Annotated in this window: 57 protein-coding genes and 1 tRNA gene; 42 read left to right on the forward strand and 16 right to left on the reverse strand. The window is 62.0% G+C overall.

All coding sequences use genetic code 11. From position 1 onward, the window contains the following. Positions 1–171: 171 nt before the first annotated feature. Positions 172–801 (reverse strand): MarC family protein, encoded by a 630-nt coding sequence (locus tag ACWUKX_RS22675; RefSeq protein ID WP_456009089.1) that lies wholly within the window; start codon positions 799–801, stop codon positions 172–174. Between the two features lie 78 nt (positions 802–879). Then, positions 880–1416 carry a hypothetical protein gene (locus tag ACWUKX_RS22680; RefSeq protein WP_456009091.1) on the reverse strand — a complete coding sequence of 179 codons (537 nt, stop codon included), beginning with the start codon at positions 1414–1416 and terminating at the stop codon, positions 880–882. An 86-nt stretch (positions 1417–1502) separates the two neighbouring features. Here ACWUKX_RS22680 and ACWUKX_RS22685 point away from each other — a divergent pair, with 86 nt between their 5' ends. Beyond that, entirely contained in the window at positions 1503–2357 is an 855-nt protein-coding gene (locus ACWUKX_RS22685) for a helix-turn-helix transcriptional regulator (protein ID WP_456009092.1), read from the forward strand. Positions 2358–2548: 191 nt separating this feature from the next. Beyond that, complete coding sequence (gene gyrA, locus ACWUKX_RS22690) at positions 2549–5359, forward strand: DNA gyrase subunit A (protein WP_456009094.1); 2811 nt, start codon at positions 2549–2551, stop codon at positions 5357–5359. A 45-nt stretch (positions 5360–5404) separates the two neighbouring features. Here the strand turns inward: gyrA and ACWUKX_RS22695 are convergent, their stop codons facing one another. Then, complete coding sequence (locus ACWUKX_RS22695) at positions 5405–5557, reverse strand: hypothetical protein (RefSeq protein WP_082982506.1); 153 nt, start codon at positions 5555–5557, stop codon at positions 5405–5407. A gap of 297 nt (positions 5558–5854) precedes the next feature. Between ACWUKX_RS22695 and coaD the strand changes: the two genes are divergently transcribed. The 21 genes from coaD to glpK all read left to right on the forward strand — a co-directional run bounded on the left by coaD (position 5855) and on the right by glpK (position 26629). After that, the gene (gene coaD / locus ACWUKX_RS22700) at positions 5855–6355 is read left to right on the forward strand and encodes a pantetheine-phosphate adenylyltransferase (RefSeq protein ID WP_456009095.1); all 501 of its coding nucleotides are present in this window, start codon (positions 5855–5857) and stop codon (positions 6353–6355) included. Between the two features lie 75 nt (positions 6356–6430). Further along, the gene (locus ACWUKX_RS22705; protein ID WP_456009097.1) at positions 6431–7021 is read left to right on the forward strand and encodes a peptidylprolyl isomerase; all 591 of its coding nucleotides are present in this window, start codon (positions 6431–6433) and stop codon (positions 7019–7021) included. Positions 7022–7049: 28 nt separating this feature from the next. After that, complete coding sequence (locus ACWUKX_RS22710) at positions 7050–7562, forward strand: peptidylprolyl isomerase (protein ID WP_456009099.1); 513 nt, start codon at positions 7050–7052, stop codon at positions 7560–7562. Beyond that, positions 7559–7957: a hypothetical protein gene (locus ACWUKX_RS22715; protein WP_135937499.1), complete on the forward strand. Its 399-nt coding sequence runs from the start codon at positions 7559–7561 to the stop codon at positions 7955–7957. The genes ACWUKX_RS22710 and ACWUKX_RS22715 overlap by 4 nt, the downstream gene beginning before the upstream one ends. A 12-nt stretch (positions 7958–7969) precedes the next feature. Further along, positions 7970–9082 (forward strand): tRNA preQ1(34) S-adenosylmethionine ribosyltransferase-isomerase QueA, encoded by a 1113-nt coding sequence (gene queA / locus ACWUKX_RS22720; protein WP_456009100.1) that lies wholly within the window; start codon positions 7970–7972, stop codon positions 9080–9082. Beyond that, complete coding sequence (tgt, locus tag ACWUKX_RS22725) at positions 9079–10209, forward strand: tRNA guanosine(34) transglycosylase Tgt (RefSeq protein WP_456009101.1); 1131 nt, start codon at positions 9079–9081, stop codon at positions 10207–10209. The genes queA and tgt overlap by 4 nt, the downstream gene beginning before the upstream one ends. Before the next feature lie 209 nt (positions 10210–10418). Next, positions 10419–10655: an Lrp/AsnC family transcriptional regulator gene (locus ACWUKX_RS22730; protein WP_029352863.1), complete on the forward strand. Its 237-nt coding sequence runs from the start codon at positions 10419–10421 to the stop codon at positions 10653–10655. Between the two features lie 172 nt (positions 10656–10827). Further along, positions 10828–12240 carry a circularly permuted type 2 ATP-grasp protein gene (locus ACWUKX_RS22735; RefSeq protein WP_456009102.1) on the forward strand — a complete coding sequence of 471 codons (1413 nt, stop codon included), beginning with the start codon at positions 10828–10830 and terminating at the stop codon, positions 12238–12240. Positions 12241–12384: 144 nt separating this feature from the next. After that, entirely contained in the window at positions 12385–13326 is a 942-nt protein-coding gene (locus ACWUKX_RS22740; RefSeq protein WP_127314888.1) for an alpha-E domain-containing protein, read from the forward strand. A 61-nt stretch (positions 13327–13387) separates the two neighbouring features. Next, positions 13388–14182 carry a transglutaminase family protein gene (locus ACWUKX_RS22745; RefSeq protein WP_456009103.1) on the forward strand — a complete coding sequence of 265 codons (795 nt, stop codon included), beginning with the start codon at positions 13388–13390 and terminating at the stop codon, positions 14180–14182. 32 nt (positions 14183–14214) lie between these two features. Next, complete coding sequence (locus ACWUKX_RS22750) at positions 14215–14946, forward strand: peptidase (protein ID WP_065009553.1); 732 nt, start codon at positions 14215–14217, stop codon at positions 14944–14946. Between the two features lie 55 nt (positions 14947–15001). Beyond that, the gene (locus ACWUKX_RS22755; protein ID WP_456009104.1) at positions 15002–16414 is read left to right on the forward strand and encodes a pyridoxal phosphate-dependent decarboxylase family protein; all 1413 of its coding nucleotides are present in this window, start codon (positions 15002–15004) and stop codon (positions 16412–16414) included. A 129-nt stretch (positions 16415–16543) separates the two neighbouring features. After that, entirely contained in the window at positions 16544–17311 is a 768-nt protein-coding gene (locus ACWUKX_RS22760; RefSeq protein ID WP_456009105.1) for a DeoR/GlpR family DNA-binding transcription regulator, read from the forward strand. 126 nt (positions 17312–17437) lie between these two features. After that, the gene (glpD, locus tag ACWUKX_RS22765; RefSeq protein ID WP_456009107.1) at positions 17438–18964 is read left to right on the forward strand and encodes a glycerol-3-phosphate dehydrogenase; all 1527 of its coding nucleotides are present in this window, start codon (positions 17438–17440) and stop codon (positions 18962–18964) included. A 28-nt stretch (positions 18965–18992) separates the two neighbouring features. Further along, positions 18993–20075: an ABC transporter ATP-binding protein gene (locus tag ACWUKX_RS22770; RefSeq protein ID WP_456009109.1), complete on the forward strand. Its 1083-nt coding sequence runs from the start codon at positions 18993–18995 to the stop codon at positions 20073–20075. A 13-nt stretch (positions 20076–20088) separates the two neighbouring features. Next, positions 20089–21159 (forward strand): ABC transporter ATP-binding protein, encoded by a 1071-nt coding sequence (locus tag ACWUKX_RS22775; protein WP_456009110.1) that lies wholly within the window; start codon positions 20089–20091, stop codon positions 21157–21159. Positions 21160–21161: 2 nt separating this feature from the next. After that, complete coding sequence (locus tag ACWUKX_RS22780; RefSeq protein WP_287339069.1) at positions 21162–22028, forward strand: carbohydrate ABC transporter permease; 867 nt, start codon at positions 21162–21164, stop codon at positions 22026–22028. A gap of 43 nt (positions 22029–22071) precedes the next feature. Next, positions 22072–22950 (forward strand): carbohydrate ABC transporter permease, encoded by an 879-nt coding sequence (locus ACWUKX_RS22785; protein ID WP_456009187.1) that lies wholly within the window; start codon positions 22072–22074, stop codon positions 22948–22950. 2 nt (positions 22951–22952) lie between these two features. Continuing rightward, positions 22953–23234: a DUF2160 domain-containing protein gene (locus ACWUKX_RS22790; RefSeq protein ID WP_456009111.1), complete on the forward strand. Its 282-nt coding sequence runs from the start codon at positions 22953–22955 to the stop codon at positions 23232–23234. 77 nt (positions 23235–23311) lie between these two features. Further along, entirely contained in the window at positions 23312–25033 is a 1722-nt protein-coding gene (locus tag ACWUKX_RS22795; RefSeq protein WP_456009113.1) for an ABC transporter substrate-binding protein, read from the forward strand. 102 nt (positions 25034–25135) lie between these two features. Next, positions 25136–26629, forward strand: coding sequence for a glycerol kinase GlpK (gene glpK / locus ACWUKX_RS22800; RefSeq protein ID WP_456009115.1), 1494 nt, complete (start codon positions 25136–25138; stop codon positions 26627–26629). A gap of 75 nt (positions 26630–26704) precedes the next feature. Here the strand turns inward: glpK and ACWUKX_RS22805 are convergent, their stop codons facing one another. Beyond that, on the reverse strand, positions 26705–27211 hold the full coding sequence (locus ACWUKX_RS22805; RefSeq protein ID WP_456009116.1) for a BA14K family protein: 507 nt from the start codon (positions 27209–27211) through the stop codon (positions 26705–26707). A 262-nt stretch (positions 27212–27473) separates the two neighbouring features. Between ACWUKX_RS22805 and ACWUKX_RS22810 the strand changes: the two genes are divergently transcribed. Then, a tRNA-Lys gene (locus ACWUKX_RS22810) sits at positions 27474–27549 on the forward strand. 142 nt (positions 27550–27691) lie between these two features. On the opposite strand, the gene dprA is transcribed toward ACWUKX_RS22810, so the two are convergent. The 4 genes from dprA to ACWUKX_RS22830 form a co-directional block, all read right to left on the reverse strand. Continuing rightward, a complete protein-coding gene (gene dprA, locus ACWUKX_RS22815) occupies positions 27692–28816 on the reverse strand; it encodes a DNA-processing protein DprA (RefSeq protein ID WP_456009117.1) in 1125 nt (374 codons plus the stop codon). Further along, positions 28813–29400 (reverse strand): glycerol-3-phosphate 1-O-acyltransferase PlsY, encoded by a 588-nt coding sequence (gene plsY / locus ACWUKX_RS22820; RefSeq protein WP_456009118.1) that lies wholly within the window; start codon positions 29398–29400, stop codon positions 28813–28815. Before plsY ends, dprA begins: the two co-directional genes overlap by 4 nt. Before the next feature lie 120 nt (positions 29401–29520). Then, on the reverse strand, positions 29521–30807 hold the full coding sequence (locus ACWUKX_RS22825) for a dihydroorotase (protein ID WP_455847722.1): 1287 nt from the start codon (positions 30805–30807) through the stop codon (positions 29521–29523). Beyond that, a complete protein-coding gene (locus ACWUKX_RS22830; protein WP_456009119.1) occupies positions 30804–31766 on the reverse strand; it encodes an aspartate carbamoyltransferase catalytic subunit in 963 nt (320 codons plus the stop codon). Before ACWUKX_RS22830 ends, ACWUKX_RS22825 begins: the two co-directional genes overlap by 4 nt. A gap of 158 nt (positions 31767–31924) precedes the next feature. Between ACWUKX_RS22830 and ACWUKX_RS22835 the strand changes: the two genes are divergently transcribed. Then, a complete protein-coding gene (locus tag ACWUKX_RS22835; protein WP_456009120.1) occupies positions 31925–33553 on the forward strand; it encodes a DNA alkylation response protein in 1629 nt (542 codons plus the stop codon). Here ACWUKX_RS22835 and ACWUKX_RS22840 read toward each other — a convergent pair. After that, positions 33535–34473: an AEC family transporter gene (locus tag ACWUKX_RS22840; protein ID WP_456009121.1), complete on the reverse strand. Its 939-nt coding sequence runs from the start codon at positions 34471–34473 to the stop codon at positions 33535–33537. The two genes, ACWUKX_RS22835 and ACWUKX_RS22840, sit on opposite strands and share 19 nt — an antisense overlap. A 167-nt stretch (positions 34474–34640) precedes the next feature. Between ACWUKX_RS22840 and ACWUKX_RS22845 the strand changes: the two genes are divergently transcribed. Both ACWUKX_RS22845 and ACWUKX_RS22850 read left to right on the forward strand, forming a co-directional pair. Beyond that, entirely contained in the window at positions 34641–35219 is a 579-nt protein-coding gene (locus ACWUKX_RS22845) for a hypothetical protein (RefSeq protein WP_456009122.1), read from the forward strand. Further along, on the forward strand, positions 35219–35530 hold the full coding sequence (locus ACWUKX_RS22850) for a DUF6105 family protein (RefSeq protein ID WP_456009124.1): 312 nt from the start codon (positions 35219–35221) through the stop codon (positions 35528–35530). The genes ACWUKX_RS22845 and ACWUKX_RS22850 overlap by 1 nt, the downstream gene beginning before the upstream one ends. Here ACWUKX_RS22850 and ruvX read toward each other — a convergent pair. Beyond that, entirely contained in the window at positions 35497–35982 is a 486-nt protein-coding gene (gene ruvX / locus ACWUKX_RS22855) for a Holliday junction resolvase RuvX (RefSeq protein ID WP_029352820.1), read from the reverse strand. The two genes, ACWUKX_RS22850 and ruvX, sit on opposite strands and share 34 nt — an antisense overlap. 88 nt (positions 35983–36070) lie before the next feature. Between ruvX and ACWUKX_RS22860 the strand changes: the two genes are divergently transcribed. The 5 genes from ACWUKX_RS22860 to ACWUKX_RS22880 all read left to right on the forward strand — a co-directional run bounded on the left by ACWUKX_RS22860 (position 36071) and on the right by ACWUKX_RS22880 (position 40080). After that, the gene (locus ACWUKX_RS22860; protein WP_456009126.1) at positions 36071–36778 is read left to right on the forward strand and encodes a metal-dependent hydrolase; all 708 of its coding nucleotides are present in this window, start codon (positions 36071–36073) and stop codon (positions 36776–36778) included. A 144-nt stretch (positions 36779–36922) separates the two neighbouring features. Continuing rightward, on the forward strand, positions 36923–37210 hold the full coding sequence (gatC, locus tag ACWUKX_RS22865) for an Asp-tRNA(Asn)/Glu-tRNA(Gln) amidotransferase subunit GatC (RefSeq protein WP_029352817.1): 288 nt from the start codon (positions 36923–36925) through the stop codon (positions 37208–37210). A 7-nt stretch (positions 37211–37217) separates the two neighbouring features. Beyond that, a complete protein-coding gene (locus ACWUKX_RS22870) occupies positions 37218–37676 on the forward strand; it encodes a GNAT family N-acetyltransferase (RefSeq protein WP_455840432.1) in 459 nt (152 codons plus the stop codon). Then, positions 37676–39241: an amidase gene (locus tag ACWUKX_RS22875; RefSeq protein ID WP_456009127.1), complete on the forward strand. Its 1566-nt coding sequence runs from the start codon at positions 37676–37678 to the stop codon at positions 39239–39241. The genes ACWUKX_RS22870 and ACWUKX_RS22875 overlap by 1 nt, the downstream gene beginning before the upstream one ends. Positions 39242–39270: 29 nt before the next feature. Further along, positions 39271–40080, forward strand: coding sequence for a YdcF family protein (locus tag ACWUKX_RS22880; protein ID WP_287339058.1), 810 nt, complete (start codon positions 39271–39273; stop codon positions 40078–40080). Here ACWUKX_RS22880 and ACWUKX_RS22885 read toward each other — a convergent pair. Next, on the reverse strand, positions 40017–40772 hold the full coding sequence (locus ACWUKX_RS22885) for a DUF599 domain-containing protein (RefSeq protein ID WP_456009129.1): 756 nt from the start codon (positions 40770–40772) through the stop codon (positions 40017–40019). The genes ACWUKX_RS22880 and ACWUKX_RS22885 overlap by 64 nt on opposite strands. A 161-nt stretch (positions 40773–40933) precedes the next feature. On the opposite strand from ACWUKX_RS22885, the gene ACWUKX_RS22890 reads away from it, so the two are divergent. From ACWUKX_RS22890 to ACWUKX_RS22905, 4 genes are all read left to right on the forward strand, one after another. Beyond that, entirely contained in the window at positions 40934–42337 is a 1404-nt protein-coding gene (locus ACWUKX_RS22890) for an L-serine ammonia-lyase (RefSeq protein ID WP_456009131.1), read from the forward strand. Positions 42338–42452: 115 nt separating this feature from the next. After that, positions 42453–42890: a DUF1489 family protein gene (locus ACWUKX_RS22895; RefSeq protein ID WP_456009132.1), complete on the forward strand. Its 438-nt coding sequence runs from the start codon at positions 42453–42455 to the stop codon at positions 42888–42890. Positions 42891–42988: 98 nt separating this feature from the next. Next, entirely contained in the window at positions 42989–43720 is a 732-nt protein-coding gene (locus tag ACWUKX_RS22900; protein ID WP_456009134.1) for a VWA domain-containing protein, read from the forward strand. Then, positions 43720–44418: a DnaJ domain-containing protein gene (locus ACWUKX_RS22905; RefSeq protein ID WP_456009135.1), complete on the forward strand. Its 699-nt coding sequence runs from the start codon at positions 43720–43722 to the stop codon at positions 44416–44418. The genes ACWUKX_RS22900 and ACWUKX_RS22905 overlap by 1 nt, the downstream gene beginning before the upstream one ends. A 46-nt stretch (positions 44419–44464) precedes the next feature. On the opposite strand, the gene ACWUKX_RS22910 is transcribed toward ACWUKX_RS22905, so the two are convergent. Further along, positions 44465–45880, reverse strand: a complete 1416-nt coding sequence (locus ACWUKX_RS22910) for a D-alanyl-D-alanine carboxypeptidase (RefSeq protein WP_456009136.1) — start codon at positions 45878–45880, stop codon at positions 44465–44467. A gap of 317 nt (positions 45881–46197) precedes the next feature. On the opposite strand from ACWUKX_RS22910, the gene ACWUKX_RS22915 reads away from it, so the two are divergent. The 3 genes from ACWUKX_RS22915 to clpA all read left to right on the forward strand — a co-directional run bounded on the left by ACWUKX_RS22915 (position 46198) and on the right by clpA (position 49602). Then, a complete protein-coding gene (locus tag ACWUKX_RS22915; protein WP_456009138.1) occupies positions 46198–46527 on the forward strand; it encodes a phasin family protein in 330 nt (109 codons plus the stop codon). 273 nt (positions 46528–46800) lie between these two features. Continuing rightward, positions 46801–47127 carry an ATP-dependent Clp protease adapter ClpS gene (clpS, locus tag ACWUKX_RS22920; RefSeq protein ID WP_029352795.1) on the forward strand — a complete coding sequence of 109 codons (327 nt, stop codon included), beginning with the start codon at positions 46801–46803 and terminating at the stop codon, positions 47125–47127. Between the two features lie 6 nt (positions 47128–47133). Beyond that, positions 47134–49602 carry an ATP-dependent Clp protease ATP-binding subunit ClpA gene (gene clpA / locus ACWUKX_RS22925; RefSeq protein WP_029352793.1) on the forward strand — a complete coding sequence of 823 codons (2469 nt, stop codon included), beginning with the start codon at positions 47134–47136 and terminating at the stop codon, positions 49600–49602. A gap of 92 nt (positions 49603–49694) precedes the next feature. On the opposite strand, the gene ACWUKX_RS22930 is transcribed toward clpA, so the two are convergent. From ACWUKX_RS22930 to ACWUKX_RS22945, 4 genes are all read right to left on the reverse strand, one after another. Beyond that, positions 49695–50126, reverse strand: a complete 432-nt coding sequence (locus ACWUKX_RS22930) for an HIT family protein (protein WP_456009139.1) — start codon at positions 50124–50126, stop codon at positions 49695–49697. Positions 50127–50255: 129 nt separating this feature from the next. Then, entirely contained in the window at positions 50256–51473 is a 1218-nt protein-coding gene (locus ACWUKX_RS22935) for a GNAT family N-acetyltransferase (RefSeq protein ID WP_456009141.1), read from the reverse strand. Between the two features lie 40 nt (positions 51474–51513). After that, positions 51514–52242: a glycerophosphodiester phosphodiesterase gene (locus tag ACWUKX_RS22940; RefSeq protein ID WP_456009143.1), complete on the reverse strand. Its 729-nt coding sequence runs from the start codon at positions 52240–52242 to the stop codon at positions 51514–51516. A gap of 7 nt (positions 52243–52249) precedes the next feature. After that, positions 52250–52714 (reverse strand): RidA family protein, encoded by a 465-nt coding sequence (locus ACWUKX_RS22945; RefSeq protein WP_095492859.1) that lies wholly within the window; start codon positions 52712–52714, stop codon positions 52250–52252. A gap of 137 nt (positions 52715–52851) precedes the next feature. Here ACWUKX_RS22945 and ACWUKX_RS22950 point away from each other — a divergent pair, with 137 nt between their 5' ends. From ACWUKX_RS22950 to ACWUKX_RS22960, 3 genes are all read left to right on the forward strand, one after another. Further along, positions 52852–53682, forward strand: a complete 831-nt coding sequence (locus ACWUKX_RS22950) for a cell envelope integrity EipB family protein (protein ID WP_456009145.1) — start codon at positions 52852–52854, stop codon at positions 53680–53682. 198 nt (positions 53683–53880) lie between these two features. Then, positions 53881–55179 (forward strand): hypothetical protein, encoded by a 1299-nt coding sequence (locus ACWUKX_RS22955; RefSeq protein ID WP_456009147.1) that lies wholly within the window; start codon positions 53881–53883, stop codon positions 55177–55179. Positions 55180–55251: 72 nt separating this feature from the next. Then, positions 55252–55530, forward strand: a complete 279-nt coding sequence (locus ACWUKX_RS22960; RefSeq protein WP_029352779.1) for a DUF4031 domain-containing protein — start codon at positions 55252–55254, stop codon at positions 55528–55530. The last annotated feature ends 39 nt before the right edge of the window (positions 55531–55569 follow it).

Here is a 55569-nt window from a genome sequence, read left to right on the forward strand (position 1 = left end):
ATCGCATCAAGAAATGCGCCTGGAATGACGACTATCTCATCAATGCCATCACTCATATGCGATAGCCGTGCCGCTTTGGGTGGCAATTGGTTCGATTTGCAAGGCGGCACGGTCAGGATTGTCGAGGGGCGACTGTTGCAGTAGAGCGAAGCGCTCAAGAGTCGATCCATTCTACCCCGCCATCAGCGCCTTGATGCCGTCCGCGACGAACTGCACGGCGAGCGCCGCCAGGATGACGCCTAGCAGCCGGGTCAGGATCGAGCGGCCGGTCTGGCCGAGGATGCGGTCGATGCGCTCGGCCAGCACGAACACCAGGTAGGTGATGACGAGACAGATCGCGATGATGCCGACAAGGGCTGCCTGCGCGCCAAAACCTGGAAAAGAGCCGGACAGCAGGACGGTCGCTGAAATCGCGCCCGGACCGGCGATCAGGGGGATCGCCAGCGGAAAGGCGGCGATGTTGTGGATCATGTCCTTGGTGATGGCGACGTCGCCGATCTTTTCCTTGCGGTCCTGCCGGCGCTCGAACACCATTTCAAAGGCGATGAAGAACAGCAGGAACCCGCCGGCGACGCGGAACGCCGGCAGCGTGATGCCGAACACCGACAGGATCGATGCACCGGCGATTGCAAACAGCGCCATCACCAGGAAACCGATGATCGAGGCGCGGACGGAAACCTGGTTGCGCTCCTCGCGGTTCATGCCGCGCGTCACGGCGAGGAAGAGCGGTGCCAGGCCTGGCGGGTCGATGGTCACGAGAATGGTGACGAAGGCGTTGAACAGGCTGTCGAAGCTCGGCATCTCTGACCCTCCCCGCCGGGCCGTGCCCGAGACCCCTGCATTGGTAGAGCAAAGCAGCGTCAGGGGAAACCGTGCAGGTCAGGTGCTGCCGGCTCGCCGCGCCAGGAACTCGACTTCGAGCCGCCAGGTCGCGCCATCGTCCTGAGAGCGTTCGCCCAGCCAGCGGAAGGAGTTTTCGGTAATCCGGGAAAAGCTCCAGCGCACCGAGGCGCCGCTGCCGTCAGCGCCTTGCTGGACGATGGTGTCGCCCTCGGCCCGGCCGAGCTGGCGGCTGTAGTACTGGGTGCGCGGATCGCTCCAGAAAATATGCCAGGCGTCGACCCCGGGGTCATAGACACGCAATGTCGTGCCATAGAAAGTCCATTTGCCGAGGGAGGGTGAGGGACCGGCGTCGCGCGCCGGCAGGATCCATACGTCCTGGATCGCGCGGCCCTCGAGCACCCAGCCGAAATGCACCTCGCCGCGCCCGGTCAGCACCTGGCCGTCCTCGAGGTGGCGCGTGGCATCGAATGTCCAGGCGCCGACGAAGCGGCCGTAAAGGTTCAGTTTTTCGGCCAGGCCCCCGGCAGGCTCGTCGCTGTGCAGGGCTTCTACAAAGGAAGATGAATTGAACATGATTTCGACCTCATCTTGTCAGGAGACTGGAGGGAATAGGCGGCGGCAGGGTTCTGCGCTTGGGAAAAATTGCTATCTTTCAAGCCATGACAACGAGCGCGCATACACTGGCGTCCGGACGAGGCTCGCAGGTGTTGGACGTGGTCTGCACCGCCGGCGCCGCCGATCGCCCGTTCGAGGAAGAGCATCGTAATTTCTGCGTCGCCGTGGTGACCAATGGCACATTCCGCTACCGCGCACGCCAGGGCAATGCGATGCTGACGCCGGGCGCGCTCCTGCTCGGCAACCCTGGCACGTGCTACGAGTGTGGGCACGAGCATGGCGCCGGCGACCGCTGCCTCTCCTTCCAGTTCGAGCCGGCCTATATGGAACAGATCGTTGCCGACATGCCGGGCGTGAAGAAGCTGGCCTTCGAGACGCCGCGGCTGCCGCCCTTGCCGGCGCTGGCACCGTTGCTGGCCGAGGCGGAATCCGCACGCGAGATGGCCGACGTCGACGCGTTCGAGGAAATCGGTCTGCGGATTGCCGGCGCAGCCGTCGCCTCCGGCGTCACGCCTGCTGCCCGGGTGCCGAGCCGCCGCGACGAGAAACGTGTCGCGGAGGCGGTGCGGCGCATTGAGCTGGATGCCGACCGGCCGGTCTCGCTTGCTGCGCTTGCAAGCGAGACGGCGACCAGCCCGTATCATTTCCTGCGCACGTTCCGACGCGTCGCGGGCATGACGCCCTACCAGTTCCTGCTGAAAACCCGGCTGCACAGGGCGGCGGTGCGGCTGCGCATGTCGGACGAGGCGATCTCGACGATCGCCTTCGAGGCGGGGTTCAACGATTTGTCGACCTTCAACCGCCGATTCCGGCGCGTGATGGGGGAGGCGCCCGGCGCCTATCGGGTCCGGCGGCGAGGCGATAAATTGCCGAACGCATCCGCCGTTCCGGCGTTGTGAAGCAAATTGGCCTGACAATGAGCTTTGCCGCGAGAGCAACGAAAAAGCGCCTCGGCCATATCGTCGCAATCAGTGATATCCTTTTGAAATCACCACAAAAATCGACACTGGAAAACTATCGCGGACATTGGAGTTTCGACCCGGCTTCCTATATAAGCACCGAGTGATTCCCGATTAGATTGTGACCTGATTTGACCGACCAGAAGACACCGCGCGGCGCCGACGGCGGCCCGACCGGCATCGAGCCGATATCCATCATCGAGGAGATGCAGCGCTCCTACCTCGATTACGCCATGAGCGTGATCGTCAGCCGTGCGCTGCCCGATGTGCGCGACGGGCTGAAGCCGGTGCATCGCCGCATCCTCTATGCCGCCCATGAGAGCGGCTACCACTGGAACCGCAAATACGTGAAGTCGGCGCGCCCGGTCGCCGACGTGATGGGTAAATACCATCCGCATGGCGACGCCTCGATCTACGACGCCTTGGTGCGCATGGCGCAGGGTTGGTCGCTGCGCGTGCCGCTGATCGACGGGCAGGGCAATTTTGGCTCGATCGACGGTGATCCGCCGGCGGCGATGCGTTACACCGAATCGCGCCTGACGAAGGTCGCGCATGAGTTGCTGGAAGACATCGACAAGGACACCGTCGATTTCCAGGACACTTATGATGCGTCCGGCAGCGAGCCGAAAGTCCTGCCGGCGCGCTTTCCAAACCTGTTGGTCAACGGCTCCGGCGGCATCGCCGTCGGCATGGCCACCAACATCCCGCCGCACAATCTGGGCGAGGTCTGCAACGGCGCCATCGCCCTCATCGACAATCCGGCGATCGATCTGCCGGCGTTGATGGAGATCATTCCGGGGCCGGATTTCCCGACCGGCGGCATCGTGCTCGGCCGCTCCGGCATCTACAGCGCCTATTCGACCGGCCGCGGTTCCATCGTCATGCGCGGGCGCGTCAACGTCGAGGCGCGCGGCAACGACCGTGAATCGATCGTCATCACCGAAGTTCCCTACCAGGTGAACAAGTCGTCGATGATCGAGAAGATGGCGGAGCTGGTGCGCGACAAGCGCATAGAGGGCATTTCCGACATCCGCGACGAGAGCGACCGCCAGGGTTACCGCGTCGTCATCGAACTGAAGCGCGACGCGGTCGCTGACGTCATCCTCAACCAGCTCTACCGTTTCACGCCGCTGCAGACGTCGTTCGGCGCCAATATGGTGGCACTGAACGGCGGCAAGCCGGAATTGCTGACGCTGACCGACATGCTGAAGGCGTTTGTCGCCTTCCGCGAGGACGTAATCAGCCGGCGCACGAAATTCCTGCTGCGCAAGGCGCGCGACCGCGCCCATGTGCTGGTCGGCCTTGCCATTGCCGTCGCCAACATCGACGAGGTCATAAAGCTGATCCGCACCGCGCCGGACCCGCAGACGGCGCGCGAGCAGTTGATGGAGCGGCGCTGGCCTTCGGGCGACGTCGAATCGCTGATCCTGCTGATCGACGATCCGCGGCACCGCATCAACGAGGACGGCACCTACAATCTGTCCGAGGAACAGGCGCGCGCCATCCTCGAACTGCGCCTGCAGCGACTGACCGCGCTCGGCCGCGACGAGATCGCCGACGAGTTGAACACGATCGGCGACGAGATCAAGGACTACCTGGACATCCTGTCGTCCCGCGCCCGCATTCAGCAGATCGTCAAGAACGAGCTTGCCGCCGTCCGCGACGAGTTCGGCACGCCGCGCCGTACCGAGCTCTCCGAGGGCGGGGCTGATATGGAAGACGAGGACCTGATCCAGCGCGAGGACATGGTCGTGACGGTCAGCCATTCCGGCTACATCAAGCGCGTGCCGTTATCGCTCTACCGGGCGCAGCGGCGCGGTGGCAAGGGCCGATCCGGAATGTCGACCAAGGAAGAGGATTTCGTCACTAGGCTGTTCGTTGCCAACACGCACACGCCGGTGCTGTTCTTCTCCTCGCGTGGCATCGTCTACAAGGAAAAGGTCTGGCGCCTGCCGATCGGCAATCCGCAGTCGCGCGGCAAGGCGCTGATCAACATGCTGCCGCTGGAGCAGGGCGAACGCATCACCACCATCATGCCGCTGCCTGAGGACGAGACCAGCTGGGGCGAGCTCGACGTGATGTTCGCCACCACCCGCGGCACGGTGCGCCGCAACAAGCTGTCGGACTTCGTCCAGGTCAATCGCAACGGCAAGATCGCCATGAAGCTGGAAGAGGAAGGCGACGAGATCCTCGGCGTCGAGACCTGCACCGACAATGACGACGTGCTTCTGACTGCAAGCTCCGGCCAGTGCATCCGCTTCTCGGTCAGCGACGTGCGCGTCTTCCAGAGCCGCAACTCGGTCGGCGTGCGCGGCATCGCCATGGCTGCCACCGACCGGGTGATCTCGATGGCGGTGATCGAACATGTCGAGGCGCCGCCGGCCGAGCGCGCCGCTTATCTCAGGCGAGTGGCGGCGGAAAGGCGGCTCGCCGCCGGCATTGCGGCGGGCGAGGACGAAGACATTCAACTCACCAATGAGGAGGTCGGCGAGGAGACGGAGCTTTCCGATGAGCGCTACGAATTCCTCAAGGCACACGAGCAATTCGTGCTGACGGTGACGGAATATGGCTACGGCAAGCGTTCGTCTTCCTATGATTTCCGCCTCACAGGGCGCGGCGGCAAGGGCATCCGCGCCACCGATGTGTCGAAAGTGGCTGAGATCGGCCGTCTGGTGGCGACTTTCCCGGTCGGCAATGACGACCAGATCATGCTTGTCTCGGATGGCGGCACCGTCATCCGCGTGCCGGTCAACGGCATTCGTTTCGCCAGCCGCGCCACCAAGGGCGTGACCATCTTCAACACGGCCGACGGCGAGAAGGTCGTTTCGGTGGAGCGGATATCGGAACCGCAATCCGACGAGGAAGCGGAAGAGAGTGTCGAGGGCGACGCAACTCTGGATATCGGTACTGAAGATGTTGGCCCGGACAACAACGCCGAGTAGGTCTTGACGGGCAATGCCGGCCCGATGGGCCGGCGCCGTCAACAGCTAGCGGTGGCGAAACGGCTTGCGGATACCAAAGCCTCCGAACCGCTTGGCATTGGACTTGGCGCGGACGCGCTCTGCTTCCTGATGCAGCCCGAATACGGTGGCGATCAGCATGGCGACGGTCATTGCGGTGGCGAGCATGTAGATCAGCATGTGCGTGTCTCCTGCACCTAGCAACGATTAAATGGGGTTTTGGTTTCATCTCCTGAAGCTGCAACCTAGTGAACGCTGCGTGAAGGCTTCGTGATCGGCCCGTTCATTGGTCGTTCATCTCGGCCAAAAGGTTCACACAAAGCGCATCGCGATTACCGTGGCTCAGGCGTTGCGCTTTGAGGCTCTGTTTGGGTGCATGTCGTTGTCCAAAACCGCTGCACACTTTTGGGCGACATGCATTGGCGGCTCGCTGATCGGATTTGCCTTTGCGAGAGAGGCTCGCTAGAAGCACCTGCCATGACCGAACGCATCGCCCTTTATGCCGGCTCCTTCGACCCGCTGACCAACGGCCATCTCGATGTGCTGAAGGCGTCGCTGGCCGTGGCGGACAAAGTCTATGCGGCGATCGGCATTCATCCCGGCAAAAAGCCGCTGTTTTCGTTCGAGGAACGGGTCGGCCTCATCGAAGCAGCGACGAAGGCCGAATTTGGCCGCGACGGCGCGCGCATCAAGATTGTCGCTTTCGACGGGCTGGTCATCGACGCGGCCAGGAAGGAGGGCGCCTCGATCATGATCCGCGGCCTGCGCGATGGCACCGATCTCGACTACGAGATGCAGATGGCCGGCATGAACGAGACGATGGCGCCGGAACTGCAGACAGTTTTTCTGCCCGCCAGCCCATCGGTGCGAACCATTACCGCCACACTTGTCCGCCAGATAGCCTCGATGGGAGGCGACATCCGCCCCTTCGTGCCGGCGGCTGTGGCTGGCGCACTTACCGCCAAATTCGCGAAATAATGCATGTCGCCCAAAAGTGGAACCCCGTATTGGGATAACGACATGCATGAAACAAAGGTTTTCGGAGAAAGATCCATGCAGCTCAAAAGGCTCGCCACCTGCTTTGTCGTTGTTTTCGGTCTTGTGGCTGCAACCGTTTCGGCGTTCGCCGCCGATCCGGAAAACACCATGATCATAACGCTGAAGGGCGGCGACGTGACCATCGCGCTCAGGCCCGATCTCGCGCCGAAGCATGTCGAGCAGATCAAGAAGCTGGTTCGTCAGGGCGCTTACGACAACGTCGCTTTCCACCGCGTCATCGACGGCTTCATGGCGCAGACCGGCGACGTGAAGTTCGGCAACATGAAGAACGGCTTCAACGCCGATGCTGTCGGTACTGGCGGTTCCGATCTTCCCGACCTACCGGCCGAATTCTCGACGTCCGAGCGCTACGAGCGCGGCGTGGTCGGCATGGCCCGCTCGCAGGACCCGGATTCCGCCAATTCCCAGTTCTTCATCATGTTCGCGCCGGCGCCGCCGCTCGATGGCCAGTACACTATCGTCGGTAATGTCGAGAACGGCATGGAGTTGGTGGACCAGATAAAGAAAGGCGATGCGGCACAGAACGGGGTCGTCACCGATCCCGATCGCATGATCAAGGTGCGCATCGCCGCCGACGGCAAGTAAACCCATTAGTTTCAAAGGATATTCTGACATGGCCGAGATCAAGGACCGCGAGAACGCGCTCATCATGGAAACGACCAAGGGCAAGGTCATCATCGAACTGTTTCCCGATCTGGCGCCTGGCCATGTCGGCCGCATCAAGGAACTGGCGCGCGAAGGCGCTTATGACGGCGTGGTGTTCCATCGCGTCATCGAGGGGTTCATGGCGCAGACCGGCGACGTGAAATTCGGCAATTCCACCAAGCCCTCTTTCGCACCGGCGCGCGCTGGCACGGGTGGCTCCGACAAGCCCGACCTGAAGGCGGAGTTCTCCAACGCCAATCACGGCCGCGGCACCTGCTCGATGGCGCGCTCGCAAAATCCGAACTCGGCCAATTCGCAGTTCTTCATCTGCTTCGACGATGCCGCCTTCCTCAACCGCCAATACACGGTCTGGGGCCAGGTCATCGAGGGCATGGACAATGTCGACAAGATCAAGCGCGGCGAGCCGGTGCCGGATCCCGACAAGATCGTGTCGCTGAAGGTGGCGGCCGACGTGAAATGACCTACCGGGCTGTCGCGGCTATCACTCTGATGCTTGTCGCGGCGGCCACTCCGGCGCTGGCGACGGAATCGATTGTTTGCAGCGCTGAAGGCGACGCGGCATCGATCGACGTTCTGATGGGGCACACTGCCGTCATCGCGGTTGCGCGTGTATGGCTTGATGCCGGCGGCAGGAACTGGACCACCGACGGTCAGCCGGGTTCGACGAAAGTCATCGTCGGACAGGCATTCGAGGACGACCAGCACATGGCGATCGATCTCACCGATGAGGGCATCAGCTCGATCGTCGCCAAATTGCGACTGGTCAAGGCCAGCGAACAGTCCAATTTCGCAATGGGCGGCACGCTGAGCATCGACGGTGTTGGCGCCTGGGCGGTGACCTGCCCGGAATTTTGAGGCGGGATTTTCTTGCGCGTCGATCTTTTCGACTTTGATCTGCCGGAGGAGCGTATCGCGCTTCGACCGGCAGAACCGCGCGACAGCGCCAAAATGCTGGTTGTCAGGCCGGGTGAGGGCCGCGAAGACCGGACGGTGCGCGAGCTGCCGTCCCTGCTCGAGACCGGTGACGTGCTGGTCTTCAACGACACCAAGGTCATTCCGGCACAGTTGAAAGGCATCAGGCGGCGCGGCGAAGCGGTGGCGCAAGTCGAAGCCACGCTGCACATGCGGGTGGCTCCCGACCGCTGGCTGGCTTTCATGCGGCCGGGCAAGCGCATCGCCGCCGGTGACCGCGTCCATTTCGGCCATGACGCCAATTCCTGCTTTCTCGGCCAGCTCGATGCCACGGTGATCGAGAAAGGCGAGGCCGGCGAGGCTTTGCTCGGTTTTGACCTCTCAGGTCCGTTTCTCGATGAGGCGTTGCACGCCGTCGGTCACATTCCGCTGCCGCCTTACATCGCTTCGAAGCGCGACGACGACGAACGCGACCGCAAAGACTACCAGACCATCTATGCCAGGGAGGAGGGGGCCGTGGCGGCACCCACTGCCGGCCTGCATTTCACGCCCGAGCTTTTCGCGGCGCTGGATGCCAAAGGCGTCGAGCGGCGCTTCGTCACCCTGCATGTCGGCGCCGGCACGTTCCTGCCGGTGAAAGTCGACGACACCGCCGATCACAAGATGCATGCCGAAATCGGTTCGGTCAGCCGGGAAACCGCCGAGGCGCTGAACGCGGCGAAAGCGCGCGGCGGGCACATCATCGCCGTCGGTACGACGTCGCTGCGCCTGCTGGAGAGCGCCGCGCGGGAGGACGGCACATTGGCTGGATGGTCGGGTCCGACCGACATCTTCATCACCCCCGGCTACCGCTTTAAGGCCGCCGACATGCTGATGACCAATTTCCATCTGCCGCGTTCGACGCTGTTCATGCTGGTTTCGGCGTTTTGTGGTCTGGAAACAATGCGTGCGGCCTATGCGCATGCCATCGAGAACCGCTACAGGTTCTACTCCTACGGAGATGCAAGCCTTCTGTTCAAAGAGGAGAACGATCGACGCGCGCCCGGTATAGAACAAGGAATTCAATGACTAAGGCGTTCACCTTCGATGTGCTGGCGACCGACGGAAAAGCGCGGCGCGGCTCTATCACTATGCCGCGCGGAGAAATCCGCACGCCAGCCTTCATGCCGGTCGGCACCGGCGGCACGGTCAAGACCATGTATATGGATCAGGTGCGCGGCGTCGGCTCGGACATTATCCTTGGCAATACTTACCATCTGATGCTGCGGCCTGGCGCCGAACGTGTGGCGCGGCTTGGCGGTCTGCATGAATTCGCCCGCTGGCCGCACCCGATCCTGACCGACAGCGGCGGCTTCCAGGTAATGTCGCTGTCGAAACTGAGGAAACTCACCGAAAAGGGCGTCACCTTTCGCTCACATATTGATGGCGCCCCCTATGAGATGTCGCCCGAGCGCTCGATCGAAATCCAGGGACTGCTCGGTTCCGATATCCAGATGCAGCTCGACGAATGCACCGCGCTGCCGGCTATGGAGAAGGAGATCGAGCGCGCCATGGAGCTGTCGCTGCGCTGGGCCGAACGTTGCAAGACGGCATTCGGCGACCAACCGGGCAAGGCGATGTTCGGCATCGTCCAGGGCGGCGACATACCGGCCCTGCGGCTGCGCTCGGCGCAGGCGCTGAAAGCGATGGACCTCAAGGGCTACGCCATCGGCGGGCTGGCGGTCGGCGAGCCGCAAGCGGTGATGCTCGAAATGCTCGACATCACCTGCCCGGAGCTGCCGGCGGACAGGCCGCGCTATCTGATGGGTGTCGGCACGCCTGACGACATATTGAAATCGGTGGTACGCGGCATCGACATGTTCGATTGCGTGATGCCGACGCGCGCCGGCCGTCATGGCCTCGCCTATACAAGGCGCGGCAAGGTCAATCTGCGCAACGCTCGCCATGCCGACGATCCGCGCCCGCTGGACGAGGAGAGCGACTGCCCGGCCGCCAGGGATTATTCACGCGCCTATCTGCACCATCTGGTCCGCTCGCAAGAGGCGCTGGGGGCGATGCTGCTGACCTGGAACAATCTTTCCTACTACCAGAGGCTGATGCAGGACATTCGTGCCGCCATCGAAGCCGGCGCCTTCGAGGCGCGGGCGGCGGCAATTTCCGAGGGCTGGGCAAGGGGCGATATCCCGGTGATGTGAGCGGGCCCTCTCAGCGAAGCGAACGCGCGCAGGCATAGCCTACGCTTGGCAGCGCTCCACAGTCTCAGCGCCCGCGTGCATCCGCCGTTTGGCTGCACTAAAGCTTCCCTCAGGTCGCGTTCTGCCTTAGCCCCGTCCTGATGCTTGAAAGCCGGGCGGCAGTCTGCCACAAGGGCCGCTTATGCGTGCAAGTTGAGCAGGACCGGGCAATGAAGGCATTTTTCGTGCAGATAAAGTGCGATCTGGGCAGGGCCTATGACGTTGCCGGCGCGTTGGCCGATGCCGAGATCGCTTCGGAAATCTACTCGACAGCCGGCAACTACGATTTGCTCGCCAAATTCTATGTCGACGACGAGGAAGACATCGGCCACTTCGTCAACGAGAAGGTGCAGATTCTTCCCGGCATCAAGGACACGTTTACGGTCGTCACCTTCCGCGCCTTCTGAGTGGCGCCGGCCGCCTGCCCGGGCACAAGGCAAAGCCTGACCCAGCCATATCGGCGCTGCCCTAATTTTAGGCAGGTCGCGACATACTGATCGCCAGCATCCTCCAAATCACCGATTGCGCTTGATTTTCTCCCGTGACGCCAGTGAAATGGTCTCACAGGGGAGTATGCGATTGGCAGCGTTCGACGAAATGCTTCCGGAAGTCTCCGGATTGAGAAAACCGTATTCGGCTTACGATCGCTGGCTGAAGGAGCAGGATCCAGCCAGGCTTACCGAGAAGATGCAGGACGCCGAACGCGTCTTTCGCAAGACCGGCATCACCTTTGCCGTCTATGGCGAGCAGGAAGCCTCCGAACGCCTTATTCCCTTCGATATCGTTCCGCGCATCATTTCCGGCAACGAATGGCGACGGCTGACGCAAGGCATCGAGCAGCGCGTCCAGGCGCTGAACGCGTTTCTCGACGATATCTACCACCGCCAGGAGATATTGCGCGCCGGGCGCGTCCCCAAGGAATTGATCGCCAGGAACGAGGCGTTCCTGCCGGAGATGATCGGGGTAAGGCCGCCGGCCGGCGTCTACACCCATATCATCGGCGTCGATATCGTGCGTATCAGCGAGAACGAATTCTACGTGTTGGAGGACAATGCGCGCACGCCGTCCGGCGTCTCTTACATGCTGGAGAACCGCGAGACGATGATGCAGCTCTTTCCCGAGCTGTTCCAGCAGATCAAGGTGCGGCCGGTGGAAAACTATCCGCAGCTCTTGCGCCAGTCGCTGGCGGCGGTGCGGCCGCAAAGCACTACGGGTGCGCCGACCATTGCCGTGCTGACGCCGGGCAGCTTCAACTCCGCCTATTTCGAACATGCCTTCCTTGCCGACCAGATGGGCGTGCAGCTTGTCGAGGGGCAGGATCTGCGCGTCGTCGACGGCCACGTCGCGATGCGCACGACCGAAGGCTACAAGCAGATCGATGTGCTTTATCGAAGGGTGGACGATTCTTTCCTCGATCCGCTGACCTTCCGTCCGGACTCGGCACTTGGAGTGCCGGGCATCATGGATGTCTACCGCGCCGGCAACATCACCATCGCCAATGCGCCGGGAACCGGCATCGCCGACGATAAGGCGATCTATTCCTACATGCCCGAGATCGTCGAATTCTACACTGGCCGCAGGGCAATCCTCGGCAACATCCCGACCTGGCGCTGCTCGGAGCCGGACAGCCTGAAATACGTGCTCGAACATATCGACGAGCTGGTGGTGAAGGAGGTGCACGGCTCAGGCGGCTACGGCATGCTGGTCGGGCCGGCGGCGACCAAGAAGGAATGCGAGGATTTTTCCAAGAAACTCGCGGCAAAACCGTCGAACTACATCGCCCAGCCAACGCTGGCGCTGTCGACCTGTCCGATCCTGACCGACAAAGGGCTGGCGCCGCGCCATGTCGACCTCAGGCCCTACGTGCTGGTTTCCGACCGCATCCAGATCGTGCCGGGCGGGCTGACGCGCGTGGCGCTGAAGGAAGGCTCGCTGGTGGTGAACTCATCGCAGGGCGGCGGTACCAAGGATACGTGGGTGCTGGATGATTGAGACGGGTAAGGAGTGAATAGTCAGTAGTCAGTAGTCAGTAGTCAGTAGTAGAGGGAAAGCACAATGTCATACTCCGTCAAAATCCAAACATTCACCATGCACTATTCACCACTCACTACTCACTAGCCCGAAGGGCAGCCCCACATGCTTCTCGGCCGCACCGCCAACGGGCTCTACTGGATGAACCGCTACATCGAGCGGGCGGAAAACATGGCGCGGCTGGTCGATGCCGGGCTGCGCATGGCGCTGACCCGTACCCAAAACGCCTCCGAAGAGTGGAATTCGGTGCTGCTCAGCGCCGGTTCGGACGCTGCCTTCACGCAGAAATATTCCGACTATACCGCCGCCAACGTCGCGGATTTCCTGCTTCGCGACACATCGAACCCGTCGAGCACGATGGCGTCGATCGAGACGGCTCGCAACAACGCCCGCATGGTGCGCACCGCGCTGACGCGCGAAACCTGGGAAAGCATCAACGAGGCCTGGATGTCGCTGAAGCGCATGCTGGCCAAGCCGATCGACGAACGTGACCTGCCCAGCGTGCTCGACGCGATCAAGCGCGAAACGGCGCTGATCCGCGGCGCGTTCTACGGCACCATGCTGCGCAACGAGATCTTCGATTTCTCGCAGCTCGGCACCTATGTCGAACGCGCCGACAACACGGCACGTATTTTGGACGTGAAATACTACGTGCTGTTGCCGTCGATCTCGTGGGTCGGCTCTACGCTCGATAACTACCAGTGGGAATCAATCCTGCGCTCGGTGTCGGCGCATCGCTCCTATCGCTGGGTCTACGAGGCCGACTACAAGCCGAGCAACATCGCCGACTATCTGATCCTCAACGTTCGGATGCCGCGCTCGCTGACCTTCTGCTACCGTTTCCTGACGGAGCACCTGAAATTCCTGGGCGACGATTATGGCGAACGCCACGCCTGTCACGCGACAGCCGGCAAGACCCAGGCCATGCTGACGGCCGGCTCGATCAAGGACATATTCGATGCCGGCCTGCATGAATTCCTGGCCAATTTCATTCGCGACAACACCAGGCTCGGCGACGAAATCGCGCAGGACTACAGGTTTTATTGATCATGATACCGGAAAGTGGAAGCCGGTTTCCGGAAAAGATCATGCTCTGGGGACGAGAGCAATGCGGCTGAAGATCACCCACCGGACCGAGTACCGCTACGATGCGCCGGTGCACTATCTATTGCAACGGTTGCGGCTGCTTCCGGTCAGCGGGCCGACACAGACCGTTTGGTCCTGGGCGCTGACGATCGAAGGGGCACGCGAGGAGGTGCGCTTTACCGACCATTTCGGGAACGACACGCGGCTTTTGAGCGTCGAAGGTGACCGCGATTTCATCACCGTCGAGGCATCAGGCGAGGTGGTGACACGCGACACCGCTGGCGTCTCCGGGCCACATCAGGGTTTTGCGCCGCTCTGGCTGTTTGGCCATGAAACGCCGTTGACCACGATCGGCAGCGGCATTCGCGAACTCGCGGCCTCAGTAGGCGAGGGGACCGATATCGAAAGATTGCACCGGCTGATGGCCGTGATCGGCGAGCGCGTCGCCTACACGCCGGGCACCACCAACGCAGCGACCCCGGCCGAGGACGCGCTGGCGCTCAAGACCGGCGTCTGCCAGGACCACAGCCACATCTTTGCCGCCGCCGCGCGCGCCATGGGGTTTCCCGCCCGCTACGTCAGCGGCTATTTGATGATGGATGCGGCGGTCGAGCAGGCGGCAAGCCATGCCTGGGCCGAGGCGCATGTTGCGGGCCTCGGCTGGGTCGCCTTCGACGTCGCCAACGGCATTTCGCCCGACGAACGCTATGTAAAGGTGGCGACCGGCCGTGATTACCGCGACGCCACGCCGGTGTCGGGAATTCGGCTGGGACAAGCGGAAGAACAGCTTGCGGTCACCGTCACCGTGGAGCAGTAATCCCCGGCAAGATTTGCTGCCAAAGAGATTCGATGACCTATTGCGTCGGCCTGAAGATCGATCGCGGGCTCGTGTTCATGTCCGACACGCGTACCAACGCCGGCATGGATTCGATCTCCACCTTCAAGAAGATGCATGTCTGGGAGGAGCCGGGCGAGCGCGTCATCGTGCTGATGTCGGCCGGCAATCTGGCGACGACGCAGGCCGTCGTAAGCCTGCTCGACGAGCGCACCAAGGCGGTGGCCGATCGCCACGCCACTTTGCTTGAAACGCCTTCCATGTACCAGACGGTGCGGATGGTCGGCGACACCGTCAAGGAAGTCATCGCCAGTTCGTCACCGGCGGGCGAAAAGGCCGATTCCTATTTCAATGCCTCCTTTATCCTCGGCGGCCAGATCAAGGGCAGCGCGCCTCGGCTGTTCATGATCTATCCGGAAGGCAATTTCATCGAATCGACCGATGACACGCCGTTTTTCCAGATCGGCGAGACCAAATACGGCAAGCCGATCATCATCCGCGCCTATGAAAAGACGATGAGTTTCGCCGAGACGGTGAAACTCCTGCTGGTGTCGTTCGACTCGACGCTGAAATCGAACCTGTCGGTCGGTCTGCCGCTTGACCTGCTGTTCTACGAAAAGGATGCCTTCAAGGTCAGCCTGAAGAAACGGATAGCCCAGGACGATCAATATTATCGCACGATCTCGGACGGCTGGTCGAACGCGCTGAAGACCGCTTTCGCGAGCCTACCTGATTTTCCCGAATGAAAGCCTCCGTTTTTCGTGCTCTTTGATTTCTGGGCTCGATGCGACGGAGAGGAAAATGGATAGCAACGAATTCCGGGAATGGTCGCTGTACGCGGCTGAATGGGGTGCCGACTACAGGAGCACACTTCGCGAAAGACCGGTGCGGCCGCTTGTCGAGCCGGGCGAAATCTCTAGAAGCATCGATGTCTCGCCGCCGGAAGAGGGCGAAACGATGCAGGCAATCTTCGCCGACTTCGAGCAAAAAATCCTGCCGGGCATGACGCATTGGCAGCATCCGCGCTTCTTCGCCTATTTCCCGGCCAACGCCGCACCGGTCTCGGTGGTGGCCGAATATCTGGTCTCGGTGATGGCCGCGCAATGCATGCTCTGGCAGACCTCGCCGGCAGCGACCGAACTCGAGACGCGCGTCGTCGACTGGATGCGTCAGGCGCTTAGCCTGCCGGAAGGGTTTTCCGGCGTCATGCAGGATTCGGCATCGTCGGCGACGCTTGCCGCCGTGCTGACCATGCGCGAGCGCGCGCTAGACTGGCAGGGCAACAAGAAGGGCCTGCAAGGCCAGCCGATATTGCGCATCTATTCTTCCGACCAGGTCCATACTTCTATCAACCGGGCGATCTGGGTATCGGGCATTGGCGAGGACAATCTCGTCCGCATTCCGGTTGCTGGCCGCCTTCGCGCCATGGATGTCACAGCCCTCGAAGCGGCGATCGTCGCCGACCGGGATGCGGGCATGCTGCCGGCCGGCATCATCGCTTGTGTCGGCGGCACCAGCACCGGCGGCACTGATGACATCGCCGGCGTCGCTGCTGTGGCTAAGCGGTACGGGCTCTATCTGCATGTCGATGCCGCCTGGGCCGGATCGGCGATGATATGTCCGGAATACCGACATTTCTGGGCCGGCGCGGAGCACGCGGATTCCATCGTCTTCAATCCGCACAAATGGCTGGGCGCGCAGTTCGACTGCTCGATGCAGTTCATCCGCCGGCCGGAAGACCTGGTGCGGACGCTCGCCATCAAGCCGGATTACCTGAAGACGCATGGACGCGACGGCATCATCAACTATTCCGAATGGTCGGTGCCGCTCGGGCGGCGCTTTCGCGCACTGAAACTGTGGTTCCTGCTGCGCGCCCACGGGCTGGAAAATCTCCGGACCATGATCCGCAACCATGTCGCCTGGAGCGAAGGCCTTGCCGCGCGGCTGGCTGGGCAACCGGATTTCGAGATCGTCACGGAACCGATGCTGTCGCTGTTCTCGTTCCGGCATCTGGCGGCGGCCGGCATCGATTCGGACGAACACAATCTGCGGCTGGTCGACGCGATCAACGACGATGGCCGCATCTATCTGACACAGACACGGGTGGACGGGCAGATCGCGATCCGCTTTCAAGTCGGTCAGTTCGAGACGACGGCGGCGGATGTCGACACAGCTTTCGAGGTCATCACCGAAATCGCCCGCGGTCTGGGTTGAGTTGAAATGGTCGGCAAAGTTGCGCCGTGGTTGTCTTCGGACGGATGTAATTTCGTTAGCCGGCTTATGCCTTTTCATCACTTTCGTTTTCCGCTATAGACAAGAAAAGCGAAAACGAGAGGCCCCCAAATGTATCTGTCGCCGCGTCATTCCGAAATCGTCCAAATGGCCAAGGACAATGGCCGCGTGCTGGTCGACGATCTGGCAACGTATTTCAACGTGACGCCGCAGACCATCCGCAAGGACCTTAACGACCTGTGCGACCAGCGGCTGCTGTCGCGGATTCATGGCGGTGCGCTGTTCCCGTCCGGCATCGAAAACATGGAATATGAGGCGAGACGCAAGATCGCCGCCGAGGAGAAGGAGGCGATCGGCCGCGCAGCAGCCAGGCTGATCCCGGACAATGCCTCGCTGTTCATCAATATCGGCACCACGACGGAGTCGGTCAGCAAGGCGCTCCTTGATCATACCGGATTGATGGTGATCACCAATAATATCAATGTTGCCAACAGGATGCGCATCTACCCTTCCATCGAAGTCGTTATTGCCGGCGGGGTTGTGCGCGGCTCCGATGGCGGCGTGGTCGGCGAGGCGGCGGTCGATTTCATCAGGCAGTTCAAGGTCGACTACGCGGTGATCGGCGCCTCGGCGATCGACCATGACGGTGCGTTGCTCGATTTCGATTTTCGTGAAGTGAAGGTGGCGCAGGCGATCATCGCCAATGCCCGGCATGTCATCCTCGTTTCCGACCAGACCAAATTCGAGCGGACGGCGCCGGTCCGCATCGGCCATCTGTCGCAGGTCAACACCTTCATCACCGACCGTTGCGACATCCCGTCGGTACGCAAGATCTGCCAGGAGGCAGAGGTTCAGCTGATCGAAACGTCGCTCTCGTAAGGGTGCCGTAGCGGCAATTGCCGCTGTTTATATTTCGTTTGACATTCGTTCCTATTTCGAAATAATCCCACCACGGTTTCGTAAAAACCTAAAAATGCTGCAATGCGAAATCCGGGAGGACTTATTGTGGATGCACCCCCGATCCATGACATCTTCGTCATCGGTGGCGGTATCAACGGCTGCGGCATCGCCCGCGATGCGGTTGGGCGCGGCTTCTCGGTCTTCCTTGCCGAAATGAACGATCTGGCCAGCGGAACCTCCTCCGGCTCGACCAAACTGATCCATGGCGGCTTGCGCTATCTCGAGTTCTACGAATTCCGCCTGGTGCGCGAGGCGCTTATGGAGCGCGAAATTCTCTGGAAGAATGCGCCGCACATCATCTGGCCGATGCGCTTCGTGCTGCCCTATGCCAAGGGTTTGCGTCCGGCCTGGCTGATCAGGCTCGGCCTTTTCCTTTACGACCACATTGGCGGGCGCAAATTGCTGCCGGCGACCAAGACGCTGGACATGGCAAAGGACCCAGCCGGCAAGCCGCTAAAGCCGTTGTTTCGCAAGGCCTTCGAATATTCCGACGCCTGGGTCAACGATGCGCGGCTGGTGGCCCTGAACGCCCGCGACGCCGCCGATCGCGGCGCAACGATCCGAACCCGCACGAAAGTCGTCGGCGCACGTCGTGAAGCCGAACTTTGGACGGTCAGGCTGGAAAACGCGCAGACCGGGGACACCGAGGAGGTCAAGGCGCGGCTTTTGGTCAACGCCGCCGGTCCATGGGTCGACCATGTGCTGTCTGCTACGGTCGGCTTGAACGAGGTGCACAATGTCCGGCTGGTACAGGGCAGCCATATCGTCATCGGCAAGAAGTTCGACGATCCGCGCGCCTATTTCTTCCAGAACAAGGATGGCCGCATCATCTTTGCTATCCCCTACGAGGAAGAGTTCACGCTGATCGGCACCACTGACCAGGACTATGCTGGCGACCCGCACGACGTGAAGATCAGCGACGCCGAGATCGATTATCTCTGTGCCGCGGCGAGCGAATATTTCGCGCAGCCGGTCAAGCGTTCGGACATCGTCTGGACCTATTCCGCCGTGCGCCCGCTTTATGACGACGGCGCCTCGAAGGCGCAGGAAGCAACCCGCGATTATGTGCTGAAGACCGACGGCGGCGAGGGCACGGCGCCGATCATCAACACCTTCGGCGGCAAGATCACCACCTATCGCCGGCTGTCTGAATCGATGCTCGAGAAAATCGAGGGTTTTCTCGGCAAGCGCGGCAAGCCGTGGACGGCAAACGCGCCGCTGCCGGGCGGCGATTTCCCGGTCAGCGGTTTCGACGCCGAAGTGGCGAAACTGAAAACGGCCTATCCGTTCCTCGACGCACGTCTGGCGCGCCGCCTGAGCCGGCTTTACGGAACTCGCGCAAGGATGCTGCTGGGCCTCGCCAGATCGAATGCCGACCTTGGCCGGAACTTTGGCGCCGATCTCTATGAGGCCGAAGTGCGCTACCTCGTTCAAAATGAATGGGCGATGACGGCTGAAGATGTATTGTGGCGCAGGACCAAGCGCGGCCTGCATCTGAGCTGCGAGCAGACGGCAGCGCTCGACGAATTCATGCGCGGGATAAGCCGGCGCCATGTCGCGGCTGCCGAATAGTCATGCAGAAAGCCCGGGAGGAGGCATCATGCTGGAACTGAGAAACGTGACGAAGACGGTCGGGGCGACGGAGCATATACGCGACGTGTCGCTGACGCTTCAGCACGGCTCGCTCAATGTCCTTCTCGGGCCGACGCTTTCCGGCAAGACCAGCCTGATGCGGCTGATGGCCGGCCTTGATGTGCCGACATCCGGCTCGGTCTGGTTCGATGGCAAGGATGTCACCGGCATCCCGGTGCAGAAGCGCAACGTCGCCATGGTCTACCAGCAGTTCATCAATTATCCGGCGATGACCGTCTACGAGAACATCGCCTCGCCGCTGAGGGTGGCCGGAACCGAGCGGGCAAAGATCGACAAGGAGGTGCGCAGTGCGGCAGCCCTTCTCAAGCTGACGCCCTATCTCGACCGCACGCCGCTCAGCCTCTCCGGTGGCCAGCAGCAGCGCACCGCGCTGGCGCGCGCTATCGTCAAGAACGCCAGCCTCGTGCTGCTCGATGAGCCGCTCGCCAACCTCGACTACAAGCTGCGCGAGGAGCTGCGCGCTGAATTGCCGAAAATCTTCGCGGCGACCGGCACCATTTTCGTCTACGCCACTACGGAGCCGCACGAAGCCTTGCTGCTCGGCGGCAACACGGCGACGCTTTCCGAAGGGCGCATCACTCAGTTCGGCCCGACGATCGACGTCTTCCGCAGGCCGAACGACCTCGTCACGGCCAAGACATTCGCCGATCCGCCGCTCAACACGATCGTGCTGAAGAAGAGCGGTTCGAGCTTCCTTCTTGATGGTGGGGTGAACCTCCCGGTGCCGGCTGAACTCGCCGGTATTGCCGATACGAGCTACACGATCGGCTTCCAGCCTCACCATCTCTCTCTTGCTCGGCCGAGCCCGTCGGCGGTTCCGGTGAGAGCCAAGGTGTCGGTCACCGAAATCACCGGTTCTGAAAGCTTTGTGCATCTCGATTTCGCCGACGTCCGCTGGGTGATGCTGGAGCACGGCATCCTGGTGTTCGAACCGGACCAGACCATCGAGGTGTTCATCGACCCGCGGCACATCATGGTGTTCGACGTGAACGGCCGCTCGGCCGCGCCGCCACAGATGCTGGCGGCTTGAGGGAGGAGGGCACATGGCGCGCATCGACTGCAACCACATCCGCCACGCGTACGGGCCGCATCCGAAGTCGGACAAGGACTATGCGCTGAAGGAGGTGCATCACGCCTTCGAGGATGGCGGCGCCTATGCGCTGCTGGGGCCGTCGGGCTGCGGCAAGACCACGCTGCTCAACATCATTTCCGGCCTGTTGTACCCCTCGCATGGCGAGCTTCTGTTCGACGGCAAGGACGTGACCAATCTGTCGACGCAGGAGCGCAACATCGCGCAGGTGTTCCAGTTCCCGGTCATCTACGACACCATGACCGTCTACGATAATCTGGCCTTCCCGCTGCGCAACCGCGGCGTTCCAGAACCCGACGTCGACCGCAAGGTGCGCGAAACGCTGGAAATGACGGGGTTGGCCGATATGGCTAAGAGAAAGGCGAGGGGGCTGACCGCCGACCAGAAGCAGAAGATCTCGCTCGGACGCGGGCTGGTGCGCTCCGATGTCAACGCGATCCTGTTCGACGAACCGCTGACCGTAATCGACCCGCACATGAAGTGGGTGCTGCGCTCGCAGTTGAAGCAGCTGCACAGGCGCTTCGGTTTCACCATGGTCTATGTCACGCACGACCAGACCGAGGCGCTCACCTTCGCCGAAAACGTCGTCGTCATGTATGAGGGCGAAATCGTGCAGATCGGCTCTCCAGCCGAGCTGTTCGAGCGTCCCAAGCACACATTCGTCGGCTATTTCATCGGCTCGCCGGGCATGAACGTCATGCCGGTCGCGGTCGAAGGCAGGAATGCGCGGCTCGGCAGCCAGACAATCCAATTGCCTGGCGCGCCAAAGGCTGGAACCTCAGGCGTGATCGAACTCGGCATCCGCCCCGAATATGTCAGGCTTGGCGCTAGCGGCATGCCGGTTTCAATCCGGAAGGTCGAGGATATCGGCCGCCACAAGGTGGTGCGCGCCAGTTTCGAAGGCCGCGACATAGCGGCGATCGTCGGCGAGGACGAGGACATTCCCGCCGATCCGAAGATCGCTTTCGACCCGGCCGGCATCAACATCTATGCCGATTCCTGGCGCGTCGAGATCGGAGGCTGAGCATGGAAAGGACCTGGAACAACAAGGCTTGGTTCATGGTGCTGCCGGTGCTCTTGCTGGTGGCTTTCTCGGCGATCATCCCGCTGATGACGGTCGTGAATTATTCGGTGCAAGACACTTTCGGCAACAACGTCTTCTTCTGGGCGGGCTCGGAATGGTTCGAAGAAATCCTGCATTCCGACCGTTTTTGGGAAGCGATGGGCCGCAACCTGGTGTTCTCGGCCATCATCCTCATCATCGAGATTCCGCTCGGCATCTTCATTGCGCTCAACATGCCGAAGAAGGGCTGGGGCGTTCCGGTCTGCCTGGTGCTGATGGCGTTGCCGCTGCTCATCCCGTGGAACGTCGTCGGCACGATCTGGCAGGTGTTCGGCCGCGTCGACATCGGTCTACTCGGATATTCGCTGCGGTCGCTCGGCTTCGACTACAACTACGTCAACGACCCGTTCGACGCCTGGGTCACCGTCATCGTCATGGACGTCTGGCACTGGACGAGCCTGGTGGTCCTGCTCTGCTACGCAGGGTTGGTCTCGATCCCCGACGCCTATTACCAGGCGGCGAAGATCGACGGGGCGTCGCGCTGGGCGATCTTCCGCTATATCCAGTTGCCCAAGATGAACCGTGTGCTGCTGATCGCGGTTCTGCTGCGCTTCATGGACAGTTTCATGATCTACACCGAGCCGTTCGTCGTCACCGGCGGCGGGCCCGGCAACACCACCACTTTCTTGTCGATCGACCTGGTGAAGCTGGCCATCGGAGAGTTCAACCTCGGTGAGGCGGCGGCCATGTCAATCGTCTATTTCCTGATTATCATGCTCCTGTCCTGGGTGTTCTACACCGTCATGACAGCCTACGACGCGGAGCGGTGAAATGGCACACCTCGACGAAACCACGGCCAACGAACGAACGCTGATGCGGCAAACCCCCGCTACAGCGGAAGTGCAGACGGCGAACGCCACGCTGGCACGCAAGATGCGGCGGCGGGGTGAGGAGTCACGGTTCTGGTGGCTGGTGCCAACGATCTACATCATCTTCCTGATGTTGCCGATCTACTGGCTGGTCAACATGAGCTTCAAGACCAACCAGGAGATTCTCGGCGCCTTCTCGCTTTGGCCGAGAAACCCGACGCTTGCTAACTACGCGGTCATTTTCAATGATCCGTCCTGGTACAGGGGCTACATCAACTCCATCATCTATGTGGTTATGAACACGGTGATTTCGGTCGCCGTGGCGCTTCCGGCAGCATATGCCTTCTCGCGCTACCGTTTTCTCGGCGACAAGCACCTGTTCTTCTGGCTGCTCACCAACCGCATGGCGCCTCCGGCGGTGTTCGCGCTGCCGTTCTTCCAGCTCTATTCGGCTTTCGGCCTGATCGACACGCACATCGCCGTGGCGCTCGCGCACTGCCTGTTCAACGTGCCGCTTGCGGTCTGGATCCTCGAAGGCTTCATGTCGGGCGTGCCAAAGGAAATCGACGAGACCGCCTATATCGACGGCTATTCCTTCCCGCGCTTCTTCCTCAGGATATTCATGCCGCTGATCGCGAGCGGTGTAGGGGTGGCCTGCTTCTTCTGCTTCATGTTCTCATGGGTGGAACTGCTGATCGCGCGGACGCTGACCACGACCGCCGCAAAACCGATCGCGGCGATCATGACGCGTACGGTTTCGGCCTCGGGCCTCGACTGGGGCGTACTGGCCGCAGCCGGCGTGCTCACCATCATACCGGGCGCGCTCGTCATCTGGTTCGTGCGCAACTACATCGCCAAGGGCTTTGCCCTGGGGAGGGTGTGATTATGAGCTTCTCCTGGATGGCCTGGACCTGGCCGACCGCCGCCTTCTTCGGCACCATCTTCCTGCTGCTCTGCGGCATGGCGGTCTGGGAATATGCCTCGCCGGGCGGCAATCCGCGCATCGGCCTTTTACGCTTTGAGACAACGCGCGGCGATCGTCTCTTCCTATCGCTGCTTGGCAGCGCCTTTATCCATCTCGCTTGGCTGGGTCTTGTCGGACCCAACCTGTGGTGGGCTCTCGCTCTCTCCGTGGTCTACGCCATCGGCGTGTTCCGATACGTATAGAGGGGGAAACTGCTGGAGCGGCCGCGTGCCGGCGGCTGCTCCACATAGCACTTAGAACTGAACAGTGGAGGAAACACATGCGAAGGCAATTTCTGACGTCAACGACCGCCCTGGTCCTGCTCCTCGGAGTGGGTCAGGCCTATGCCGGAATGGACGAAGCCAAGGCGTTTCTCGACGCCGAGATCAAGGACCAGTCGACGCTCGACCGCGCCGGCCAGGAAGCAGAGATGCAGTGGTTCATCGATGCCGCGAAACCTTTCGTCGGCATGGACATCAAGGTGGTTTCGGAAACCATCACCACCCACGAATACGAGTCCAAGACACTGGCCAAGGCGTTTACCGACATCACCGGCATCAAGATCACCCATGATCTGATCGGTGAAGGCGACGTCGTCGAAAAGCTGCAGACGCAGATGCAGTCGGGCGAAAACATCTACGACGCGTATATCAATGACTCCGACCTGATCGGCACGCACTGGCGTTACCAGCAGGCGCGCAGCCTGACAGATTGGATGGCCAATGAAGGCAAGGATGTCACCAACCCGAACATCGACATTGACGATTTCATCGGTAAGTCGTTCACCACGGCGCCGGACGGCAAGCTCTACCAGCTTCCCGACCAGCAGTTCGCCAACCTCTACTGGTTCCGTTACGACTGGTTCAATGACGAGAAGAACAAGGCCGATTTCAAGGCGAAGTACGGCTACGATCTCGGCGTTCCCGTCAACTGGTCGGCCTATGAGGACATCGCCGCCTTCTTCACCGGCCGCGAGATCGACGGCAAGAAGGTCTATGGCCACATGGACTACGGCAAGAAGGACCCGTCGCTCGGCTGGCGCTTCACCGACGCCTGGCTGTCGATGGCAGGCAATGGCGATAAGGGTATTCCGAACGGGCGTCCGGTCGATGAGTGGGGCATCAAGGTCAACGAGAAGTCGCAGCCGGTCGGCTCCTGCGTGACGCGCGGCGGCGATACCAACGGGCCGGCCGGCGTCTATTCCATCGAAAAATACCTGGAGTGGCTGAAGGCCTACGCGCCGCCGGAAGCGCAGGGCATGACTTTCTCCGAATCAGGCCCTGTTCCTGCGCAGGGGGCGATCGCCCAGCAGATCTTCTGGTACACCGCCTTCACCGCCGACATGGTCAAGCCCGGTCCGGTGCTGAACGACGACGGCACGCCGAAATGGCGCATGGCACCGAGCCCGCATGGCGTTTATTGGAAGGACGGGATGAAGCTCGGCTATCAGGACGCCGGTTCGTGGACGCTGATGAAGTCGACCCCGGACGACCGCGCCAAGGCCGCCTGGCTTTATGCGCAGTTCGTCACCTCCAAGACCGTGGACGTGAAGAAAAGCCATGTCGGCCTGACCTTCATCCGCGAATCGACGCTCCAGCATCCGAGCTTTACCGAGCGCGCGCCGAAGCTCGGCGGCCTCATCGAGTTCTACCGCTCGCCGGCCCGCGTTCAGTGGACCCCGACCGGTACCAACGTGCCCGACTATCCGAAGCTGGCGCAGCTCTGGTGGCAGGCGATCGGCGATGCTTCGTCGGGCGCCAAAACCGCCCAGGAGGCGATGGACTCGCTCTGTGCCGAGCAGGAAAAGGTGCTTGAGCGCCTCGAGCGCGCCGGCATCCAGGGCGATATCGGACCGAAGCTCGCCGAGGAAAAGACGCTCGAAGAGTGGAACGCCGACGCCGTCGCCAAGGGCGACCTCGCGCCGCAGCTGAAGATCGAGCCGGAGAAGGACAAGCCGCAGACCATCAACTACGACGAACTGGTCAAGAGCTGGAGCAATTAAGCATCGATCCGGGCGTTCGCGCCCGCATCGCTACAATCGGGGGAGGCGGCATCGTGCCGTCTCCCCTGTTTGCGCCAAGGGAGTGGGGCTGAGGGAGTGAGAATGAGTGGCTTTATCCTTGCAATTGACCAGGGAACGACATCGAGCCGGGCGATCTTGTTCGATCCCGAAATGAAGGTCGTAGGCAGCGGGCAGAAAGAATTTACCCAGCATTATCCGGCTTCCGGCTGGGTCGAGCACGATCCGGAGGAAATCTGGTCGAGTGTCGTGGCGACGGTGAAGGCTGCGATGAACAGCGCCGGCCGCGATGCGTCGGATGTCGCGGCGATCGGCATTACCAACCAGCGCGAGACCGTCGTCATCTGGGACAGGGCGACCGGCAAGCCGATCCATAACGCGATTGTCTGGCAAGACCGCCGCACCGCGCCGCTGTGCCAGAAATTGAAGAAGCAGGGGCTGGAGAAGAAGTTCACCAGAAAGACCGGCCTGCTGCTCGATCCCTATTTCTCCGGCACCAAGATCGCCTGGATGCTGGACAAGGTGAAGGGCGCGAGGAAACGCGCCGCCAAGGGCGAATTGCTGGCCGGCACTATCGACAGCTTTCTGATCTGGCGGCTGACCGGCGGCAAGGTTCACGCTACCGATGCCACCAATGCCTCGCGAACGCTGGTCTACAACATCGAAAAGAATGCCTGGGACGACGAGCTTCTGGCCATTCTCGGCATACCGGGAAAAATGCTGCCGCAGGTGAAGGATTGCGCTGACGACTATGGAACCACAGACAAAAGCCTGTTCGGCGCAGAGATAAGAATCCTCGGCGTGGCTGGCGACCAGCATGCGGCGACCATCGGCCAGGCCTGTTTCGAGCCGGGCATGATGAAGTCCACCTATGGCACCGGCTGCTTCGCGCTGCTCAACACCGGCAGCGATCTGGTGCGCTCGAAGAACCGGTTGTTGACGACCATTGCCTACAGGCTGAACGGCAAGACCACTTATGCGCTGGAAGGCTCGATCTTCATCGCTGGTGCGGCCGTGCAATGGCTGCGCGACGGCATCAAGGTGATCGGCAAGGCCGAGCAGAGCGGCGTGCTGGCGGCGAGCGCCGACCCGACTCAAGAGGTGTATCTAGTGCCGGCTTTCGTTGGGCTTGGCGCGCCGCATTGGGACGCCGAGGCGCGCGGCGCCATCTTCGGGCTGACCCGGAATTCGGGCCCGGCCGAATTTGCCCGTGCCGCATTGGAATCCGTGGCCTTCCAGACGCGTGACCTGCTCGACGCGATGCGCAAGGACTGGAAGGGCTCGTCAGCGAAGACCGTTCTCAGGGTCGATGGCGGGATGGTGGCGTCGAACTGGACCTTGCAGCGGCTGGCCGACATCCTCGATGCGCCGGTCGACCGTCCGACCATCCTGGAGACGACGGCGCTTGGCGCGGCATGGCTGGCCGGCTCGAAGGCGGGTGTCTGGCCGAAGACAAGGGAATTCGCCAAGAGCTGGGCGCTCGAACGGCGGTTTCAGCCGGATATGAATGTTTCGGTCCGTTCCGCAAAACTCGCCGGCTGGCGCGACGCCGTGCGCAGGACGCTGAGCACGATTTAGATTCGCGCACCAAAAAGCCTGCGCCGGTGCCGGCGCAGGCTCTTCAACCATCTTCGTTCAACTCTGCCCGGCGTATCAATAGGGCGAGATGCACTGCCGGCGGGGGCCGTAGTAAGGCTGATACGTGTTGTCATACGCCCGGTAGGATCTGTAGCGGCTGTAGCACCACTCCACGTGTGAACCGCCTCGATAGACGGGGCGGTACTGGTTGTTGATGATCGCGCCGGTGATCAGCGCGCCAGTGGCGAAGGCAGCCAGCGGGAACCAGTAGTCGCCGTGACGGCGATAGCCGCGACGCCAACTGCGATAACCGCGATGGCCGCGCCAATACCTGCCGTCGTCACGCGAGAAACTGCGACGAAAATCGCGGCGCGAGAAATCGCGGCGGGAGAAATCGCGGCGTGAAAAATCGCGATCGCCGTCGAAACGCCTCCAACGCCTGTGGTCGACGGTCTGGACATCCGACGAGACGTTCTGACCTAGCGGCACGTAAATGGGCTGGGCGTTGACGGGCACGATTTCCGCTACAGCGAATGACGCTGACAGCGCGGTCGCCAGCAAGCCCGACATGATCCTGTTCATGATCTTCTCCTTGAAAGCGTCGTCCCTTGTAGCGACAAAAACGGGCAGGTTGCGCAATTGTTCCGCGAAAAATAGCAAGCTGCTGATTTGTAACGCGTCTCGGTTTTGTGCGGGACAGCCGCTCCGGCCCTGCCGAAGCGGTTTGCGAGGCGTCACGAGACCGCGAAAAGTCCGGGTGGCGAGGCCTCTTTTTCCGGTTGACCGGTCGAGACACTCTCCCTATGTTCCGCGCAATTTCGAGGGCGGCATTCTGAGCCCGCGGGAGCGCGTAGCTCAGCCGGTAGAGCAACTGACTTTTAATCAGTAGGTCCAGGGTTCGAATCCCTGCGCGCTCACCATTGTTTCATATAAAAAATTCAATTATTTAGGCCGGTCCGATGGAGCGTAGTCAGAAGCTGTGACACGGCAAATAGCCGGATGAGGCGAGCATCGGGGCAGGTTCCCACAAGAATCGTGCGCTGAGACATCCGGAAACCTTGATCAAATCAGCGAGACATTGCCGCCGGCGTGACGCTCCAGCCGGCCGGCGAGGTCGAGTTCCAGTAACACCATGAAAACTTGGGCGGGATGCAGGCCAGTGTGGCGGATGATTTCGTCGACCGCCACCGGCGTTGGGCCGAGCGCTTCGATAACGCGGGCGCGGTCGTCTTCGCCGGGCGGCGGTGTTGCCGAAAAGTCGGGGGGCTCTTCGAGCGGTGGCGTCCTTGGTGCCAGTGCGCCGACCAGCGGCGCAATCGCACCGGTAATGTCCGATGCTTCGGTGACCAGGGTGGCGCCGTCCTTGAGCAAGGCGTTGGTGCCGGCGGCGCGCGGATCGAGCGGCGAGCCGGGGACGGCGAAGACCAGCCGGCCCATCTCGCCGGCAAGCCTGGCGCTGATCAGCGAGCCGGAGCGTTGCGCCGCCTCGATCACGACCAGCCCCAATGCAGCACCCGCGACGAGGCGGTTGCGGCGCGGAAAATCCTGGGCGCGCGGCTGCCATCCGAACGGCATCTCTGAAATGATGGCGCCGCCGCGCTCGGCAATCTCGTTACAGAGTTCGGCATTCTCGGGCGGGTAGGGCAGGTCGAGGCCGCCGGCCAGCACGCCGATCGTGCCGGTCGCAAGGCTGCCCTGATGTGCTGCCGTGTCGATGCCGCGCGCCAGACCGGAGACGATGCCGTAGCCGTCGCGGCCGAGTTCGGCGGCGAGCGTTCGCGCCATCTTGATGCCGGCCAGCGAGGCGTTGCGGGCGCCGACGATGGCGACTGCCGGCAGCCGAAACACCGCGCCTTCGCCTTTGACCGCGAGCAGCGGCGGCGGATGGTCCATGCTTTTCATCAGCGGTGGATAGTCGGCTTCGCCGATGCCGACGAAGCGGGCGCCGGCGCGCCGGGCTGTCTCCACTTCCGCCTCGGCCTCCGCAATCGACGGGATGCGGACGATCTTTCTGGCGCCTCCCGAAATCATCAGCTCGGGCAGCATCTCGAGCGCCGTCTCGGCCGAGCCGAAACGGTTGATCAGGTCGCGAAAGGTGGCCGGGCCGACATTCGGCGTGCGGATCAAACGAAGCCAGCTCAACCGCTGCCGGTCGCTGAGCCGCGGCCCGGCGGCGCGCTGGCTCACTCCCTGGCTCCGATCTTGCCCTCGGTGCCGGCCAGCAGCCGCGTGATGTTGGCGCGGTGTTTTATGATGACGATCAGGCTCATCAGCGCGAACAGCCCGGCAATCTCAGGCGTGCTGAGGCCATAGAGCGCGATAGGCACGACGACTGCTGCCGTCAGTGCCGCCAGCGAGGAATAGCGGAACAAGAAAGCGACGGCCAGCCAGACGACGGCGAAGATCAGTGCCACCTGCCAGGCCAATGCAATCAGCACGCCGAGATAGGTGGCGACCCCCTTGCCGCCCTTGAAACCGAGCCAGACCGGAAAGAGATGGCCGAAAAAGGCGCCGAGGCCGGCCCAGGGCCCGAGCTCCGGTGCAAAGCGACCGGCGATCAGCACGGCCGCCGTGCCTTTCAGCGCGTCGAGCAGCAGCGTGGCGGCGGCCAGGCCCTTGTTGCCGGTGCGCAGCACATTGGTGGCGCCGATATTGCCGGAGCCGATATTGCGGACGTCGCCAAGACCGGCGGCACGGGTGATCAGGAGCCCGAACGGGATTGAGCCGAGCAGATAGCCGAACACTAGCGCCAAGACGATGCCGTAAGCCATTGTTCCCCCAGATATGCCCTAATGCGCGTCGCGTTTGACCGGCCTCAGCGACGCGCTTTAGGTTACTGTTTTATGCATGTCGTTATCGCAAAACCGCTGCACACTTTTGCGCGACATGCATTAGGCTGAAAACACTGTGCGGCCCGCCATCATCGTTTGCAAGACCTTGCCCTGCAGCCGCGCGCCTTCGAAACAGGTGTTTTTCGAGCGCGAACGGATACCGCTTTCGCTGACGATCCATGGCTCGTCGAGATCGACCAGCGCAAGATCGGCGATCGCGCCTGGCTTCAGCGTGCCGCCGGGCAGGCCGAGCAGTCTTGCTGGCGCGGTGGACAAGGTCTCGACCAATCTAAGCAGCGTCACGTCGCCATTGTGATAAAGCCGCAGCGCCGCACCCAGCAGCGTTTCCAGCCCGATGGCGCCGGCCGCGGCGTCGGCGAAAGGCAGGCGCTTGGTGTCGACGTCCTGCGGATCGTGCGAGGAGACTATGATGTCGATGGTGCCGTCCTTGACCGCCTCGATCATCGCCAGCCGGTCTTCCTCGGCGCGCAGCGGCGGCGTCAGCCGGAAGAAGGTGCGGTATTCGCCGACATCGTTCTCGTTGAGCGACAGATTGTGGATCGACACGCCTGATGTGACATTCGCGCCGTCGGCTTTCGCCCGCGTAACCGCGTTTGCCGCCATGGCCGTCGAGATCTTGGCCGCGTGATAGGCGCCGCCGGTCAGCCGCGCCAGCGCAAGGTCACGCTCCAGCGGAATGGACTCGGCCTCGCGCGGAATGCCGGCGAGGCCGAGCCAGCTGGCATAGAGGCCTTCGTTCATGACGCCTGATGAGGCGAGGTCGGCGTCTTGGGTTTCATGCGCGATCACGCCGCCGAAATCGCGCGCATAGGTCAGCGCGCGGCGCATCACCAGTGCGCTTGATATGGTGTGCCGCCCGTCGGTGAAGGCGACCGCGCCGGCTTCGCGCAGCAGGCCGAATTCGGTCATCTCGCGGCCCTCGAGGCCCTTGGTGATCGCCGCCGCCGGAAAGATGTTGACGATGGCCGTATCCTTGGCAGTGCGCAGCACGAATTCGACCAGCGCGACATTGTCGATCACCGGGTCGGTGTCGGGCATCATGACGATGGAAGTGACGCCCCCGGCCGCCGCCGCCAAGCTGGCCGAAGCGATGGTTTCGCGGTGCTCGCCGCCCGGCTCGCCGATGAAGACGCGCGCATCGATCAGGCCCGGGATGATTGCTTTGCCGGCGCAGTCGATGACGGTAGCATCTTGCGGAGCGCCCTGGTTCAAGGCCGACTTGCCGGCAGCGACGATCTTGCGGCCCTCGACAATGACGGTGCCGACCTCGTCAATGCCGCGCGACGGATCGATGATGCGGGCCCGGCTGAAGACCGTTGTGCTCATCGGGCAACTTCGCGGTTGCGGCGGGGGTCGAGCAGCGCTTCCATCACCGCCATGCGCACGGCAACACCCATCTCCACCTGTTCCTGGATGACGCTCTGCGGCCCGTCGGCGATTTCCGAGGCGATCTCGACGCCGCGGTTCATCGGGCCGGGATGCATGACCAGCGCGCCGTCCTTGGCCGCTTTCAGCTTCTCGGCATCCAGCCCGAAATAATGGAAATATTCGCGCACTGAAGGCACGAAGGCGCCTTCCATGCGCTCGCGCTGCAGCCGCAGCATCATCACCACATCCGCGTCCTTGAGCCCTTCGGCCATCGAACGGGTGACGATCACGCCCATTTTCTCGATGCCGGCGGGCAGAAGCGTCGACGGCGCCACGACGCGGACCTGGGCGCCGAGCGCGTTGAGCAGCATGATGTTGGAACGCGCCACGCGCGAATGCAGGATGTCGCCACAGATCGCCACGATCAGCTTCGACAGCGGGCCCCTGGCGCGGCGGATCGTCAGCGCGTCGAGCAGCGCCTGCGTCGGGTGCTCATGGGCGCCGTCGCCGGCATTGATCACCGAGCAGCCGACCTTTTGCGCCAGCAGTGCGGCGGCACCCGCCGACTGGTGGCGGATGATCAATATGTCCGGGCGCATGGCGTTCAGCGTCATCGCCGTGTCGATCAGCGTCTCGCCCTTCTTCACCGAAGAGCTCGCCACCGACATGTTCATGACGTCGGCGCCTAGCCGTTTTCCGGCCAGCTCGAACGACGACTGCGTGCGGGTCGAGGCTTCGTAAAAGAGGTTGATCTGGGTGCGGCCGCGCAGCGTCGTGGTCTTCTTCTCCGACTGCCGCGAGATCGCGACCGCCCGGTCCGCCTTGTCCAGCAAAAGCTCGATGTCGGCGGGGGAAAGATCGCGGATGCCCAGAAGATGGCGGTGAGGATAGAGTGGCAGGGACGAAGCGTCGGTCATCTCAAGGCGCTGCTATAGGGTGGAGGACCTTTGGCTGCAAGCACCAGCTTTGGATTGCGGTCTTTCTCCCCGGTATTTTCGTCGCGCGCGTTGCGCGGCTTGGGCTATAAACCGCTACTGGCTTCGGATTCGTGGCCTTGTGATGATAAGGACAGTGCGTGACCGACGACGTGACGAACCAGCCGCCGCCGCTGGCAGGCGGCAACGCCTGGCGGGGCGATCCGTTGCTGATCCAGCTTGCCGAGCGTTTTTCCGATCCGGTGCGCAAAGATCTCGATGGGCTTGGCCGTTTCGTGCTGACGCAGGAGGCGCAGGAACTGGCTCGCCTGGCCAATGTCGAGACGCCGAAGCTCAGGACCCATGACCGGCAGGGCCGGCGCATCGATCTGGTCGAGTTTCATCCAGCCTATCACGCACTGATGCGCCGGTCGGTGGCAAACGGGCTGCATTCGTCGGTCTGGGAAAATGGCGATGCCGAGATCGGCCGCCGTCATCAGGTGCGCGCCGCGCGTTTCTACTTGACGGCCGAGCTCGAAACCGGGCATCTCTGTCCCATCACCATGACCAGCGCATCGCTGGCAGCGCTGATGGCAAGCCCGAAACTGTTTCGCGAATGGGCGCCGCGGGTGACGACACGCAAATACGACCAGGGCCAAAAGCCGCCGGTCGAAAAGACCGGGCTGACGCTCGGCATGGGCATGACCGAGAAGCAGGGCGGCACCGATGTCCGCGCCAACATCACCAGGGCCGAGCGGGCCGGGAGCAGCTTCTATCGGCTGACCGGCCATAAATGGTTCATGTCAGCGCCGATGTCGGATGCGTTCCTAGTGCTTGGACAGGCGCCGGAAGGACTTTCGTGCTTTCTCGTTCCCCGCATTCTCGGCGATGGTTCGGGCAACGGCTTCCGCTTCCAGCGGCTGAAGGACAAGCTCGGCAACCGCTCCAACGCCTCGTCCGAAGTGGAGTTCGTCAACGCCATCGGCGAGATGGTCGGCGAGCCCGGGGCGGGCGTGAAAACGATCATGGACATGGTGACGCTGACCCGGCTCGACTGCGCGATCGCCTCTTCGGCGATCATGCGTGCCGGCCTGGCCGAGGCCGTCCACCACACCCGTCACCGCCAGGTGTTTGGAACCAATCTGATCGAGCAGCCGCTGATGCAGCGCGTGCTGGCCGACATGGCGCTCGACGTCGCCGCGGCCACCGCGCTGTCGTTCCGGCTGGCGCGCTCCTTCGACGAAGCGGCCGGCGACCGCGGCGAGGCGGCCTTCGCTCGCGCCATGACGCCGGTCGTAAAGTACTGGGTCTGCAAGATCGCACCACCGCTGCTCTACGAAGCGATGGAGTGCCTCGGCGGCAATGGCTATGTCGAGGAGGCGCCGCTCGCCCGCTACTATCGCGAAGCTCCGGTCAACGCGATCTGGGAGGGATCCGGCAACGTCATGGCGCTCGACGTGCTGCGCGTGCTGGGGCGTGCACCCGGCCTGTTCGAGGAGGTGCTGGCCGGCATCGATCGCGATCTCGGCGCCGGCGGACGCGGCACCGTCGGTGTACTCAAGGCGGCAATGCAGGTCGCGGCAACCGACGAGGGCTCGGCCCGCCTGCTCACCGAGCAACTGGCGCTGTCGGCGGCTGCGGCGGAGCTTCGCAGGCTGGGGGCAGGGCGGATCGCCGACGCCTTCGTCGAGACGCGCCTCGCCGGCCAGTGGCGCACCACCTATGGCATGCTCGATTCGCGCCATGACGCGCGCATGATCATCGACACGCTCTATCCGCCGACGAACTGAGCCGCCAACAGCAGTACAACCGGGATGGTCGCGAAGGAAGCAAGCGTCTGCAGCGTCGTAACCGTAGCGTAAAGCTCGGCGTCGCCGCCCATCTGCTTGGCCAGCACATAACCGTTCATGGCGGTCGGCACGGCGCCGCACAGGATGAGAAACAGCAATTCCTCGCCGGTGACGCCAAGCAGGAGCGAAACGGCCAGCAGCAGCGCCGGAAACACCACCAGCTTGACCGCAACCGGGACGAGGATAGCGATCCTGGGCTTGACCAGGCTGTCGAGCCTCAGGCCCGCACCAATGCCGACGAGGCCAAGCCCAAGCGCGGCCTGGCCGATCAGCTGAAGCGTCTTGTTGACTGGCGCAAAAAGTTCGAAGGGCAGCGCGCGCAGCAGAAGACCGCCGGCAGCCGCGATCACCATTGGATTGGTCGCCATGCGGCGGATCAGTGTCGGCCAGTTGGCCGTCCTGTCGGCGAAGCGTGTAACCACGAAAACCGTCACAAGATTGATCGGCAGGATGATGATCGCCATCACCAGCGCGACGACAGCCATGCCGGCGGGCGGAAACAGTTTCTGGGCAATGGCCAGCGCCATGAAACCGTTCCAGCGGATGGACGTTTGGAAAATCGACGAGAATTCGGCCGCTCCGGCAAGACCGGCCTTGCGCAGAAACGGCCACAATGACAGCACGAACACAAACATCAGCGGCACGGTGATCGCCAGCGCCAGCATCATGGCATCCAGCTGCAGACCGGTGAAATCGGCGTTTACGATCGTCACGAGAATCAGTGTCGGATAAAAGAACCAGTAGCCCAACTGGTCGATGCCGTGCCAGCCGGCCGGATCGATCACGTCGACGCGTCGAAGAATATTCCCGCACAGGATAAGCAGGAAGATCGGCAGGATGCTTTCGAACGTGGCCTGCATGGAAGCGTCTCGGAGGGAGACTGTGCCATAGCAGGCATTGCCGGCATGTAAAGCGCCACGACCGGCGCTGTCGTGCTCCTGCGGACGCCCGTTAACCTTAACAAATGGTTTCCATTGCGGTCGCAAGCCGCAAGGCCCACTGTCCTGTTTACGGAAGCAGGAACGCCATGCGGCATATATTGAGCTCCTTTCTGGCCTTGCACTGGGCGGTCGTTTTCGCCCTGCTGGCGTTCCTCTGCATCGACGGGAATCGCGGTGTTGCGGCAGCGCTTGGCGTGCTCGGCGTCGTCGTCCAGAACACCCGCTTCGCCGACCTCGAAAACGCCGTTGTCGTGGCACCGCTTGCTGTAGCGCTGCTGGTCGTAGCAGTGCTGTTCTGCTGGGCCTTTGTCGAGACTCTGTTTAGCGATCCGACAAATCCGGACGCCACCGACAGCGTCGTGCGGGTCGCCTTCATCTCCGCCTCCGGCGTATTGTCGCTGATTGTCGTCGGCGGCGCCGCGCAAGGCATCAGCGGGCTGTTCATGGTTGTCGCGGTGCAACTGGCGGCGCTGCTGGCGTCCTATGTCGCCATGCTCGCAGAGTGGCGGTCGGCCCTTGCCGCAGCGGTTCCGGGCACGGGTGAAATCCGTGCCGCCGCGCATGTGATGGCGAAGGCGGCGGCGCACAACTCGGCGCTCGCGCGCATTTCCGGCCGGCTGGACACGAACTTGAGGCCGGACACGAACTTGAGGGATGGCCGCTGATGCGTACCTTGTTCGCGCTATGGGCGGCGCCGCTCGCCCTGTTCTGGGGCTGGTTTTTCCTGTCGCTCAACGACATCAATTTCGGATATATCATGCTGAGCCGCCAATTGCATGACCTCGTCTTCCAGCTTTATGGGGAGATGCTCGGCATTGATCCGGCGCTCATTCCCGGCATGGTGGCAAAGGCCTGCATCTTCGACAGTCTGCTGCTCATGGCATTTTGGGCGTTCCGCCGCCGCCGGGTGATCGGCGGCTGGATCAGGATAATGCGCGACCGCTATTTCGGCCAGGCATCGACGCCGAGCGCCTGAAGCCGGTCGAGAACGCCCTGCAGAATAAAGGCCGCCGCGGCCGAATCGATCTTGCCGGCGCGTTTGCGGCGCGAAAAATCCATCTCGATCAACGTCCGCTCAGCCGCCACCGTCGACAGTCGCTCGTCCCACAAAACGAAGGGCAGGTCGGTCACACCAGCCATGTTGCGGGCGAAGGCGCGGGATTTCTGGGCGCGCGGGCCTTCCGACCCGTCCATGTTGATCGGCAGGCCGAGCACCACGGCGCCGACGTTCTCTTTCTGCAGCAAGGCGAGCAGCACAGCTGCATCCAGCGAGAATTTCCTGCGCATGATGACCGGACGCGGATGGGCGAAGGCAAAGCCCCTGTCGGAAACCGCCACGCCGATGGTCTTGTCGCCGAGGTCGAGCCCGGCCAGCGTCTTGCCGCCGCTGAGCCGCGCCGGCAACTCTTCGATGGTGATGATGCTCAACGGCCTTCCTTGGACCATACGCCGTGGGACTTTAATTTCACTGCCGGCGTTCTATCCTCTGGCGAAGCAAAAATCGAGGAAGGCATTCATGAAACTGACCTGGTACGGACATTCCGCATTCCGCATCGAAACCACCGACGCGAAAATCCTCATCGATCCCTATCTGATCGGCAATCCGTCATGGACGAGCGGCTGGGAAGGACCGGCGGAAGGGGTCACGCATGTTCTTTTGACCCATGGCCATAGCGATCACATCAGCGGTGCGCTCGAAGTGCTTGGGAAAAGCGGCGCTATGCTGGTCGCCAATTTCGAGGTCTGCATGTACCTGGTCGGCAGGGGCGCCAGCGACAAGAAGATCAATCCCGGCAATATCGGCGGCACCGTGGATTGCGGCGGTTTCACCACCACCTTCGTCCAGGCGCTGCATTCATCGTCGTTCCCGGGTGACAATGGCCTGAACACCTATCTCGGCAATCCAGGCGGCCTCGTCCTGCATTTTCCGGAAGACAAGACGCTCTATCACATGGGCGACACCGACATCTTTTCCGACATGGCGCTGATCAACGAATTGCATGAACCGAAGATCGGTATTGTGCCGATTGGCGACCGCTTCACCATGGGTGGCGCGGTGGCAGCCCTTGCCTGCCGACGCTTCTTTCAGTTTGAGACGGTCATCCCAAGTCACTTCGGCACGTTCCCGATCATCGACCAGACCGCCGACAAGTTTGTCGCAGGGTTGGAGGGATCCGGCGTGAAGGTGGCGTTGCCGGAGATCGGTGGGACGATTTCATTGTAGAGGATGCCCAAGGCGGCAGCTATGTCAGCTGCGACAGCGTGGCCTGCCAAAGACCTTCTGGGCCGGTTCTCAGCACGATGCATGTTGCGCGGCACGCGCCGCGCCGCTATAGCGCGGACTGGTTTTCCAGAGGCACAAACAACCATGTCCGTTGATCTTCAGACTGTGAAGCGCGTCGCGCGTCTCGCCCGTATTGCGGTGAGCGAGGAGGATGCCGAGCGCATGACCGGCGAGTTGAACGCCATTCTGGGCTTTGTCGAGCAATTGAACGAGGTCGATGTCTCCGGCATCGAGCCGATGACTTCGGTGATTCCGATGGAGATGAAGAAGCGCCCGGACGTCGTCACCGACGGCAGCAAGGCGGCCGACATCGTCGCCAACGCACCGGCCACCGAAGAGAATTTCTTCCTCGTTCCGAAGGTGGTGGAGTAGCGGGCCGATGGCAATCGAGATCGCCATCGAAACGCCGGTGCAGGACGATGTGCGCGGGCTGGTTAAGGAGCTCAACGACGCGCTGCTGGAACTGACGCCGCCGGAGCACTGCTATCACATGACCGTCGAACAGATGGCCGACAACGACACAACTGTCTTCATCGCTCGCGACAACGGCCTTGCCGTCGGTTGCGGCGCGCTGAAGCGCCACGATGGCACCGTCGGCGAGGTCAAGCGCATGTACACGCGGCCTTCGCATCGTGGACAGAAGATCGGCGCCAGGATCGTCGAGCGGATCGAAGCGCTGGCGCGCAATGAAGGGCTGAAGCGTTTGGTGCTGGAAACCGGCGACCGCCATCCGGCAGCGTGGACCGTCTATGAAGGCGCCGGATTTTCGCGCTGCGGCCCGGTACTGGACTATCCCGATTCCGAGTGGTCGGTGTTTTACGAAAAGAGCCTTGCCTGATGAGCGACCTGACCCACCTGACGATTTCGCAGGCCCGCACCAAGCTGCGCGCCAAGGAAATCACCGCAACCGAGATCACCGAAGCCTATCTCCAGGCGATCGAGCGGGCCAATCCGACGCTCAACGCCTATGTCGTCGTTACCGACGACAAGGCGCGCGACATGGCCAAGGCCTCGGACGCGAAGCTGGCGAAGGGCGAGGGCGGGACGCTCGAAGGCATACCGCTCGGGATCAAGGACCTGTTCGGCACCGAAGGCATCCACACCCAGGCCTGCAGCCATGTGCTGGATGGGTTCAAGCCACATTACGAATCGACTGTCACTGCCAATCTGTGGGCCGACGGCGCCGTGATGCTCGGCAAGCTCAACATGGACGAGTTCGCCATGGGCTCGTCCAACGAGACCTCCCACTACGGCCCCGTCGTCAATCCGTGGCGGCGTTCGCGCCTCGACACGGTGGTGATGCCAACCACGCATCAGGGCGATGGCGGTTTCGTCTCGGCCGGCGGCACCAGGACCGCGCGCACGCTGGACAACGCCCAGCTGGTGCCGGGCGGTTCGTCAGGCGGCTCGGCCTCCGCCGTTTCAGCGCTCCTATGTGCCGGCGCCACCGCCACCGACACCGGCGGTTCGATCCGCCAGCCCGCCGCCTTCACCGGCACGGTCGGCATCAAGCCGACCTACGGCCGCTGCTCGCGCTGGGGTATCGTCGCCTTCGCTTCGTCGCTTGACCAGGCCGGACCGATCGCCCGCGATGTGCGCGACGCCGCGATTCTCTTGAAATCGATGGCCTCGGTCGATCCGAGGGACACCACCTCGGTCGACCGGCCGGTGCCGGATTACGAGGCGGCGATCGGCAAGCCGATCAAGGGCATGAAGGTCGGCATCCCCAAGGAATACCGCGTCGACGGCATGCCCGACGAGATCGAGGCGCTGTGGCAGAAAGGCATTGCCTGGCTGAAAGATGCCGGCGCCGAGATCGTCGACATTTCTCTTCCGCATACCAAATATGCGCTGCCGGCCTATTACATCGTCGCGCCCGCCGAAGCCTCTTCGAACCTCGCCCGCTATGACGGCGTCCGCTATGGGTTGCGCGTGCCGGGCAAGGACATTGTCGACATGTACGAGAAGACCCGCGCCGCCGGCTTCGGCCGCGAGGTCAAGCGCCGCATCATGATCGGCACCTATGTCCTCTCCGCAGGCTACTACGACGCCTACTATCTGCAGGCGCAGAAGGTGCGGAATCTCATCAAGCGGAATTTCGAAAACGCATTCGCCGCCGGCGTCGACGTCATCCTGACGCCGGCAACGCCGTCGGCGGCCTTTGGCATCGCCGACGAGGACATGGCCGCCGACCCGGTCAAGATGTACCTCAATGACATCTTTACGGTGACCGTGAACATGGCTGGACTGCCGGGTATCGCCGTGCCCGCAGGGCTAGACGCCAAGGGCCTGCCGCTCGGCCTGCAGCTCATCGGCCGGCCTTTCGACGAGGAAACCTTGTTCCAGACCGCCCATGTCATCGAACAGGCGGCGGGTAGGTTCCAGCCGGAAAAGTGGTGGTAGTGCCGTCTCCCATCTGAAGGGGTGAGGGAATGTTCTACTATCTTTCCAAGGTGTCTTGGCTCCTCGTCCAGCCGTTAAATCTGGCGATCATCCTGCTGTTGGTCGCGTTGCTTGCTGCCTTGGTTGGGCGCAGAAAGCTGTTTGCCACCGGCAGCGGGCTGGCCTTTCTTATCCTCGCCCTCTCGACCTGGACCTCGCTCGGCGCACTGATGCTCAACCCGCTGGAAGAGCGCTTTCCGCGCCCGCCGCTGCCGGAAAAGGTCGATGGCATCGTAGTGCTCGGAGGCGGCATGGAGGGCGCCGTCAATTTCGCGCGTGGCGGCTATGAACTGAACGCCAGCGGAGACCGGGTGGTCGCGGCTGCCGTGCTGGCACGGCATTTTCCGACAGCTAAAGTCGTCATCTCAGGGGGCACTATCGCAATGATCGGCGAAGGCGAGGGCGATGCAGAGACGGCGCCGCGTCTGTTCGCCGCGCTTGGTGTGACGGCCGATCGGCTGATCCTCGAGAACAAATCCCGTAACACCTACGAGAACGCCGTCTTCACCCGGGAACTGGTCACCCCGAAACCGGGCGAGACCTGGCTGCTGGTGACGTCGGCCTTCCACATGCCGCGCGCCAAGGCACTGTTCGACAAGGCCGGCTTTGCCACCATTCCTTGGCCGGTCGATTACCGCACCTTAGGCAAGGAAGGCATCGGCCTGTTCCGCGACGATCCCTTCGGTTCGCTGCAAACCGCCAGCACGGCGGTCCGCGAATGGATCGGGCTCGTCGCCTACTGGTTGTCGGGCCGCATCGACCGGCTTTTCCCTGGACCGGGTGTTGGTTCGGGCGGCTGACCGATCACGGCTTGCCGCGCCGCCGAGAAGAACTGGCGACGCACCAGGACCGCCACCAAAAGCAGCGTCGACAGCACGAACACTTTTGGGTCGACGAACCAGCCGAGATAACCGATCGAGAAAAACACGCCGCGAAGGCCGGAATTGAAGTGTTTCCCGGCCAGCATGTTCATGCGCGCCGCACGCCATACCGCCGTCTCGCTAACCGGGTTACGTGAAGCCTCGCCATGCGGAATCGGCACAGCTCCGATCAGGATCGAGCAGTAGTTGAACAGCCGGTAGGCCCAGCCGAACTTGAAAAAGGAATAGGCAAGGATCAGCACCAATCCGAACACCTTCATCTGAAAGGCGGAGCGGGATGATGTCGCGCCGAGCGGCAGATCGCTCAGCATCGAAACAACCTGATCGGAGGCGCCGACCAAGGCAAAACAGCCGCCGATCGCAATCAGCGAACTGGAGGCGAAGAAGGCGGTTCCCTGTTGAAGACCTGCCATAATGGCGGTGTCGACGATGCGGATCTCGCGTTCGGCCATGGTCCGCATCCAGGCTTCGCGCTGGACGTTCATCGCTGTCGTCAGCGACATGCGGCTGACCAGCTTCCCGTCGGATGCGAGCGTATGCAGCACCCATATGAAAAGGAAGAAGGCCAGCGCCACGAGGTCGGCCGTCGACAAATGAAAGGAATCGCCCATGCGGCCCTTTTACCACAAGCGGTGGCGCCGCTTCGATGGCGGAACGCAACGATGTCGCTGCCGGAGCAAACAAGGTCGGCAGGTGCAGCGCCGCGATCTTCGAAAGAGCGGAAACATCACAGGAATTCCTATATGTAAATTCCAGTAGGAGACAGCGGCGCGTGTTCCTTTCGGTTTTCGACCTGTTCAAGATCGGCATTGGACCATCGAGTTCGCACACGATGGGACCGATGACAGCTGCGCGGCGTTTTCTCGACGAGGTCGCGGGAGATGACTGGCCACGCCCGGCCGGCGCCAAGGTCGACCGCATCGCCGCCAGCCTGCACGGCTCGCTTGCCTATACCGGCATCGGCCATGGTTCCGATCGCGCCGTCGTGCTCGGGCTTGCCGGCCAGACGCCGCAGACGGTGGACCCCGATCAGGCGGACAGCATCGTCGACCGTATCGCCGCCGACAAGCGGATTTCGCCGCCCGGCCATCCGTCCTATCGCTTTGACCCGGCCACGGATCTGGTGCTGGACCGCAAAACGCCGCTACCCGGTCACGCCAACGGCATGGCTTTTTTCGCCTATGATGCCGACGACCGCCTGCTGCTCAAACGCATCTATTATTCGATCGGCGGCGGCTTCGTGGTTTCCGAGGAGGAGCTGCAGCGGATGAAGGTGAAGGGCTCGGTGACGACGGAAGGCAAGAAGGTTCCATACCCCTTCAAGAACGCCGTCGAGATGCTGTCGATGGCTGCAAAAAGCGGCCTTTCAATCGCCGACATGAAGCGCGTCAACGAAGAGACGCAGATGTCGCGCGAGGAACTCGACGCCGGCCTTGACGGCATCTGGGGCGCCATGAAGAGCTGCATCGAACGCGGCCTGTCGCAGGACGGCATCATGCCGGGCGGACTGAAGGTGCGCCGACGCGCGCGGCAATTGCATGACAAGCTGCAGGAGCAGTGGCGGCAGAACCGGCCCAATCCGCTGCTCGCCAACGACTGGCTGTCGATCTATGCCATGGCGGTGAATGAGGAGAACGCCGCCGGCGGGCGCGTCGTCACCGCGCCGACCAACGGTGCTGCAGGCACGCTGCCCGCGGTGCTGCGCTACTGGCTGCATTTCCATCCCGAGGCCGACCAGCCAAGCATCCGCGATTTCCTGCTGACCGCGGCAGCGATCGGCGGCATCATCAAGACCAACGCTTCGATCTCGGGCGCCGAAGTCGGCTGCCAGGGCGAGGTCGGTTCGGCCTCGGCGATGGCGGCAGCGGGGCTGTGCGCCGTGATGGGCGGCACGCCCGAGCAGGTCGAGAACGCCGCCGAGATCGCGCTTGAACATCATCTCGGCATGACCTGCGATCCGGTCGGCGGGCTGGTGCAGGTGCCTTGCATCGAGCGTAACGCACTCGGCGCCGTCAAGGCGGTGACTGCTGCTTCGCTGGCCATCAAGGGCGACGGCGTTCACTTCGTGCCGCTCGATGCCGCGATCGAGACCATGCGCCAGACCGGCCTCGACATGAACGAGAAATACAAGGAAACCAGCCTCGGCGGACTGGCCGTCAATATCGTGGAATGCTGAGCCAAACTTTGCACTGGGGATTGGCACTGTGGAGAACAGCACTGCGAAGACTGGCACTGTGGAGAAAGTCGACCAGGCCGTTGACGCCTTCGCACGCCGGACTAAACCTTAATTCATGTCTCTTAATCTCATAAAGCTCTGCGTCGGCTGCGACAGCGTTGAAGATCTCGAAGAGTGGATTGCCTTCCGCCTCGACGAACGGCGGCGCGCCGGTGAACCGGTCGAGCATTACCACACCACCCGCATGATGCCGACGCGCGGCGCCGAGGTCACCGATGGCGGTTCCCTCTACTGGGTGATCAAGGGCAATGTGCAATGCCGCCAGTTGATCACGGAAATCCGTCCTTTCACCGATGACGAGGGCATAGGCCGCTGTTATCTGATGCTCGATCCCGCGGTGGTGCGCACCGAATGGCAGCCGCGCCGCGCCTTTCAAGGCTGGCGCTACCTGAAACCGTCGGACGCACCGGCCGATCTCGGCAAGGGTAAAGCGGGATTGGTCGAGATGCCGCCGAAACTCAGGCGCGAGCTTGCCGATCTCGGCCTTCTCTAGGAAGGTCCCCCAAATTCAAAGCTGCCGTGATCGCTGGCCCTCCAGATCGCCTCATGCTGGGCTTGCAAGCTGTGCGACAACGCCACATCTTGAATGTCATGAGCGACAAGAAGCAGCCCGTGCCCGCAAAGGCCAATCCTGCGCCGGTCGAGTCCCAATCAAGCACTGGCGAGATCGACGCCTTTATCCGTCAGGCAAGGACGCTCGCTGCGTCCGCGACCGGTTCTGGCAGGCTGATACTCTCGCTCGACGCGACGATGAGCCGCCAGCCGACCTGGGACCTTGCCTGTGCGCTGCAGGGCGAGATGTTCGACGCCGTCGGCAAGGCCGGAGCGCTGAAGGTTCAATTGGTTTATTTTCGTGGTCTTGGCGAGTGCCGCTCATCTGGATTCGTCACCGATACGGACGCGCTGAAGCAGCTGATGACGCGGATCGAATGCCGCAGCGGCCAAACCCAGATCGGCAAGGTTCTCGCCCATGCGCTGAAACAGACGGCGGCGGCCAGGGTGAATGCGCTGGTCTATATCGGCGACGCGATGGAAGAAAACATAGACGATCTGGCCGAAAAGGCCGGCAGCCTCGGCCTGCACGGCGTTCCTGTCTTCGTCTTTCAGGAGGGCCATGATGCCGGCGCAGAAAAGGCATTTAAGGAGATTGCGCGGCTGTCCAAAGGTGCTTGGTTCCGATTTGATCGGCGGGCCGCCGCAACCTTGGCCAGCCTGCTTTCGGCGGTCGCCGTGTTTGCAACCGGCGGGCTGAAGGCACTGGAGGCCAGGGGCAGGCCGGAAGACCGGCTGATGATCGAGCATCTGCGGAGCAGCAGAAAATAATGGGCGCGATTATCGCATTCGTGGCGTTGCTTTTGGTGCTGCTCGGCGTGGCCACGATCTTTCTCCGCGCCGACCCCGCGAGACTCGCAAACGGGATGAGGACACTTGGGCCCGTCCTGCTGGCGCTGATCGGCGTCGCCGTGCTTCTGGTCGGACGCGAAGGTATCGGCGGCTTGATCCTGTCGACGGCGCTCGCCTGGTATGGCTCCATGCGGATGAAGCGGCCGACGGCGAAACTGGAGCCGGGCAAGCATTCGACGGTGCGCACCGCGGCACTCGAAATGGAGCTTGATCACGATACCGGCAATCTGGAGGGGCTCGTGCTCGCCGGCCGCCATGAAGGCAAGATGCTTGGCACGATGAGCTTTTCGGAGTTGCAGCAACTTTATCGCGAGCTCCCCGGCGACCCGGAGAGCCGCCAGTTGCTAGAGACGTATCTTGACGGCAGATTTCCCATCTGGCGCAAAGACGCTGAGGCGAATGGTGGCGAAGGGCTGGGTGTTTCGCCAGGTTCGGGCGCCATGACTAAGGAGGAGGCCTACAAGATCCTTGGTCTTGAAGCGGGGGCCGCCGCGGCGGATGTCCGCAAGGCGCACCGCCGCCTGATGCAGCGCCTGCACCCCGATATCGGCGGCACGTCTTTTCTGGCGGCGCGGATCAATGAAGCCAAGGACGTCTTGCTCTCCAATCACAACTAGTCTCCTTCGACGCAGAAATTTTTCCGGGAGATGTTTTCGACGCCGTCTACTGCTGGACGGCGTAGCACTCGATTTTCTTTTTCTTCAGGGCGTTGCAGGCTTTCCAGGCAGCGGTCTTCGAACCAAAGCCGAACCGGGCGCGGTAATAGGTGACGCCGTCCTTTTCGAAGGCGACGGTGAAACCTGTGGCATCGGCGAGGATCGAAGGCGCCTGCTTGCTCGTCTCGTCCAGGAGAGCCTGGGCTTCGGATTGTTTTGGCGAAGAGGCGACCTGGACTGCCCAGCCGGACGGCACCGATGCCGTGTTGACGGGATCGACCGCCGCCGGTTCGGCGTAGGCTGCTGCGACCCTTGCCGTCGCGACATCGTCCGCCGTGGCCGCGGCCACTGTGTCGACCTTCTTGGTCTGAGAGACGGGCCTGGTCTGGACGACGGGGGTGGCTTCTTCAACGGCGGGGTCGGTTTCCTCAACTAGCGAGGCAATGGTATCATCGTCCGGGGCATCGTCGTCCGGCCGGCTGTCCGGCGTCGGCGCGTCGCGCTTGGGCAGGAACACTTTTGCCAGGGCGCTGATCGGGTTGCCGCTGCCGGCCTTGGCGACCAGCATGCCGCTGCCGCGCGACGACGCCTTCGGCATGTAGGTTTTGATTAATGCGGCCATCTGGTTGTCGCGGCTGCCGCCGGATTTCCCGCCTATCACCACCGCCACGATGCGGCGATCGCCGTCGTCGACCGAGGAAACGAGATTGTAGCCGGAGGCGCGGGTGTAACCGGTCTTGATGCCGTCGACGCCCTTGATGCGCCCAAGCAGGCGGTTATGGCCGTTGATGCGCCTCCGGCCGTAGAGAAAGGAACGCTGCGAGAAATAGCCGTAATACTGGGGAAAATGCTCCCGCAGCGCGATGCCGAGCACCGCCATGTCGCGCGCGGTCGTGAACTGACCGGGGTTTGGCAAGCCGTGGGCGTTGCGGAAAACGGTCCCCTTCATGCCCAGCGCCCGCGCCTTGGCTGTCATCATATGGGCGAAATTGGCTTCATTGCCGCCGAGAAGCTCGCCGAGCGCCGTCGCCGAGTCGTTTGCCGACTTGGTCACCATCGACAGGATCGCGGTCTCGACCGTGATCGCGCCGCCCCGTCCGACGCCGAGTTTCGTCGGCGGTTCAGCAGCAGCATTGGCCGAAAAGACGACCCGGGAGTTCTTGCTGATCTTGCCGTTCGCCATGGCCTCGAAGGCCAGGTAAAGCGTCATCATCTTGGTGAGCGAGGCCGGATAGCGCCGACCATCGGCATTCGAAGAATAGAGCACCTTGCCGGTCTTGGCATCGATGACGATGGCCGCCGACCTCGCTGCCATGGACGAAGCAGCGTCGGCAACGACGAATGTCATCGCCAAAGCGAGGATCATGATCGTTTTTAAAGAGGACGCGGATTTGGAGAGAATGCCCGACAACGCCTGACGCACCGATAGTTCCTTTGAATTTTTTGTTGCTGGAGGCGGCAAAGGTCCTGCCTCACTTCGAGCCAAGCTATCGCGGTCAGCGTTACCAATCCGTTTATGGTAACCATCGTGTTCACCATTTTCTTCGGGCTTGAGCTTCCCTTTATTCGAATTTTAGCGATTGCCGGTGGCTGGGCCTGCACGCCGGGCCGGTCGCCCGGAACCGCGCTCGGCGAAACATTGACTTTTTGTGCAGTGCACAATATATAACTTGCATTGCACAACGCGGCCCCGGACAGGGCGCGTCCACCGTTCAACGGCAACTGTCAAGGGAGCGTGAAATGACCCAGACCTATGAAGATTTCAGCAAATACGGCAAGGAGTTTGCCGACACCGGCTTGAAGAGCTTCGCATCCCTTTCCAAGGGTGCGCAGGCCATCGCCACCGAGGCGGGCGAGTACACCAAGAGAAGCTTCGAGGCCGGCAGCGCAGCAGCCGAGAAACTTTTGTCGGCCAAGTCGCTGGAGAAGGCGATCGAGATCCAGTCCGATTTTGCCAAGCAGTCGTACGAAGCCTTCGTCGCCGAAGCGACCAAGATAGGCGATCTCTATGCCGAACTCGCCAAAGAAGCCTACAAGCCGTTCGAATCAATCGTCGCAAAAGCGAAGTAATCTCGCTATAATGTGAAGATGGCCCTCGGGCCTGCAAGACAGACCCGGTCGCGAACGCGCGGCCGGGTTTTTTCATGGCAATTTGAAATCAGGGGGCTCTGCCGCCTTCACGATTTCGAAAATCGGCCAAGTTTGGCCACCTAGCCATATTGTCAGCTAAACAGAAGGGCTTAAAATCGTTCATCGAAGACCTACATGTCGAACTCGTATGGGGATTCGAAAAGGCAGGGCTACGTGACGATTGGTTTGACTGCCATGAGAGATGTGGTGCGGATGCAAAACGGCAACGACGGCAATGAGGCCGGTCGCGGCACGGCTGTCATCACGCGCACCAAAACCAAGACCAAGAAGCCTAGCCTTTATCGGGTCCTCATTCTCAACGACGACTATACGCCCATGGAATTCGTGGTTCACGTACTGGAGCGTTTTTTCCAGAAGGACCGTGAAGCCGCCACACGCATCATGCTACATGTTCACAATCATGGAGTGGGCGAGTGCGGGGTCTATACATTCGAGGTGGCCGAGACCAAAGTGTCTCAGGTCATGGATTTCGCCCGACAGAATCAGCATCCGCTGCAATGCGTGATGGAGAAGAAGTGAGGTAACATGCCGGCTTTCTCCCAAGGCCTGGAAAAGGCGCTTCACCAGGCGCTGACGCTCGCCAATGAGCGGCACCACGAATACGCAACCCTTGAACATTTGCTGCTCGCTCTCATCGACGACACCGAGGCGGCCGCGGTCATGCGCGCCTGCAACGTCGATCTCGACGAGCTGAAGCACACGGTTCTCACCTATATCGACACCGAGCTCGACAATCTCGTCACCGGCTACGACGAGGATTCCAAGCCGACGGCCGGTTTCCAGCGCGTCATCCAGCGCGCGGTGATCCATGTGCAGTCGTCCGGCCGCGAGGAAGTCTCCGGCGCCAACGTGCTCGTTGCGATCTTCGCCGAGCGTGAGAGCCATGCCGCCTATTTCCTGCAGGAACAGCAGATGACCCGCTACGACGCGGTCAACTACATTTCGCATGGCATCGCCAAGCGTCCCGGCGCATCCGAGACGCGGTCGCCGCGCGGCGCCGACGACGAGCAGGGCGGCCAGAGCGGCGCCGAGCCGCAAGAGGACGGCGGCAAGAAAAAGCAGCAGCAGGACGCGCTCACCGCCTATTGCATCAATCTGAACAACAAGGCCAAGGCCGGCAAGATCGATCCGCTGATCGGCCGCGGGTCCGAGATCAACCGCACCATCCAGGTGCTGTGCCGCCGCTCCAAGAACAATCCGCTCTATGTCGGCGACCCCGGCGTCGGCAAGACGGCGATTGCCGAGGGCCTTGCCAAGCGCATCGTCGAGGGTGACGTGCCGGAAGTGCTGCACAACGCCACCATCTTTGCGCTCGACATGGGAACATTGCTGGCCGGCACCCGCTATCGCGGCGATTTCGAGGAGCGGCTGAAGCAGGTCGTCAAGGAACTCGAGGATTATCCGGGCGCGGTTCTGTTCATCGACGAGATCCACACCGTGATCGGGGCAGGGGCGACGTCGGGCGGCGCCATGGATGCGTCGAACCTGTTGAAGCCGGCGCTGTCGTCCGGAACGATCCGCTGCATCGGCTCGACCACCTACAAGGAGTTCCGCCAGTTTTTCGAGAAGGACCGCGCTTTGGTGCGGCGCTTCCAGAAGATCGACGTCAACGAGCCGACCATCGAGGACGCCATCGAGATCATGAAGGGTCTGAAGCCGTATTTCGAGGAGTTCCACAAGGTTCGCTACACGGCTGAGGCGATCAAGGCTTCGGTCGAACTGTCGGCGCGCTACATCAACGACCGCAAGCTGCCGGACAAGGCAATCGACGTGATCGACGAGACCGGCGCCTCGCAGATGCTGGTGCCGGAGGCCAAGCGAAAGAAGACTATCGGCATCAAGGAGATCGAAGCGACGATCGCCACCATCGCCCGCATTCCGCCGAAGACGGTTTCCGCCGACGACGAGAAGGTGCTGGCCGGTCTCGACGTTGAGTTGAAACGTGTCGTCTACGGTCAGGACACCGCGATCACGGCATTGACCTCGGCGATCAAACTGGCGCGGGCCGGCCTGCGCGAACCGGAGAAGCCTATCGGCTCCTACCTGTTCTCGGGACCGACCGGCGTCGGCAAGACCGAAGTGGCAAAGCAGCTCGCCGCCTCGCTCGGTGTCGAGCTGATCCGCTTCGACATGTCGGAATATATGGAACGCCACACCGTCTCGCGGCTGATCGGCGCGCCTCCCGGCTATGTCGGCTTCGACCAGGGCGGCCTGTTGACCGACGGCGTCGACCAGCATCCGCATTGCGTGCTGTTGCTGGACGAGGTCGAGAAGGCGCATCCGGACCTGTTCAACATCCTGCTGCAGGTCATGGACCACGGCAAGCTGACCGACCACAACGGCAAGCAGATCGACTTCCGCAACGTCATCCTGATCATGACCACCAATGCGGGCGCCTCTGATGCGCAACGCGCGGCGATCGGGTTCGGCTCGACCAAGCGCGAAGGCGACGATGTCGAGGCGATCAACCGGCTGTTCACGCCGGAATTCCGCAACCGTCTGGATGCGATCATCCCGTTCGGCTCGCTGCCGGTTCCGGTCATCCATCAGGTGGTGCAGAAGTTCGTCATGCAGCTCGAGGCCCAGCTCTCCGAGCGTGGCGTCACCTTCGACCTGTCGCAGGAAGCGATCGCCTGGCTGGCCGAGAAGGGCTACGACGAGCGCATGGGAGCACGGCCGCTCGGCCGCGTCATCCAGGAGCACATCAAGAAGCCGCTGGCCGACGAGGTGCTGTTCGGTAAGCTCAAGAAGGGCGGCACGGTGCGTGTCACCGTCGAGAAGAAGGAGACCGGCGAGACCGGCCTGAAGCTCGAGTCGCTCGCGGACGAGGCGCCGGTCAAGCCGAAGAAGGAAGAACCGGACGACACGCCGAAACTCAAGAAAGCTGCCAGCAAGAAGCCCGTCGCGAAAAAGGCGATCGCGCAGAAGGCGGAGCCCAAGGGCAAAGATGGCGGCAAGCGCAGCTTGGTGCCGCAACTGCCCCGCAAAGGGTGATGGCCTGAAAACTAAAAAAGCCCCGGAAACGGGGCTTTTTTATTGGATAAAGAGGTAGTGGATGCTGGAGGCGTTGTGCGCGACGCCCGGCTTCAGCTTCCCAGCTCTGTTCGTATCTTGTCAGCGTTCTCAGTCAACACTTCCGGTTTCTCCATCTGCCCGCTATGCGGCTTCAAAGGGATTCCCTGGAAGCGCGGAATGACATGGACATGGAGGTGGTAGACGGTCTGGCCCGAAGCAGGCTCGTTGAACTGCAGGATGGTGACACCATCGGCGCCGAAGGCCTTCTTCACCGCCAACGCCACCTTCTGCACGACGGCGAAGAGCGGGCAGAATACTGCCGGGTCCGCGTCAAGCAGGTTGCGCGACTGCGCCTTCGGCACAACCAGCGTATGACCTGGCCCTTGCGGCATTACATCCATGAAGGCAACGATCGCGTCATCTTCATAGACGCGATGCGACGGGATTTCACCGCGCAGGATTTTCGCGAAGATATTGTTGCTGTCGTAGGTGGGGTCAGCCATGGCGTGCGCTCCGGATTGTGCCTTGCTCTACCGCATCAAACCCGAAAATCGGAATCGATTTTCGGAAAGTACGATGCGGAGATTCAAAGTGTTAGAGCATGCTTTTTGCGTCCAATTGGACGCGTCGCCCTAACCGTCCGCCAGATCCTTGCGGAACGGCGTGTGCTCTTCAAGATAGTCGCCCATCCGCTCCACTTCGCGCTGCTCGCGCCTGAGATAGTCGGCGACCGCGTTGCGCAAGCCGGGATGCGCGATGTAATGCGCCGAATGCATGGTCACCGGCCTATAGCCGCGCGCCAGCTTGTGCTCGCCTTGCGCGCCGGCTTCGACCACTTTCAGCTTACGGTCGATCGCGAAGTCGATCGCCTGGTGATAGCAGACCTCGAAATGCAGGAACGGATGGTCTTCGATGCAGCCCCAGTTGCGGCCGTAGAGCGCATCGGAACCGATGAAATTGATAGCGCCGGCAATGTAGCGTCCATTGCGCTTGGCCATCACCAGCAGGATGTCGCCGGCCATGCGCTCGCCGATCATCGAGAAAAACTCGCGGTTGAGGTAGGGCCGCCCCCATTTCCTGCTGCCGGTATCCATGTAGAAGGCAAAGAAGTCGTCCCAGATCCTTTCGGTGAGATCCCTGCCGGTCAGCCAGTCGATCGAGATGCCGTGGGCGAGCGCCTCGCGCCGCTCCTTCTTCATGGCCTTGCGCTTGCGCGACGCCAGAGTGGCGAGAAAATCGTCGTAGGTCGAAAAACCTTCGTTGAAGAAGTGGAACTGCTGGTCGGTGCGGTGCAGGAAACCCGCCGCTTCCAGCGCCCCGACATCCTTCTGCTGCGCGAAGGTTACGTGCGCGGAAGAGACGCCGAGCTTGTCCGTCACCGCCTTAAGGCCTTCTGCCAAGCCGGCTTTCACGGCGCGACTGTCCTCGCCCTTGTTGACCAGCAGGCGAGGACCGGTGACCGGCGTGAACGGCACGGCGCATTGCAGTTTTGGGTAATAACGCCCGCCGACGCGCTCGAACGCGTCGGACCAGCCGTGATCGAAAACATACTCGCCCTGGCTGTGCGATTTCAGGTAGCAGGGAACGGCACCGAGCAGTTTTCCCTGCGCTGTCTCCAGCCTGAGATGATGGCCCCTCCAACCGGTGCGCTGCACGGCGCAGCCCGAATCTTCAAGCGCGCTCAGAAAAGCGAACGAAACGAGGGGGTTGTAGCCGTTTTCTGTATCGCCGCGTGCGGTACCGCCGAGGCCATCCCATTCCGCGCAGGTGAAGGCTCCGATGCCGGAGGCAACCCGGATCGCATACGCTCCATTCGCCGTTTGCCCGTCGCCTTCATCGCCTTGATCCATGAGGCTTATTTAAGCTCCGTGCCGGTCCATGCAAGCCGGTTCAAGCGACCTGTACAAGATCGGGTTCGAATCCTTCGAATGTCATTTGGTCGGCATATCTAAAGGTCAGGTCGACCGCCGGTTGGTCGAGCACGGTCCATGTGATGACCGGCATTTTGAGCCTTTCGCGCACGAAACTGACAAACTGGTTCGGCAGGTCGCCGGCGGCGTAGGAGGCGAAGGCGATGTCGTGCGCCAGCATGGCGAAATGCGCCTCGATCAGCTTGACGTCATTGCCGTAAGCGGTCAGCCCGCCCGGAATGCCGGGCGCGTGTTTCGGGAAATCGCGGATCAGCCAGTGGTCGAACGACATGATCGCCGCCTTGCCCTTGTAGTGCTTGAGCATCTCGCCGACGCTTTCCACCAGACCTTCGTCCCGGCCGGGGACCCCTTTCAGCTCGACGACCATCGGCACACGACCATCGACCAGGTCGAGTGCCTGCTGCAGAGTCGGTAGATGGTCTGATGTGCCGCCAACCCTGAGCGCCGTCATCTCCGCTGCCGTTCGCTGCCAGACGAAGCCGTCCTGGCCGGTCAGCCGCTTCAGATCGCTGTCGTGAATCACGACCGGGATGCGGTCAGACGACAGATGCACATCGCATTCGATCGCATAGCCGCGTTCGGCTGCCGCGGCAAAGGCGGAAAGCGTGTTCTCCCACCGCGTCTTGTTCATGTCGTGGAGGCCGCGATGGGCAACGGGTCGGGCGGTCAGCCAGGAAAGATCGGTCATGACTGGCTCATTCGACTTCGAAGATGGCTTCGATTTCCACTGCGGCATTAAGCGGCAGGGAGGCGGCGCCGACGGCGGAGCGGGCATGTTTGCCGTGATCGCCGAGCACTGCAACCAGAAAATCCGAGGCGCCGTTGGCAACCAGGTGCTGTTCGACAAAATCCGGTGCCGAGGCGACGAAGACGGTGATCTTCACCAGGCGGCGGATTTTCTCAAGATCGCCAAGGGCTGCCTTGGCCTGCGCCAATATGTTGATTGCGCAGTATTTTGCCGCTTCCTTGCCGCTTGCGGTGTCGACATCGCGGCCGAGCAGTCCGCTCGCCTGCAGCTTGCCCTCGCTGAGCGGCAGCTGTCCGGCGGTGAACAGCAGATTGCCTGACCTGGAATAGGGCACGTAATTGGCGGCGGGCGCGGCTGCGACCGGAAGCGTCACGCCGAGATCGCTTAGCCGCTTTTCGATTGTTTCGCTCATGGTATTTCCCTATTGCTTGATGACGCCGGGCAGGCCGGGCCAAAATTGCTATTTTTGCCTCGCTTCCGCCACGACTTTTTTTAAGCTGGACCCTCTTTCCTGCGGCCTGCCATCAGGCGCGATGATCGGAGCCCCTCATGCGCGCAACACGCCTCGCATTCCACGCTGTCCTGCTGCCAGCGGTGTTCTCGATGGCGCCGGCTTTTGCCGTACCGGTGCTGCAAGCGCATCGCGCGGTTTACGATCTGAGCCTGGACAAAGCCTCCGATCGCTCCGGCATTACCGGCATTTCCGGCCGCATGGTCTATGAGTTCAACGGCTCACCTTGCGAAGGCTACACGGTGAAGTTCCGCTTCGTCACCCAGATTGCCACCAACGACAATGCAACAAAGCTGACCGACCAGCAGACGACCACTTTCGAGGACGCCGAAGGCAAGACGTTCTCGTTCGTGACAAAATCCTTCGTCGACCAGAACCTCGACAAGGAGGTCAAGGGCACCGCGACGAAGGAGACGAAGGGCCTCAAGGTCGACATCGACAAGCCGGAGAAGAGCAGCCTCGAACTCGCTGCCACCCAGTTTCCGACCCAGCATCTGGCCGAACTGATCGACAAGGCCGAAAAGGGCGAAAATTTCTACGAAACCAACCTGTTCGACGGCTCGGAAGATGCCGACAAAGTGATGACCACCACCGTCGTCGTCGGCAAGAAAGCCGATGCCGACAAAGCTGATCCGGAAGCGCCGGCATTGGCGAAACTCGCCACCGACAAATACTGGCCAGTCGACATCGCCTATTTCGACGGCACCGACAAGTCAGGCGAGGAGGTGCCGGAGTACCGGATCAGCTTCAAGCTGCATGACAACGGCATCACGCGCGACCTCGTCATGGACTATGGCGAGTTCTCGATGACCGGCAAGCTGGTCAATCTGTCGTTGTTCGATCAGTCGAAAGCCTGTCCGCCGAAATAGGCTTCAGGTTAACCACGCCCGCAAGGCGGCGCCTACAGCGCCGCGCGTTCTTGGCCGCGCAAAGGACACTGTAGCACTTTGATTTTGCGCATGATCCTTTCCGAAAATCGATTCCGATTTTTAGGGTCATGCGCCATGACTTGAACACGCCGCAATTGCATCTCAACTTCTACGCCGATGGGTCGATCGGGGGGTGGGTTGAGCAGAATCGATGTGTTCGTGGCGCCGAGGCCCAATCCGGCGCTGATCAGGATCATGACTGTAGTCAACCGGGTTGTCATGCTGCATGGCATTCCCGGGTTTCGCGACCTGTTGCCGTTCAACCGCCTGGCCGGATTGCGCGGCGTCGCCAATGTCCGTCATATCGACTTTCCCGACGACGACCGGCAGCGGCTGAAGGCCTGTTGCGGCGCCGGCAAGGCGACGTTCATCACGCCCAACCATCCGGAATTCTTTACCGACTGGATGATCGACAAGGAGATTGTCTCGCAGGTCAGTCCGCTCGCGGCATCCTGGGCCACGCATGGCGTCGTCAACGGCCTCGGCCGGATCATGCAGAAATTCTGGCTGGCCAACAATCTGATCGCCCAGATTCCCGGCAACAGTGGGGCCGCCAAGGAACACTCGATCGCCTGGGCGCTGAAAGGGCATGGTGTTCTCTTGCATCCCGAAGGCGGCGTCGGCTGGCATGCAAATGTCGTCGGTTCGCTCCTTCCGGGGGCGGTCGAGATGGGGTTCGAAGCGCTTAAGCGCGGTCGCGCCACGGATCAGGATTGTAGGATTTGGATCGCGCCGGTTGTCTGGAAGCTCGCCTTCACCAAAAATGTCGAGCCGGCGCTGGCGCAGGAATGCGCGTATGTCGAGAAGAGCCTGAAGATCGAACGCCGTGCCGCCGATACGCTGCCGGAGCGCGTCCACCATGTCTATGCGACGTTGCTGTCGCGCGATGAGATTGCCTGTGGCATGGCGCCCGACGAACGGGCTTCGTATGCAGCGCGTCAGACGCAACTGCTGCTCGAATTGAGCCGGCGCCTGGGGGAGGGCATTTCGTTCGATCCCGGCGCCAACGAGATCGCCGAGCTTTTGCGCCGGTCGCGCTGCTGGCTGCGGGAAAACACCGGCGACGCTGAGAGACAAAAACAGGTCCGCACGCTGGCGGACACGATCCAGCGTCTCCAGCGCGTCGGACCGTGGGCCTCAGTTAACTCGCGCATCACGCAAGAGGAGATCGCCGAGCATCTGAAGCGCGTCCGCAACGACTATTGCAAGGGCACGCTGCGCGACACGATCAACCGCTTCGTGCCGCAGCCGGCCGGGCCGCGCTGCGCGCATATCCGGGTGCCGGAACCGTTGGGATTGCATGCCTTTCGGGGCTCGATCGACGATGCGCTCGCCGAACTTCACAGCCGTATGCAGGCGGCTGTCACCACGTCAGTAGCCGAACTCGAAGCCGCCGGCGGCTTCATTTTCTATCCGAATCCCTTCTATCATCGCTAACGTTTGGATCTTGGCCCCAGGTGAACTGCGGCTCCGCTGGTCGGCGCAAGATGAAGGAGTGCGGCAAACCTAATGGCGGTGTATGTCGACGCGGCGATCTGGAAATGGGTCGGCCACCGCTGGTGTCATCTGCTGGCCGACGACACCGACGAGCTGCATCGTTTTGCAGCACAGCTCGGCGTCAAGCGCTCGTCCTATCAGGGGCCGCCGAAGACATCGGCGCCGCATTATGACATAACCGGCTTCGAGCGCGACCGCGCGGTGCGGCTAGGCGCCATCGAATGCAGCCGCGAAGAGATCGTTGCTGTTTTCCGGCGTGTCCGCGTGCCGAAGGGGAAGATACGACCATAGCCCGGGTGCGCTGATCGCCGCATGCTGAGCCGCAAGACA

It is taken from the genome of Mesorhizobium sp. f-mel (genome assembly GCF_053850215.1).

What these genes read in the sequence shown, in the direction of transcription:
- ACWUKX_RS22935 (WP_456009141.1), bottom strand. Translation starts at nt 51,473, where the DNA reads ATGGATCAAGGCGATGAAGGCGACGGGCAAACGGCGAATGGAGCGTAT.
- ACWUKX_RS22945 (WP_095492859.1), bottom strand. Translation starts at nt 52,714, where the DNA reads ATGAGCGAAACAATCGAAAAGCGGCTAAGCGATCTCGGCGTGACGCTT.
- gatC (WP_029352817.1), top strand. Translation starts at nt 36,923, where the DNA reads ATGTCCGTTGATCTTCAGACTGTGAAGCGCGTCGCGCGTCTCGCCCGT.
- ACWUKX_RS22940 (WP_456009143.1), bottom strand. Translation starts at nt 52,242, where the DNA reads ATGACCGATCTTTCCTGGCTGACCGCCCGACCCGTTGCCCATCGCGGC.
- ACWUKX_RS22870 (WP_455840432.1), top strand. Translation starts at nt 37,218, where the DNA reads ATGGCAATCGAGATCGCCATCGAAACGCCGGTGCAGGACGATGTGCGC.
- ACWUKX_RS22680 (WP_456009091.1), bottom strand. Translation starts at nt 1,416, where the DNA reads ATGTTCAATTCATCTTCCTTTGTAGAAGCCCTGCACAGCGACGAGCCT.
- ACWUKX_RS22755 (WP_456009104.1), top strand. Translation starts at nt 15,002, where the DNA reads ATGGATAGCAACGAATTCCGGGAATGGTCGCTGTACGCGGCTGAATGG.
- ACWUKX_RS22790 (WP_456009111.1), top strand. Translation starts at nt 22,953, where the DNA reads ATGAGCTTCTCCTGGATGGCCTGGACCTGGCCGACCGCCGCCTTCTTC.
- clpS (WP_029352795.1), top strand. Translation starts at nt 46,801, where the DNA reads ATGCAAAACGGCAACGACGGCAATGAGGCCGGTCGCGGCACGGCTGTC.
- ACWUKX_RS22760 (WP_456009105.1), top strand. Translation starts at nt 16,544, where the DNA reads ATGTATCTGTCGCCGCGTCATTCCGAAATCGTCCAAATGGCCAAGGAC.
- clpA (WP_029352793.1), top strand. Translation starts at nt 47,134, where the DNA reads ATGCCGGCTTTCTCCCAAGGCCTGGAAAAGGCGCTTCACCAGGCGCTG.
- ACWUKX_RS22825 (WP_455847722.1), bottom strand. Translation starts at nt 30,807, where the DNA reads ATGAGCACAACGGTCTTCAGCCGGGCCCGCATCATCGATCCGTCGCGC.
- plsY (WP_456009118.1), bottom strand. Translation starts at nt 29,400, where the DNA reads ATGGCTTACGGCATCGTCTTGGCGCTAGTGTTCGGCTATCTGCTCGGC.
- ACWUKX_RS22850 (WP_456009124.1), top strand. Translation starts at nt 35,219, where the DNA reads ATGCGTACCTTGTTCGCGCTATGGGCGGCGCCGCTCGCCCTGTTCTGG.
- ACWUKX_RS22900 (WP_456009134.1), top strand. Translation starts at nt 42,989, where the DNA reads ATGAGCGACAAGAAGCAGCCCGTGCCCGCAAAGGCCAATCCTGCGCCG.
- ACWUKX_RS22885 (WP_456009129.1), bottom strand. Translation starts at nt 40,772, where the DNA reads ATGGGCGATTCCTTTCATTTGTCGACGGCCGACCTCGTGGCGCTGGCC.
- ACWUKX_RS22880 (WP_287339058.1), top strand. Translation starts at nt 39,271, where the DNA reads ATGTTCTACTATCTTTCCAAGGTGTCTTGGCTCCTCGTCCAGCCGTTA.
- ACWUKX_RS22675 (WP_456009089.1), bottom strand. Translation starts at nt 801, where the DNA reads ATGCCGAGCTTCGACAGCCTGTTCAACGCCTTCGTCACCATTCTCGTG.
- ACWUKX_RS22740 (WP_127314888.1), top strand. Translation starts at nt 12,385, where the DNA reads ATGCTTCTCGGCCGCACCGCCAACGGGCTCTACTGGATGAACCGCTAC.
- ACWUKX_RS22860 (WP_456009126.1), top strand. Translation starts at nt 36,071, where the DNA reads ATGAAACTGACCTGGTACGGACATTCCGCATTCCGCATCGAAACCACC.
- ACWUKX_RS22960 (WP_029352779.1), top strand. Translation starts at nt 55,252, where the DNA reads ATGGCGGTGTATGTCGACGCGGCGATCTGGAAATGGGTCGGCCACCGC.
- glpK (WP_456009115.1), top strand. Translation starts at nt 25,136, where the DNA reads ATGAGTGGCTTTATCCTTGCAATTGACCAGGGAACGACATCGAGCCGG.
- ACWUKX_RS22750 (WP_065009553.1), top strand. Translation starts at nt 14,215, where the DNA reads ATGACCTATTGCGTCGGCCTGAAGATCGATCGCGGGCTCGTGTTCATG.
- ACWUKX_RS22710 (WP_456009099.1), top strand. Translation starts at nt 7,050, where the DNA reads ATGGCCGAGATCAAGGACCGCGAGAACGCGCTCATCATGGAAACGACC.
- ACWUKX_RS22915 (WP_456009138.1), top strand. Translation starts at nt 46,198, where the DNA reads ATGACCCAGACCTATGAAGATTTCAGCAAATACGGCAAGGAGTTTGCC.
- ACWUKX_RS22705 (WP_456009097.1), top strand. Translation starts at nt 6,431, where the DNA reads ATGCAGCTCAAAAGGCTCGCCACCTGCTTTGTCGTTGTTTTCGGTCTT.
- ACWUKX_RS22785 (WP_456009187.1), top strand. Translation starts at nt 22,072, where the DNA reads ATGCGGCAAACCCCCGCTACAGCGGAAGTGCAGACGGCGAACGCCACG.
- ACWUKX_RS22685 (WP_456009092.1), top strand. Translation starts at nt 1,503, where the DNA reads ATGACAACGAGCGCGCATACACTGGCGTCCGGACGAGGCTCGCAGGTG.
- ACWUKX_RS22805 (WP_456009116.1), bottom strand. Translation starts at nt 27,211, where the DNA reads ATGAACAGGATCATGTCGGGCTTGCTGGCGACCGCGCTGTCAGCGTCA.
- ACWUKX_RS22730 (WP_029352863.1), top strand. Translation starts at nt 10,419, where the DNA reads ATGAAGGCATTTTTCGTGCAGATAAAGTGCGATCTGGGCAGGGCCTAT.
- ACWUKX_RS22775 (WP_456009110.1), top strand. Translation starts at nt 20,089, where the DNA reads ATGGCGCGCATCGACTGCAACCACATCCGCCACGCGTACGGGCCGCAT.
- ACWUKX_RS22795 (WP_456009113.1), top strand. Translation starts at nt 23,312, where the DNA reads ATGCGAAGGCAATTTCTGACGTCAACGACCGCCCTGGTCCTGCTCCTC.
- ACWUKX_RS22745 (WP_456009103.1), top strand. Translation starts at nt 13,388, where the DNA reads ATGCGGCTGAAGATCACCCACCGGACCGAGTACCGCTACGATGCGCCG.
- tgt (WP_456009101.1), top strand. Translation starts at nt 9,079, where the DNA reads ATGACTAAGGCGTTCACCTTCGATGTGCTGGCGACCGACGGAAAAGCG.
- ACWUKX_RS22845 (WP_456009122.1), top strand. Translation starts at nt 34,641, where the DNA reads ATGCGGCATATATTGAGCTCCTTTCTGGCCTTGCACTGGGCGGTCGTT.
- ACWUKX_RS22905 (WP_456009135.1), top strand. Translation starts at nt 43,720, where the DNA reads ATGGGCGCGATTATCGCATTCGTGGCGTTGCTTTTGGTGCTGCTCGGC.
- ACWUKX_RS22770 (WP_456009109.1), top strand. Translation starts at nt 18,993, where the DNA reads ATGCTGGAACTGAGAAACGTGACGAAGACGGTCGGGGCGACGGAGCAT.
- coaD (WP_456009095.1), top strand. Translation starts at nt 5,855, where the DNA reads ATGACCGAACGCATCGCCCTTTATGCCGGCTCCTTCGACCCGCTGACC.
- ACWUKX_RS22840 (WP_456009121.1), bottom strand. Translation starts at nt 34,473, where the DNA reads ATGCAGGCCACGTTCGAAAGCATCCTGCCGATCTTCCTGCTTATCCTG.
- ACWUKX_RS22875 (WP_456009127.1), top strand. Translation starts at nt 37,676, where the DNA reads ATGAGCGACCTGACCCACCTGACGATTTCGCAGGCCCGCACCAAGCTG.
- ACWUKX_RS22950 (WP_456009145.1), top strand. Translation starts at nt 52,852, where the DNA reads ATGCGCGCAACACGCCTCGCATTCCACGCTGTCCTGCTGCCAGCGGTG.
- ACWUKX_RS22930 (WP_456009139.1), bottom strand. Translation starts at nt 50,126, where the DNA reads ATGGCTGACCCCACCTACGACAGCAACAATATCTTCGCGAAAATCCTG.
- ACWUKX_RS22695 (WP_082982506.1), bottom strand. Translation starts at nt 5,557, where the DNA reads ATGCTGATCTACATGCTCGCCACCGCAATGACCGTCGCCATGCTGATC.
- ACWUKX_RS22830 (WP_456009119.1), bottom strand. Translation starts at nt 31,766, where the DNA reads ATGACCGACGCTTCGTCCCTGCCACTCTATCCTCACCGCCATCTTCTG.
- ACWUKX_RS22895 (WP_456009132.1), top strand. Translation starts at nt 42,453, where the DNA reads ATGTCTCTTAATCTCATAAAGCTCTGCGTCGGCTGCGACAGCGTTGAA.
- ACWUKX_RS22715 (WP_135937499.1), top strand. Translation starts at nt 7,559, where the DNA reads ATGACCTACCGGGCTGTCGCGGCTATCACTCTGATGCTTGTCGCGGCG.
- ACWUKX_RS22780 (WP_287339069.1), top strand. Translation starts at nt 21,162, where the DNA reads ATGGAAAGGACCTGGAACAACAAGGCTTGGTTCATGGTGCTGCCGGTG.